General features: G+C 35.3%; 67 protein-coding genes and 5 pseudogenes. 36 read left to right on the top strand and 36 right to left on the bottom strand.

The genetic code is table 11. The features are described 5' to 3' along the window. Positions 1-302 precede the first annotated feature (302 nt). Entirely contained in the window at positions 303-461 is a 159-nt protein-coding gene (locus N0M92_RS21705; protein WP_161802087.1) for a hypothetical protein, read from the bottom strand. A gap of 585 nt (positions 462-1046) precedes the next feature. Between N0M92_RS21705 and N0M92_RS21700 the strand changes: the two genes are divergently transcribed. Next, positions 1047-1376, top strand: a complete 330-nt coding sequence (locus N0M92_RS21700) for a YolD-like family protein (RefSeq protein WP_260287781.1) — start codon at positions 1047-1049, stop codon at positions 1374-1376. 372 nt (positions 1377-1748) lie between these two features. Further along, positions 1749-2201 (top strand): DnaD domain protein, encoded by a 453-nt coding sequence (locus N0M92_RS21695; RefSeq protein ID WP_260287780.1) that lies wholly within the window; start codon positions 1749-1751, stop codon positions 2199-2201. Between the two features lie 273 nt (positions 2202-2474). Here N0M92_RS21695 and N0M92_RS21690 read toward each other — a convergent pair whose 3' ends face one another. The 7 genes from N0M92_RS21690 to N0M92_RS21660 all read right to left on the bottom strand — a co-directional run bounded on the left by N0M92_RS21690 (position 2475) and on the right by N0M92_RS21660 (position 6480). Continuing rightward, positions 2475-2927, bottom strand: a complete 453-nt coding sequence (locus tag N0M92_RS21690; protein WP_260287779.1) for a JAB domain-containing protein — start codon at positions 2925-2927, stop codon at positions 2475-2477. An 89-nt stretch (positions 2928-3016) separates the two neighbouring features. Next, complete coding sequence (locus N0M92_RS21685) at positions 3017-3409, bottom strand: hypothetical protein (protein WP_260287778.1); 393 nt, start codon at positions 3407-3409, stop codon at positions 3017-3019. Positions 3410-3424: 15 nt separating this feature from the next. Then, positions 3425-3586: a hypothetical protein gene (locus N0M92_RS21680; RefSeq protein ID WP_260287777.1), complete on the bottom strand. Its 162-nt coding sequence runs from the start codon at positions 3584-3586 to the stop codon at positions 3425-3427. A gap of 105 nt (positions 3587-3691) precedes the next feature. After that, a complete protein-coding gene (locus tag N0M92_RS21675; protein ID WP_260287776.1) occupies positions 3692-4195 on the bottom strand; it encodes a hypothetical protein in 504 nt (167 codons plus the stop codon). 526 nt (positions 4196-4721) lie between these two features. Beyond that, on the bottom strand, positions 4722-4961 hold the full coding sequence (locus tag N0M92_RS21670) for a hypothetical protein (RefSeq protein ID WP_260287775.1): 240 nt from the start codon (positions 4959-4961) through the stop codon (positions 4722-4724). Between the two features lie 455 nt (positions 4962-5416). Continuing rightward, positions 5417-6259 (bottom strand): ArdC family protein, encoded by an 843-nt coding sequence (locus N0M92_RS21665; protein WP_260287774.1) that lies wholly within the window; start codon positions 6257-6259, stop codon positions 5417-5419. Positions 6260-6279: 20 nt separating this feature from the next. Then, positions 6280-6480, bottom strand: coding sequence for a hypothetical protein (locus N0M92_RS21660; RefSeq protein ID WP_095392366.1), 201 nt, complete (start codon positions 6478-6480; stop codon positions 6280-6282). 807 nt (positions 6481-7287) lie between these two features. Between N0M92_RS21660 and N0M92_RS21655 the strand changes: the two genes are divergently transcribed. After that, positions 7288-7521 carry an XRE family transcriptional regulator gene (locus N0M92_RS21655; RefSeq protein ID WP_260287773.1) on the top strand — a complete coding sequence of 78 codons (234 nt, stop codon included), beginning with the start codon at positions 7288-7290 and terminating at the stop codon, positions 7519-7521. Between the two features lie 224 nt (positions 7522-7745). Here the strand turns inward: N0M92_RS21655 and N0M92_RS21650 are convergent, their stop codons facing one another. After that, positions 7746-7934, bottom strand: a complete 189-nt coding sequence (locus tag N0M92_RS21650; RefSeq protein ID WP_260287772.1) for a hypothetical protein — start codon at positions 7932-7934, stop codon at positions 7746-7748. Between the two features lie 238 nt (positions 7935-8172). On the opposite strand from N0M92_RS21650, the gene N0M92_RS21645 reads away from it, so the two are divergent. The 3 genes from N0M92_RS21645 to N0M92_RS21635 all read left to right on the top strand — a co-directional run bounded on the left by N0M92_RS21645 (position 8173) and on the right by N0M92_RS21635 (position 10502). After that, positions 8173-8343, top strand: coding sequence for a hypothetical protein (locus N0M92_RS21645; protein ID WP_260287771.1), 171 nt, complete (start codon positions 8173-8175; stop codon positions 8341-8343). Between the two features lie 746 nt (positions 8344-9089). Beyond that, positions 9090-10064: a hypothetical protein gene (locus N0M92_RS21640; protein ID WP_260287770.1), complete on the top strand. Its 975-nt coding sequence runs from the start codon at positions 9090-9092 to the stop codon at positions 10062-10064. Between the two features lie 24 nt (positions 10065-10088). Then, on the top strand, positions 10089-10502 hold the full coding sequence (locus tag N0M92_RS21635) for a hypothetical protein (protein ID WP_260287769.1): 414 nt from the start codon (positions 10089-10091) through the stop codon (positions 10500-10502). Positions 10503-10599: 97 nt separating this feature from the next. Here the strand turns inward: N0M92_RS21635 and N0M92_RS21630 are convergent, their stop codons facing one another. Both N0M92_RS21630 and N0M92_RS21625 read right to left on the bottom strand, forming a co-directional pair. Beyond that, the gene (locus N0M92_RS21630) at positions 10600-10785 is read right to left on the bottom strand and encodes a hypothetical protein (RefSeq protein ID WP_048883045.1); all 186 of its coding nucleotides are present in this window, start codon (positions 10783-10785) and stop codon (positions 10600-10602) included. A gap of 29 nt (positions 10786-10814) precedes the next feature. Further along, positions 10815-11387, bottom strand: a complete 573-nt coding sequence (locus N0M92_RS21625) for an ATP-dependent DNA ligase (RefSeq protein ID WP_260287768.1) — start codon at positions 11385-11387, stop codon at positions 10815-10817. Positions 11388-11550: 163 nt separating this feature from the next. On the opposite strand from N0M92_RS21625, the gene N0M92_RS21620 reads away from it, so the two are divergent. The 3 genes from N0M92_RS21620 to N0M92_RS21610 are packed head-to-tail and all read left to right on the top strand — an operon-like array spanning position 11551 to position 15070. After that, positions 11551-12645 carry a tyrosine-type recombinase/integrase gene (locus N0M92_RS21620; protein WP_260287767.1) on the top strand — a complete coding sequence of 365 codons (1095 nt, stop codon included), beginning with the start codon at positions 11551-11553 and terminating at the stop codon, positions 12643-12645. 18 nt (positions 12646-12663) lie between these two features. Next, positions 12664-14682, top strand: coding sequence for a tyrosine-type recombinase/integrase (locus N0M92_RS21615; RefSeq protein ID WP_260287766.1), 2019 nt, complete (start codon positions 12664-12666; stop codon positions 14680-14682). Beyond that, positions 14663-15070, top strand: a complete 408-nt coding sequence (locus N0M92_RS21610) for a DUF6262 family protein (protein WP_260287765.1) — start codon at positions 14663-14665, stop codon at positions 15068-15070. Before N0M92_RS21615 ends, N0M92_RS21610 begins: the two co-directional genes overlap by 20 nt. A gap of 213 nt (positions 15071-15283) precedes the next feature. Here N0M92_RS21610 and N0M92_RS21605 read toward each other — a convergent pair whose 3' ends face one another. The 8 genes and pseudogenes from N0M92_RS21605 to N0M92_RS21575 all read right to left on the bottom strand — a co-directional run bounded on the left by N0M92_RS21605 (position 15284) and on the right by N0M92_RS21575 (position 21295). Beyond that, positions 15284-15901, bottom strand: a complete 618-nt coding sequence (locus tag N0M92_RS21605) for a VOC family protein (RefSeq protein WP_260287764.1) — start codon at positions 15899-15901, stop codon at positions 15284-15286. A 177-nt stretch (positions 15902-16078) separates the two neighbouring features. Continuing rightward, on the bottom strand, positions 16079-16705 hold the full coding sequence (locus tag N0M92_RS21600) for an FMN-dependent NADH-azoreductase (RefSeq protein ID WP_260287763.1): 627 nt from the start codon (positions 16703-16705) through the stop codon (positions 16079-16081). A 106-nt stretch (positions 16706-16811) separates the two neighbouring features. Beyond that, positions 16812-16985, bottom strand: a pseudogene (locus tag N0M92_RS29525) (NAD(P)H-binding protein); the annotation flags it as partial. A 312-nt stretch (positions 16986-17297) separates the two neighbouring features. Then, positions 17298-18221 (bottom strand): NADP-dependent oxidoreductase, encoded by a 924-nt coding sequence (locus N0M92_RS21595; protein ID WP_260287762.1) that lies wholly within the window; start codon positions 18219-18221, stop codon positions 17298-17300. Positions 18222-18317: 96 nt separating this feature from the next. Then, the gene (locus N0M92_RS21590) at positions 18318-19082 is read right to left on the bottom strand and encodes an SDR family NAD(P)-dependent oxidoreductase (protein ID WP_260287761.1); all 765 of its coding nucleotides are present in this window, start codon (positions 19080-19082) and stop codon (positions 18318-18320) included. Between the two features lie 221 nt (positions 19083-19303). After that, positions 19304-19927 (bottom strand): VOC family protein, encoded by a 624-nt coding sequence (locus N0M92_RS21585; RefSeq protein ID WP_260287760.1) that lies wholly within the window; start codon positions 19925-19927, stop codon positions 19304-19306. Between the two features lie 151 nt (positions 19928-20078). Next, on the bottom strand, positions 20079-20645 hold the full coding sequence (locus tag N0M92_RS21580) for a TetR/AcrR family transcriptional regulator (protein WP_260287759.1): 567 nt from the start codon (positions 20643-20645) through the stop codon (positions 20079-20081). A 56-nt stretch (positions 20646-20701) separates the two neighbouring features. Continuing rightward, positions 20702-21295, bottom strand: coding sequence for a TetR/AcrR family transcriptional regulator (locus N0M92_RS21575; protein ID WP_260287758.1), 594 nt, complete (start codon positions 21293-21295; stop codon positions 20702-20704). Positions 21296-21543: 248 nt separating this feature from the next. Here N0M92_RS21575 and N0M92_RS21570 point away from each other — a divergent pair, with 248 nt between their 5' ends. The 6 genes and pseudogenes from N0M92_RS21570 to N0M92_RS21545 all read left to right on the top strand — a co-directional run. Continuing rightward, a complete protein-coding gene (locus N0M92_RS21570) occupies positions 21544-22188 on the top strand; it encodes an NAD(P)H-binding protein (RefSeq protein WP_260287757.1) in 645 nt (214 codons plus the stop codon). Positions 22189-22211: 23 nt separating this feature from the next. Further along, complete coding sequence (locus tag N0M92_RS21565) at positions 22212-22556, top strand: DoxX family protein (RefSeq protein WP_260287756.1); 345 nt, start codon at positions 22212-22214, stop codon at positions 22554-22556. 22 nt (positions 22557-22578) lie between these two features. Further along, the gene (locus tag N0M92_RS21560) at positions 22579-23637 is read left to right on the top strand and encodes an LLM class flavin-dependent oxidoreductase (RefSeq protein ID WP_260287755.1); all 1059 of its coding nucleotides are present in this window, start codon (positions 22579-22581) and stop codon (positions 23635-23637) included. Positions 23638-23665: 28 nt separating this feature from the next. Then, positions 23666-24343, top strand: coding sequence for an SDR family NAD(P)-dependent oxidoreductase (locus tag N0M92_RS21555; protein ID WP_260287754.1), 678 nt, complete (start codon positions 23666-23668; stop codon positions 24341-24343). Positions 24344-24406: 63 nt separating this feature from the next. After that, the gene (locus N0M92_RS21550) at positions 24407-24847 is read left to right on the top strand and encodes a nuclear transport factor 2 family protein (RefSeq protein WP_260287753.1); all 441 of its coding nucleotides are present in this window, start codon (positions 24407-24409) and stop codon (positions 24845-24847) included. Between the two features lie 297 nt (positions 24848-25144). After that, positions 25145-25393: pseudogene (locus tag N0M92_RS21545) on the top strand (Tn3 family transposase); the annotation flags it as partial. A 274-nt stretch (positions 25394-25667) separates the two neighbouring features. On the opposite strand, the pseudogene N0M92_RS21540 reads toward N0M92_RS21545, so the two are convergent. Then, positions 25668-25928, bottom strand: a pseudogene (locus N0M92_RS21540) (ATP-dependent DNA ligase); the annotation flags it as partial. Between the two features lie 356 nt (positions 25929-26284). On the opposite strand from N0M92_RS21540, the gene N0M92_RS21535 reads away from it, so the two are divergent. Together N0M92_RS21535 and N0M92_RS21530 are read left to right on the top strand one after the other, a co-directional pair. Beyond that, a complete protein-coding gene (locus N0M92_RS21535) occupies positions 26285-27766 on the top strand; it encodes a competence protein CoiA (RefSeq protein ID WP_260287752.1) in 1482 nt (493 codons plus the stop codon). A 122-nt stretch (positions 27767-27888) separates the two neighbouring features. Further along, a complete protein-coding gene (locus tag N0M92_RS21530) occupies positions 27889-28290 on the top strand; it encodes a hypothetical protein (protein WP_260287751.1) in 402 nt (133 codons plus the stop codon). A gap of 131 nt (positions 28291-28421) precedes the next feature. Here N0M92_RS21530 and N0M92_RS21525 read toward each other — a convergent pair whose 3' ends face one another. From N0M92_RS21525 to N0M92_RS21510, 4 genes are all read right to left on the bottom strand, one after another. Further along, positions 28422-29009 (bottom strand): hypothetical protein, encoded by a 588-nt coding sequence (locus N0M92_RS21525; protein ID WP_260287750.1) that lies wholly within the window; start codon positions 29007-29009, stop codon positions 28422-28424. Then, a complete protein-coding gene (locus N0M92_RS21520; RefSeq protein ID WP_260287749.1) occupies positions 28996-29406 on the bottom strand; it encodes a hypothetical protein in 411 nt (136 codons plus the stop codon). Before N0M92_RS21520 ends, N0M92_RS21525 begins: the two co-directional genes overlap by 14 nt. 242 nt (positions 29407-29648) lie before the next feature. Beyond that, positions 29649-29948, bottom strand: coding sequence for a hypothetical protein (locus tag N0M92_RS21515; protein ID WP_260287748.1), 300 nt, complete (start codon positions 29946-29948; stop codon positions 29649-29651). A 418-nt stretch (positions 29949-30366) separates the two neighbouring features. Then, positions 30367-30525, bottom strand: a complete 159-nt coding sequence (locus tag N0M92_RS21510) for a hypothetical protein (RefSeq protein ID WP_260287746.1) — start codon at positions 30523-30525, stop codon at positions 30367-30369. A 699-nt stretch (positions 30526-31224) separates the two neighbouring features. Here N0M92_RS21510 and N0M92_RS21505 point away from each other — a divergent pair. From N0M92_RS21505 to N0M92_RS21490, 4 genes are all read left to right on the top strand, one after another. Beyond that, positions 31225-31791 carry a recombinase family protein gene (locus tag N0M92_RS21505; protein WP_397443896.1) on the top strand — a complete coding sequence of 189 codons (567 nt, stop codon included), beginning with the start codon at positions 31225-31227 and terminating at the stop codon, positions 31789-31791. 145 nt (positions 31792-31936) lie between these two features. Then, the gene (locus N0M92_RS21500; RefSeq protein ID WP_260287745.1) at positions 31937-33460 is read left to right on the top strand and encodes a hypothetical protein; all 1524 of its coding nucleotides are present in this window, start codon (positions 31937-31939) and stop codon (positions 33458-33460) included. Between the two features lie 761 nt (positions 33461-34221). Then, positions 34222-34581, top strand: coding sequence for a hypothetical protein (locus tag N0M92_RS21495; RefSeq protein ID WP_260287744.1), 360 nt, complete (start codon positions 34222-34224; stop codon positions 34579-34581). An 88-nt stretch (positions 34582-34669) separates the two neighbouring features. Then, complete coding sequence (locus tag N0M92_RS21490) at positions 34670-34861, top strand: hypothetical protein (RefSeq protein ID WP_260287743.1); 192 nt, start codon at positions 34670-34672, stop codon at positions 34859-34861. A 257-nt stretch (positions 34862-35118) separates the two neighbouring features. Here N0M92_RS21490 and N0M92_RS21485 read toward each other — a convergent pair. Beyond that, positions 35119-35235 (bottom strand): annotated as a pseudogene (locus N0M92_RS21485) (YjcZ family sporulation protein); the annotation flags it as partial. A gap of 319 nt (positions 35236-35554) precedes the next feature. Here N0M92_RS21485 and N0M92_RS21480 point away from each other — a divergent pair. Then, on the top strand, positions 35555-36175 hold the full coding sequence (locus tag N0M92_RS21480; RefSeq protein ID WP_260287742.1) for a recombinase family protein: 621 nt from the start codon (positions 35555-35557) through the stop codon (positions 36173-36175). 233 nt (positions 36176-36408) lie between these two features. On the opposite strand, the gene N0M92_RS21475 is transcribed toward N0M92_RS21480, so the two are convergent. The 5 genes from N0M92_RS21475 to N0M92_RS21460 all read right to left on the bottom strand — a co-directional run bounded on the left by N0M92_RS21475 (position 36409) and on the right by N0M92_RS21460 (position 41310). Next, positions 36409-36699: a hypothetical protein gene (locus N0M92_RS21475; protein WP_260287741.1), complete on the bottom strand. Its 291-nt coding sequence runs from the start codon at positions 36697-36699 to the stop codon at positions 36409-36411. Continuing rightward, a complete protein-coding gene (locus N0M92_RS21470; RefSeq protein ID WP_260287740.1) occupies positions 36671-37102 on the bottom strand; it encodes a hypothetical protein in 432 nt (143 codons plus the stop codon). The genes N0M92_RS21475 and N0M92_RS21470 overlap by 29 nt, the downstream gene beginning before the upstream one ends. A 247-nt stretch (positions 37103-37349) precedes the next feature. Continuing rightward, on the bottom strand, positions 37350-37574 hold the full coding sequence (locus N0M92_RS29520) for an aspartyl-phosphate phosphatase Spo0E family protein (protein WP_397443902.1): 225 nt from the start codon (positions 37572-37574) through the stop codon (positions 37350-37352). Between the two features lie 183 nt (positions 37575-37757). Further along, positions 37758-39227 carry an aldehyde dehydrogenase family protein gene (locus tag N0M92_RS21465; protein ID WP_260287739.1) on the bottom strand — a complete coding sequence of 490 codons (1470 nt, stop codon included), beginning with the start codon at positions 39225-39227 and terminating at the stop codon, positions 37758-37760. A gap of 223 nt (positions 39228-39450) precedes the next feature. Beyond that, positions 39451-41310: an NAD(P)-dependent oxidoreductase gene (locus N0M92_RS21460; RefSeq protein ID WP_260287738.1), complete on the bottom strand. Its 1860-nt coding sequence runs from the start codon at positions 41308-41310 to the stop codon at positions 39451-39453. Positions 41311-42778: 1468 nt separating this feature from the next. Here N0M92_RS21460 and N0M92_RS21455 point away from each other — a divergent pair. Further along, positions 42779-43567, top strand: a complete 789-nt coding sequence (locus N0M92_RS21455) for an enoyl-CoA hydratase-related protein (RefSeq protein ID WP_260287737.1) — start codon at positions 42779-42781, stop codon at positions 43565-43567. Positions 43568-43759: 192 nt separating this feature from the next. After that, entirely contained in the window at positions 43760-44953 is a 1194-nt protein-coding gene (locus N0M92_RS21450; RefSeq protein ID WP_260287736.1) for a CaiB/BaiF CoA transferase family protein, read from the top strand. Between the two features lie 241 nt (positions 44954-45194). Here N0M92_RS21450 and N0M92_RS29515 read toward each other — a convergent pair whose 3' ends face one another. Beyond that, on the bottom strand, positions 45195-45314 hold the full coding sequence (locus N0M92_RS29515) for a hypothetical protein (RefSeq protein ID WP_397443900.1): 120 nt from the start codon (positions 45312-45314) through the stop codon (positions 45195-45197). An 83-nt stretch (positions 45315-45397) separates the two neighbouring features. Continuing rightward, a complete protein-coding gene (locus tag N0M92_RS21445) occupies positions 45398-45568 on the bottom strand; it encodes an IS66 family transposase (protein ID WP_397443899.1) in 171 nt (56 codons plus the stop codon). 306 nt (positions 45569-45874) lie between these two features. Between N0M92_RS21445 and N0M92_RS21440 the strand changes: the two genes are divergently transcribed. The 7 genes and pseudogenes from N0M92_RS21440 to N0M92_RS29355 form a co-directional block, all read left to right on the top strand. Then, on the top strand, positions 45875-46033 hold the full coding sequence (locus N0M92_RS21440) for an FCD domain-containing protein (RefSeq protein ID WP_260287733.1): 159 nt from the start codon (positions 45875-45877) through the stop codon (positions 46031-46033). A 62-nt stretch (positions 46034-46095) separates the two neighbouring features. Beyond that, positions 46096-47274 carry an iron-containing alcohol dehydrogenase gene (locus N0M92_RS21435; protein ID WP_260287731.1) on the top strand — a complete coding sequence of 393 codons (1179 nt, stop codon included), beginning with the start codon at positions 46096-46098 and terminating at the stop codon, positions 47272-47274. Between the two features lie 389 nt (positions 47275-47663). Beyond that, positions 47664-49094: an NAD-dependent succinate-semialdehyde dehydrogenase gene (locus N0M92_RS21430; protein ID WP_260287797.1), complete on the top strand. Its 1431-nt coding sequence runs from the start codon at positions 47664-47666 to the stop codon at positions 49092-49094. A 343-nt stretch (positions 49095-49437) separates the two neighbouring features. After that, a complete protein-coding gene (locus N0M92_RS21425) occupies positions 49438-49770 on the top strand; it encodes a nucleotide-binding domain containing protein (protein WP_260287730.1) in 333 nt (110 codons plus the stop codon). Beyond that, a complete protein-coding gene (locus tag N0M92_RS21420; protein ID WP_260287729.1) occupies positions 49706-50035 on the top strand; it encodes a nucleotide-binding domain containing protein in 330 nt (109 codons plus the stop codon). The genes N0M92_RS21425 and N0M92_RS21420 overlap by 65 nt, the downstream gene beginning before the upstream one ends. Before the next feature lie 108 nt (positions 50036-50143). Further along, positions 50144-51478 (top strand): MFS transporter, encoded by a 1335-nt coding sequence (locus tag N0M92_RS21415; RefSeq protein ID WP_260287728.1) that lies wholly within the window; start codon positions 50144-50146, stop codon positions 51476-51478. A gap of 117 nt (positions 51479-51595) precedes the next feature. Continuing rightward, positions 51596-51824: pseudogene (locus tag N0M92_RS29355) on the top strand (helix-turn-helix domain-containing protein); the annotation flags it as partial. Between the two features lie 29 nt (positions 51825-51853). On the opposite strand, the gene N0M92_RS21405 reads toward N0M92_RS29355, so the two are convergent. The 3 genes from N0M92_RS21405 to N0M92_RS29510 are packed head-to-tail and all read right to left on the bottom strand — an operon-like array spanning position 51854 to position 52965. Next, positions 51854-52153 (bottom strand): hypothetical protein, encoded by a 300-nt coding sequence (locus tag N0M92_RS21405; protein WP_260287726.1) that lies wholly within the window; start codon positions 52151-52153, stop codon positions 51854-51856. 49 nt (positions 52154-52202) lie between these two features. Then, the gene (locus N0M92_RS21400) at positions 52203-52853 is read right to left on the bottom strand and encodes a zincin-like metallopeptidase domain-containing protein (RefSeq protein ID WP_260287796.1); all 651 of its coding nucleotides are present in this window, start codon (positions 52851-52853) and stop codon (positions 52203-52205) included. Continuing rightward, positions 52756-52965, bottom strand: a complete 210-nt coding sequence (locus tag N0M92_RS29510; RefSeq protein WP_397443898.1) for an ArdC-like ssDNA-binding domain-containing protein — start codon at positions 52963-52965, stop codon at positions 52756-52758. Before N0M92_RS29510 ends, N0M92_RS21400 begins: the two co-directional genes overlap by 98 nt. A gap of 91 nt (positions 52966-53056) precedes the next feature. Here N0M92_RS29510 and N0M92_RS21395 point away from each other — a divergent pair, with 91 nt between their 5' ends. Then, positions 53057-53734, top strand: a complete 678-nt coding sequence (locus N0M92_RS21395) for a GntR family transcriptional regulator (protein ID WP_260287724.1) — start codon at positions 53057-53059, stop codon at positions 53732-53734. After that, positions 53673-54299, top strand: a complete 627-nt coding sequence (locus N0M92_RS21390) for a gamma carbonic anhydrase family protein (RefSeq protein ID WP_260287723.1) — start codon at positions 53673-53675, stop codon at positions 54297-54299. Before N0M92_RS21395 ends, N0M92_RS21390 begins: the two co-directional genes overlap by 62 nt. Before the next feature lie 722 nt (positions 54300-55021). Here N0M92_RS21390 and N0M92_RS21385 read toward each other — a convergent pair. After that, positions 55022-55258, bottom strand: a complete 237-nt coding sequence (locus N0M92_RS21385; RefSeq protein WP_260287722.1) for a hypothetical protein — start codon at positions 55256-55258, stop codon at positions 55022-55024. 488 nt (positions 55259-55746) lie between these two features. Between N0M92_RS21385 and N0M92_RS21380 the strand changes: the two genes are divergently transcribed. From N0M92_RS21380 to N0M92_RS21370, 3 genes are all read left to right on the top strand, one after another. Further along, complete coding sequence (locus N0M92_RS21380; protein WP_214796042.1) at positions 55747-56157, top strand: DUF3888 domain-containing protein; 411 nt, start codon at positions 55747-55749, stop codon at positions 56155-56157. A 106-nt stretch (positions 56158-56263) separates the two neighbouring features. Further along, positions 56264-56458, top strand: a complete 195-nt coding sequence (locus N0M92_RS21375) for a hypothetical protein (protein ID WP_260287718.1) — start codon at positions 56264-56266, stop codon at positions 56456-56458. Between the two features lie 88 nt (positions 56459-56546). Further along, the coding region (locus N0M92_RS21370) for a transposase (RefSeq protein ID WP_260287717.1) at positions 56547-56776 on the top strand (230 nt) is incomplete at its 3' end.

Genomic DNA, 56776 nt, shown 5'->3' with positions numbered 1-56776 from the left:
CCAGCTTTTAGACTGGCTGATATGTGTAAATTCTTGTTCTTGCGTATAATCAATCGATTGAACCCTTTCTCCTTTTTATCACTTGCAAAGTAAGCCAAGATAAAAGAGAAATCAAGATCAAAATGTCTAAAACTGTTTGAAGTGCCGAACCATAAGGGTAAACTCTTATGAATAAATAAATTGTAACGAAAATGATGAAATAGAAATTACCTTTTGTTTTCATAATTTGATCCGAAGTGTTATATAATAGGATTTAGGAAGGAAAGACAAACTGTCTTTCCTTCCCGGCTCATTTCGCTTAATTACTTACGCTTTCCAGGGCGGGGTTTTTTGCGAATTTGAGCTTTTTTCTTTTTCGACCGTAAAGTCTTGATGTCAAGCCAAGTCTTGATGATCGAAAGAACCGACGCGACAATTCCTAATGCCGTTAAAACGATTCTTAATTCGGTCTCATTTAACACTTCGTTATCACCTCCTTAATAATATTATACCATTTAGACACTAAAATTACAACGTTTTTGGTATCTTTTTCATATATTTCTACATAAAAATTGGGAATAAATCAGCTATCTACGGTATCTGTCAACGGTACCGGACCGAAGGGAGGATAAGGAGTTGATAGACTCTCTATCCAAGAGCCTATTGTTGTCAACAAACTTCCACGTTTGTTGGCGCCTGCCGAAGGGGCATCCCTTCCAAGAATGGAAGGGTTGGGTAGGTTGATACTTTTATTGCGATCCAACGTGCTAGGTTGGCTGGGTGTGGGCAAGAGCCCACGGTCTTGTGGTTTAAGGTTTTCGGCTCGTTCGGTATGGCGGTGAAACCGTAAAGGGAACAGGAACCTACGAAATGTAGGCGTTAGCCGTACAGATCGTGGTTATCGGGCCATTTAATGCCGAAGCGACACGTACAGAATGACAGAAAGATGCTCTTCCTTTCTGATCAGTCTGTAGTGCTGCCGCCCAAAGGATTTTTAGACTCCATAATCATACAATTGCAAAATGGAACAAATGTTCCTATAATGAGTTTAAAAGGGCGGAAAAATTATGATAAATGACCGAGGCATTATAAAATACCAAGGTTTCTTAATGCCAGAACACATAAAAATGCTAAAAGAGTTAGATACCGATGATCATAAAGTGCCAAAACCACAATTGGATGAACGTCAAATTGAGGACATGGAACAACTTTTTTCAGAAAGTTTAGCTACTCAAACCATTTTAGAAATAATAACTTGGAAAAATGGATTTTTTAGTTCGAAAATAGGTTTTGTAAAAAGGATAGATCCAATAAGTAAAAAAGTCTTTATTAAGGATGAACTTGGAACTCTTATTAGTATTGATTTTATTAACATCACAAACGTTTCTCCTAAATAAAATGTTAGCCTAAAGGCTAGGGCAGGGTTAACCCTGCAACAAGTCTTTAGTACATATAGCTTTAAACATACCTTTTAATGCACTATCAAGATTCATTCTTTCCAGAACTTTATGGCCATTTTATCTGAGGTGTGAACGGTAATAATAAAGTTGGTGGGAGGATTGGAAGTATGACCGAAAGAAAGATGTGTTTGTACTGTGCTCAATGGTACCATTTTTCTGTAATGACTCCATTGTATGAACAAGGTAAGTCCTATATTGCATATTATTGTGAGAGATGTACACCGGCTGTTAAAGATAATCTTATGAAGCTTCCGTACAGGTCACTATTCACATGGGGGAATAAAGGTAGCGATCATAGGGGGGAATTAAATGAGTGACAATGGTGAAAATCAAAAACAGAAACTTATTGAACATCTAAATAAAGTCACGCCAGAAGAACGGATGACCCAGTTAAGGGAAGGAATAAAACCTTCAGAAAGCGAACTAGTGACCATCAAAAAACTAAAAGTTAATAATCGTTTGCCTGACGGTGTAGTAAATGTTTTGATTGAGTATATGCTATTGAAATTTAATTCTAAGTTTCCTGACCATGTGGCAATGAAAATTGGTTCCCATTGGGCTAGATTAAAGGTTTCAACAGTGGAGCAGGCTATAGACTTAGCTAGAAAAGAGCATAGACGATATAAAGATTGGGCTAATTCAGTAAAAAAAGAAAAGAATGAACCCCATAAGATTACTGAATTAGAGTCTATTAAGGGCGCAATTAAAGCTGGTTTAAATGATGAACAGCTAGGAAGGTATGTGAGAGCTTTATTTTCCTAGGGAGCGTGCCTAATGGTGCCAGGACAAAAAAACAAAATAAGCCCCCAAACAGGAGTTAACAATAGGTTTTGATGATACCATTTGCGGAGCAAATGGTATCAAAGGTTTTAGGTTGCTTCAGCAACCGTTGACAGGCTCGATGCCTGCCTTATAATCAAGTAAAAAACGTATGTTTTTTACTTCCATTCGTAGCGATCACCAGCCTTTTCAATAGCTCATGTACATATTTATTTAGAGAAGCAAAGAGGATACTCCTCTTTGCTTTTAATATTTTTATAAGTATCCTTTTTCTTTAAAACTTATGTGTTTTCCTGTGTGTGTGACGATTACATGGTCAAGGAGTTCAATCCCTAATATCCTCCCTGCTTCGGCCAATCTCTTTGTTACTTGGTGGTCTTCCGGGCTTGGATTCGGGTTGCCAGACGGGTGCAGGTGGCTGACAATGATTGAAGCCGCATTATTCAAGATAGCACATTTCATAACCTCTCTAGGATGTACTATAGAAGAGTTTAGACTTCCTACATGCGCCTTATGAAGACCGATAACTTGATTTTTTGTATTAAGCATCATGACAAGAAAAACCTCTCTGTCTTCATCTGCTATGTAAGATGCGGCCAACTCTTGAGCATCATATGGTGACCGAATTACAAAGTTATCATAGGGTCCTGTGTTCTCTCTTATTTCTTGTTTGATTCGTACAACTTCAAATATTGGCGTTAATTCCACTTTAAGCTCCCCTTTGTGCTTGTGATTTTATATATTACTAATGCTAACGTTGTTGCTGATCCTTTTTTATACCATTTAGACACTAAAAATTATGCTTCTATTAATGATTTATCAACCATAAAAACATCTAAAGTCAAATTAATTTTTAATAAGGTATTATAAGCCATTAATAAATCACTAATGAATTTTAAATCAGCTTCTCCATTGATTAAGTGAATTTTATCTCCCTCATAAGATATAGTTTTATACATATTACCTAGTGCTGGCATAATACTATCCCACTTTACTTCTAATGCTTCTGGTATATCATATCCGATAAAAACCCCTGTAATAGCTTTTTGCTCCTGTATGATAAGTTTCTCAAAGTATTTTTCTGCATCACTTAAAAGTAAAAACTTACCAATTCGTGTCCTTTTTCTATATACTCTATAAAAGTTCCCACCCTTCTTAATTGAAAAAATATCTTCTTTTTTCATAATCATTATTTTTTCCCCTTTTCACTTTTTATTTTCTAAAGGACATTCACCGCATTTTTGACTTACACATTGAGCACAAGGCAAGATTTTATTTTTACAAAATGGGCATTGATGCGGTCGAAATAACTCTGGCAGTTCAACTTCATTTTCACAATTTGAACACCATTCTGTTACTGTATTCATAACTTATCACCTCTTTCCCATATTAATATTATACCATTTAGACACTATAAATTCAATAGGGAATGTAGCTATATCAGCGTTTTTATAGTGCCTTAGCAAGAACTATTAACTGTTTTCGTCAAGTTCATCATATGTATAGTCGATGCCTGCCAATCTTTCAAAAAGTTCGTCTTTGTCAGATTCCATGATTTTTTCAATCATTTCTTCATGCTCTTCGTCTGTCATATCATCGTCTGGATTAGTGTTCCAGAAGTCTACAAGCCAGTATTTCATTTGCGCTAATGTCTCAATTTCGAAGTCCCTTTCGTCCTGCATGTCGTAGCGTTTGAATAATTTTTCAGTTGTCATAGGTAAATGGCCATTTGTATCTTCTGTTCTTGTTTCTTCATCCATTCCCATATCGCCTTTGTGTACTTTTTCTATGTCACTATTACCGCATAAATCACATGAACTTGTAAAATCCTCAAAAAGCTCTTGGCAACTTTGACACACATAAACAAAATGATTATCATTATTCATTTTTTTCTTTTCCTCCCTTGATTTTGGGTTTTGTACTTTTGTTTGAGTTTTTGATTTTCTTTTTGCCTGGAGAAGCGATTCATTCCCCAAAGGGGATTATTTTTCCCCTTTTGCAAGTAGAACGAACAATGAGCATCGGCAGACGTTCAAGGGTGATCTTAGCTTAAAAGTTTTTTATGTTGCGCAGCGTTTTTAATGAAAAAGTTTTAGGCCCCTTGATTGGCTGACGCTCTGACTTTGCTTCCTACAGGGGTAGGGCGAAGCCTAGGAATCTGCCCCTGTTGGAAGCTTAGTCAGATTGCGTACATTGTACGATTCGTAAGGCAAAAGGGAAAAATATAAAAAAAACAGCCGTATGGCTGTTCTCCTTTGGCGTTTTATTCTTTTAATCTCTTAATATTTTGAGGTTTTCGGCTCGTTCGGTATGGCGGTGAAACCGTAAAGGGAACAGGAACCTACGAAATGTAGGCGTTTGCCGTACAGATCGTTGTTATCGGGCCTTTTAATGCCGAAGCGACACGTACAGAATGACAGAAAGATGCTTTTCCTTTCTGATCAGTCTGTAGTGCTGCCGCCCAAATAAGGATATTAAAATTCTAATTCAATATTATTGCATTCATTTAAATGTATAAGTTATTTTTTTACCACTCGAGTTTTCAAATTTAACACGGTAGTCAGCTTTTTTATTATCAACCGTCCAATTCATTAATGTAGTGCCATTTTTAGCAGGATATTTTGTTTTGTAATTCTTCCAGACACCATCTGTCTTTTTTTGCAGTCTTGCTGTGAATGTTCCAGATGCAGAGCTACTTGCTTTTACAGTAGTCCAAATTTCGTTGTTGATAGTTATCTTCATAGTACGTTGATCACCATAATTAGTGAATGAACCAGAATGATAATATGTAGTCCAAATATTAGTAATGTTATCACAAAACTTATAGAAAAAAGAACCTATGTGTGTTAAAGAGTACGGTAAACATAGGTAACCACATACCTTTTAAAGCAATGTGAAAACCTCATCGAAAGTCAAAACACAACTTTTACAAACATTTGTTTTGAAATTCATTTCAAATGGGGGACCATTTAACTTTAGTTAAATGGTTTCTTTATTAGGTTTTAAGGTTTTAGGATGCTTCAGCATCCGTCGGCAGGCTCGATGCCTGCCTTATAATCAAGAAAAAACGTATGTTTTTTCCTTCAATTCGTAAAAAATCAATGGATCTGATCCATCCATTGATTTTTTTGTGTTGGTTTGAGTCCATTCTTAAAAAACGGCTTTTGTGCTTGTGATTTTATGTGCTACTGTTTTTATTAATTATTTTCTTTATAGTTAACTCCTAAAATATAATCTACTGCTTTTTGTGCTTGACTGGCTGCTTTAACAATTAATGTTTTATCATCTTTTAATTTTCGTAACCAAGACTGTATATACGAAGCTGAGTTGTCAAAAGTCACATCTATAAAACCTGCTAAACCTGTTAACATGCTTGCCCCAATCTCTGCAACAAGTTCTTCTTGTGAATACTCTTCTGAGCCGAAATGGGCTGTAGCTGAGGTTATTCCAATTCTTGGTAACCTGCTGGGGTGCCCTGTGCTATGGGTAAGCTCGTGGAAGGTCGTGGCGTAATATTCTTCAACTTGTCTAAAATCCTTCATTGGTGGAATGTTTATATGGTCTATACTAGGTTGATAATATGCCCTACCACTGTTATAACTAAAGCTTGGTGAATTTATATACCCTTTTATAATGTTTTCAGCTTCTTCTATTGGGTTATGTTCATACGTTTCTACTTCTTTACGCTTGCTTTCAATACCTTCACATTGATTTATATTAAAAACCTTGTAGTACCTAAGTAATGGAATTTTTTCTTCTTTTCCTGTATCTTTATTTTCTGTTTCAATCCACTTCCAGAAAACCACGATTTCTGATTTTGCGCCTTTTTTAATTTTGGCCCCTTTTATTTCCTGAACTTGTTTAAAAGTAATATACTCACCTGGGTCTAATAACATTGTATTAATTCCTCTATACTGCTTTTGAGTTTTCCAATTTACTGCTGTATTGCAGTTCACCCAAGGTTTTTGCCAAGGAACTGTTCCTTGTTCTAGTTTCTCAACAATTTTGTTTGTAACGATTTCATATACACTAATAGCCATTTTTTATTTCCTCCTTTGATTTAAGCAAATGCCTTTTTCACTTCTTCAGTACTAAAAATGTAGCTGTATTTTATAATCGAACCATCAATTTTAAACGTCCATATATACGATTCTTTAGTTGATATATCAGTAAAGAACTCTGCTTTATTTTGTATATCCTCCTTTAATTTTTTGAACTCTTTTTCTAATCTTTTGATTGCTTTTTTTTCTTCTTTTGTCATTTTCTTTTCCTCCTTTGATTTTGGTTTTTTCTTTTGCCTGGAGAAGCGATTCAGTTCCCCAAAGGGGGATTATTTTTCCCCTTTTGCAAGTAGAACGAACAATGAGCATCGGCAGACGGTCAAGGGTGATCTTAGCTTAAAAGTTTTTTATGTTGCGCAGCGTTTTTAATGAAAAAGTTTTAGGCCCCTTGATTGGCTGACGCTCTGACTTTGCTTCCTACAGGGGTAGGGCGAAGCCTAGGAATCTGCCCCTGTTGGAAGCTTAGTCAGATTGCGTACATTGTACGATTCGTAAGGCAAAAGGGAAAAATATAAAAAAAACAGCCGTATGGCTGTTCTCCTTTGGCGTTTTATTCTTTTAATCTCTTAATATTTTGAGGTTTTCGGCTCGTTCGGTATGGCGGTGAAACCGTAAAGGGAACAGGAACCTACGAAATGTAGGCGTTTGCCGTACAGATCGTGGTTATCGGGCCTTTTAATGCCGAAGCGACACGTACAGAATGACAGAAAGATGCTTTTCCTTTCTGATCAGTCTGTAGTGCTGCCGTCCATGATATTCTTTTGGGGTCTAAATAGGAGCTTACTTTGTCGATATTTTGTGTATTCTTTTTGGTCCACTGCTCTGCTGTTAAGCCGATAGGTATGGCGCTGATGTTTTGGCTTAACAGCAAAAGCATATTCAAAGTATTTGAGATTAGAAGAATGCTATTAACTCTAGCAGGAAACTACTTTATCAAAAACCTTTACAATTCACATGTATAACTCCCTTTTTCGTTGTCAAAAATGGATAGGGAGAGGTGAAACATAATGATTTTTGGTTGGCTAAAAGAAGAAACTAAAGAGAAAACAGAGTTTGGTGATTTTTTAGAGGTTTACGATATTAAGCAGGAATGGTTAGCAAAGAAAAGCAAAATCAGCCAAAGCTTAATAAGTCTTTTAACATCGGACCATTCAAGAACGCCGAAACCAACTACAGCATATAAACTTATTAAAGTATTAAGGGAATTTGAGTCTAATATAAAGAAAGAAGATTTTTGGTGAACTTATGTTTCCTTTATTACTTTTACAAAGATGTTGGACTATTACATAAGTTTTTACTACGATACCATAAAGTTTTTTTTGGTATCAATGCGAAGCAGTGATACCGTTGGTTTGCTTGGGGTTCAATTCTCCAAGCAATGCACATAGGTTTACATGTATGTTTTTTGCTTACGAACCTTTTTAGTTAAACTAAAAAAGGCGAAGGTTCACCCTTCGCTTTGTTCTTAAATACATGCCATGATTGCTACCACTATTAGATGTACTACTGTGATTACGAAGCAGAATCCATAGATGATGATTCCTGCAATTTTGAGCATTTCACTTTGGACATTTTTTAGTGTCCAAAGCATCAAAAATGTTGCTGCTCCCAAGATAAAAATTGTACATATAATTGTTAGTGTTAGTGCTGTCATTTTCGACAACTCCTTTCTTTGATGCCACCTCCGAATCTTTGCGTAAAAGGGCTGTCATGGGCTTGAAGTTTGTGAAGTTTTTAAGTGGGTTTCTTAAAAAGTTCACAAAGTTTACAAGCGAAGCGCAGTGCCCATTGATAGTCCTTATGGAGCAAATGATTATAATTGGGAGAACAAAGAAGGATACACATTTGGTCCGAGCGTTTCTAATCTTTAGGAGCAATGCGAAGCTAGCGACTTGCTACCTGGCTTCAGCCAGGTAGTTACCGATGGTTTTGAATTAGGTTTTCGGCTCGTTCGGTATGGCGGTGAAACCGTAAAAGGAACAGGAACCTACGAAATGCAGGCGGTAGCCGTACAGATCGTGGTTATCGGGCCTTATAATGCCGAAGCGACACGTACAGAATGACAGAAAGGTGTTTTTCCTTTCTGATCAGTCTGTAGTGCTGCCGCCCAAAGTATATTTTTTATACTCTAAAATACTTAAAATCTATTGAACTGAAAAGTTGAGTGAAAACCTAAACGAAAGTTGAAACATATCTTTTATTTTATTCAGATGGTCATTTCAAATAAAAGTTGTATCCTAAAGGAAAAAGCAGGGTTTAAACCCTGCCAATCTGTCTTCAGGATAGGTTCACACAGACCTTGATTCTTATGAAGAAGTATAGGTTTACACTAAATAGTCTTGATAAATCCAATTAAAAAACCAGCGTCTAGAACCGACACTGGTTTCTGTTTTTTCTATTTACCTTGGTAAACTGAACGTAACTGTACTGTTTTTCATCCTTTTTTAAAACTTAGGTGTTTGAGAAACGCTCTACAACGCAATTAACTTCCTTTAGTCTTATAATTACCTGTTCGATTCAAAATAAGGAGGTATTTCGTATTTGAACTAGGGGCTCCACGTTTTAAGTTATATGCTAAAATGAAGAAACATGGAAAAGGATAGAATGGTAGTATATTAATGGAATTGGTTATGCTTTGTAGCTAAGTATGGAACCGTCGTTATAGAGTACTGGGATATTATGCTCTTGTGGGTTCGTTGTCATCATAGCAAATAAAATACCATGGAAAACCGATTTAATTATGTGTGGGGGTGGGGATTCAATCCGCCCTTAGTTTTGTGCATAAAAAATAAGGATCAGAGGTGGACGAATGAAAAAAGTATTAAAGATACAAGTCTTGTTATCAATTGTTATTATCTTATCTTTCTTCAATTTTGATGTAAGTAATACAGAAGCAGCTTACAGCGATAATCCCAACGGAGTGTACCATAAACTATCAGACATAGTTTATCGTGCCCAAGGAACTGCCAGTGATGTAACTAACATGCAAAAAAGATTAGACGATTCAGGCTTCTTAGGGGCGCCAGGTAAATACAAGGTAATTGATGTAATTGATGTAGATAATGAAAGAAATCATCCTATGGCTACTGTTGCTAAAGGAAGTGGTACTCATACACTCGATAAGACAGGGCTAAAAGCCATGGCTGTTGCGATTCCAGGAAGTAAAAAGTTGTTTTTAGTTTTTGCCGGAAGCGAAAACCTTATTGACTTTAAAACTGCTTATGTATCTGTTAGTGAGACGAGCCCTGGTCAGAGTAACCAAGCTCAGCTGTATATGAATTACATTTACAAAAAATTCCCTACATATGCATCATATAATTGGTACTTAACAGGGCACTCATTAGGTGGTTGGGTATCTACTAAACTTTATTTAGATATCCGATCAGCAAGTTGGTTAACATCTGCGACAAAGTTTAAATATGGTGGTGCGATTAATAAATCCATTAGTGGTGTATTCACATTCAATACATTACCAATTTCCAAAAAGAATATATCTTCAGAACAATGGAATGCGAATCTAAATGGTGCATATAGCAATGCTGTCAAAAATCTGTATATTGCAAATGAATGGTTGAATAATACTCAAAAGATTCATCAAAATGATTTAGCATATATCGGAACAAAAGGGTCCATTGATACAGGTGTCCCCTATACAAAATTAATAACCACGGGCATATATGATACTCTAGTAACATTTGCTACATATAAAACCAAGACTAGTGCACATAGCTTATGTTCACTAAAGAATTCGGTAACCCCCATTAACAAAACATGCAATAAATAAAACAATTGAGAAAGAGGTGTAACCATGAGTGAAAAAGTAAAGGTTGATAAAACCTTAATAAAACTAAAGAAAAACAATTATGACCTAAATGAATTAACCTCGGAAGAACTTGAAACTTTACCTCCTGTAATCATAGAAATAATTAACGATATGAGAAAAGCAGGTTCGAAATCTCAAGAAAGAGTATATAGTACAATTGACAGAGCAATAGATATTTATGCTGAACAACTAAAAGACCCAAATTTAAGTAGAGAAGAAAGAGACGATCTCAATGATCGTATTAAGGGTATGGTTGAAATAGGTTGTCAAAAAGATTCTGAATTCAAAAGATGGACGTTTGCGCTAGCAGTAAGTGGAGCAGCTATTCTAAAAAATCCTGAAATGAGAAAGGCGGGAAAGGCGGCATTAAAGTTACTAAACAAAGATAAGCCAATCTAATTTACTCAACTAAAGAAGTAGTACATTAATGTAACAGTCGATTCCTGAAATCGGCTTTTTTTATGGATAAACCAAAAAACCCTATAACTATATAGGGTTAAATCGATTTCTTCATGCCACACTCTCTGCATTTACGAATATATACATAGTTCTTAACCGAACTTTCAAACTGAGCTTTACCGCAATTGTCACAGCGACCACTAACGATGTCAGGATAATCTACGTAGTCATAAATAATTGTGGTGTCATATTCCTTTTTTTCTTCTGGAATCTCTTCAGACAAAGTAAAATCACCTTCACTATTTTATTTGATTATATATATTCTACGAAAGACGGAATGCGGAGCAAGCCTGCCTTTGTATAATTTCTAAACTTTACCTTGCACTTAATCTTCGGATCTAAATAAATGAACTTCTTATTCTCATCAACAATTAAATCCTGATACTGACTATAGAATTTTTTCCTTGCTGCAGGAGTGACAAACTCCATTATGCCAGCTGGCTTTATCCGGTTATTATCTTCAATCCCTAAAAGCAAACCGAATTCATCTTTTCGTAATCCGGTAATCACAACATCGGTATATTGATAGTTGATTACCTTGCGCCATTCCTGCGATCTTTTGCCAATCTGATATTTTGAATTTGCTTTTTTTTGGACAATTCCTTCTAGCCCTTGTTGCTTTACAAGCTCAAAATAAGCCGGGCCATTACCATACATCCATTTAACCTTACAAATCAGATTCGAATCTTCCACTATTTCTTCAAGCAGCTCTTTTCTCTCATTTAGAGGTAAATGAGTTACCTTTTTACCATTATGATAAATTACGTCAAAAACGCAATACTGTATAGCATGTTCTGATTTTTTAGAAGAAAATCTTTGCATCATTGCTTTTATTTATACCACAAAAATACACCGTATTAATAGTAATCATAAATAGGTGTATGAGGGGAATTTCTACGGTGTTTAATCGTTATATATATCTAGTGGATATAGTTACCAAAGTAGACAATGATTATCATAATTGATACTATGTGGATTGGTGATGCATATGAAAGTACATGAAATAACAATTAATAAAATTGAGGGTGAAGGGAACCGTTACATATTAGTTGACGGTGGAGGAGAGCCAGTTATACCAGTAATTAAATACTTAAAGTATATGGATAACATAGGAAGATCAGTTAATACTTTACGATCTTATTGTTATCACTTGAAACTATATTTTGAGTATTTAGTGGAAAAGGAATTATCCTATGAGTCCATTTCCATAGAAGATGTAGCTAAATTCATAGGTTGGCTAAGAACTTCTCATAAGTCAGAAAAAATCACTACGATAAGGCCAATTAACTCGGTTCGTTCTGAGAGAACAATCAACACTATATTAACCTGTGTAATGTCCTTCTATGATTTTTTAGACCGGTTGAACATGCATGAGAATGGATTAAAGGAAGCTAGCACAAAAAAGATTTCCTCACGCAATAGAAACTACAAACCATTTTTGCATCATATATCAAAAAATAGATTAATAGACAAAAATATATTAAAGGTGAAAGAAACAAAAAGGCAGATAAAGACATTAACACAAGGAGAAGTACAAACTATACATGACAATTGTACTAACGTAAGAGATGAATTATTAATGCGAATATTATATGAGGGTGGCTTACGTATAGGGGAAGCGATTGGACTTGAAATCGAAGATTTTAATATTATAAAAAACACTATTAGAGTTAAAAAGTCAAAGACGGCTGCTGGTGAAAATAGAATCGTTTTTGTAAGTGAAGAAACGATGAATCTATTCCAAGACTACCTAATTGATTACCATGCAAATGAAGTCGACTCTAACCATGTATTCATAAAATTACAAGGTCCTAACAAAGGATACCCACTAAGCCGGAACACCGTAGAATCGATGATTAAAAGAATCAGGAAAAAGACGGGAATAGATTTTACCCCTCATATGTTAAGACATACTTTTGCATCGGAACTACATGCGAAAGGTGTAGAAATTTCTGTCATACAAAAGCTATTAGGTCATGCACAGGTCCAGACCACCATAAATACATATGTACATATTAATGAAGATCAACTTCGCGAAAGTTACACTCAAGCAATAAAGAACAGAAACACCAAGAAAGAATAACAGTGAGAGAAGGATTTTATGTATAAAGATACTTTTCGATTAGCTAAACAAGTCAGTTACATGATAGAAAATCTAACTGGTTATTGGGCCGAAGATGTATGGAATATAGAACAATGTCCTATCAAGTATTCAGGCAAGATGAAATTTAAGGCGAGAAATATGAACTTTGCAAAAATCAGCAATCCTAACATTCGGAACGAAGTAAAGTTTTATTTTTCAGTAAGACTACAAAATAAAACCTATCGCCATACATCTCTTTGGGACGGATATTATCCTGCCGTTAAAGCATTAGCTAAGTTTATATCTCTAAAATACCCCAATTCAATTTCGATTATCGATATCAACAAGGATAAATTTCTTTTAGAATACCGCACATTTTTAGCTTCGCGAAATTTGCCCATAGTTACTCACGGAAAAAACGCAATTGGCAATAAAGAATACATAAAAGCTTCAATATATATCAATCTCTATAATCAAATATACGAGTTTTTTTCAGATTATTATGATAATAGAGCTGAAATTGAAAAAGACCGATGGGATGTCCGCAAATTACCCATTGATTTTAACCAGACTAGAGGTGAGTACACTATTTCTTTCGAAACGGTTGTCACACCGTTTCGAAAATGGGTTAAAAAATACCTGGAGCAACGAATGGTCATACAGCAAAACTTAAGTTTCGCTCGGTCAAGAAGTATAATCCCTCCCCTATCAGCGTTTTTTAAATTTATCGCTGTAAGATATCCTGAATGGGATGACTTGAGTTTATTGTCACGTAATGACATTTTGTCTTTTATGGGGCATTTACGGACATTGCCACTCAAAGGAAACAGCAAAAATACCATCGAAGAACAAATGAAGAACAGAATTAGAGTATATTTGTACGAAGTACAAGCCTACATATCTTATATCCAAAGGCTGGAATGGGATTTTGCACCCAAGAAGCCGATAAATCACTTGATTTTCCCGGAAGATTTTCCAAAGAAAGAACGGTTGAAAGCCGAAGATATAAAGTATATACCTGACGATGTCTGGGAACAGATTCTTGAAAACCTTTCTGAATTAAATGCTCATTATGTCCCAATTCTGTTAGTACTTGAAGCATCAGGGTTCCGTATATCCGACACCCTTTTATTGAAGAAAAACTGTCTAGAAAAGAAAAGTGACGGCTGGTGGTTAATCGGAGATCAAAGGAAAGTGAACTATACTAATCATAAAGTCCCCATCACTGATGATATTGCGGCTGTAATACATACGCAGGTCAAATTAATGGATACTGAATCATCAGATTCAAATCAAAGAAGCCTTCTTTTTCCAAATATAGACGGGAGGAGAAAAAGTCTTCCGATTTCGGCAAAAGTTTTTAACGATAACTTGAACAAGCTTACCCATCGTTGTCAGATTAGGGACAGTTCCGGAGAAATCTTTCATATCAAAAATCATGCCTTTAGACATAGATATGGTGTGAACATGATTAATAACGGGATGAACATCCTCCACTTACAAAAGTTGATGGCCCATGCAAGCCCAGAAATGACTTTAATTTACGCACAAATACACGATAATACCTTGAGGGGCGAATGGGAAAAGGCCAGAGCTAAAGGGGCCGTTAGGCTTTCCCCTAATGGCAGTATTATTGAAGCTGACTTAGAAGATCAAGCAAAAGAAAACGGTTTAGAATTAGAATGGATACGACACAATATGGACTCCATTAGGCTGGATCATGGTTTCTGTATTAAGAGTCCTAAACTTTCTTGTGACTTTCTAGAACAAACGTTGGAACCGCCTTGCATCAAAAACAACTGCCGGAGCTTTCATTCGGACCATACTTTCTTGGATTATTACAAGGAGCAAATTATTAAAATCGAATCTGACATCGAGATTTACAAAAAATCGAATAGGCTCAGATCCATTGAATTGATACAGCCGAAGTTAAAACGTTATAAGGATATTGCATCTTCGCTTGAGGCGGGCGATGGTATTTACGGTTTGAGCAAGGAGCGTAGGGAGTATACAAATAATGAAAGAAAAGAGGTCTAAAGCAATGGGGAATCTAAAACCTAATGTATCTGGACTTGTAGAAAAGGCGAAAGAAAAAAGTGAAAAAACTCTTGGAAAAGTCGAACAGTCTATAAAACACATGATCAAAACTCAACAAAAAATAAATTTCAATTCAGTAGCAACACACGCTGGGGTTTCTAAAACATACCTTTATAGAACCCCAAATCTTAGAGAAAGGATTGAATATCTTCGTAGCCAACAAGAAGGTATATTGAGTATAAAACAAGTCAAAAGAAATATATCAGAAGAATCTAAAGACGTAATAATTGCAAGTCTTCGAAAGAGAGTAAAAGAATTAGAAAAAGAATGTCAGGAATTAAAAGTAAAGGTTAAAATCAACTACGGAAAAATTTATAACAATATTTAAATAAAACCTTCGCTACAAGTAATTTTAAAATGATCCTAATGAATACGTTGAGTATTAAAATTCTTTTTATAAAAAATGAGATGTTTCTTCGTAGAAACATCTCATTTCATTAATACCATCTCCAACCATTGCTACCTTATGTCCTTCATTTTGTAATTTATTTATGGCATCTACCTTATTCAAGCGTTCATTTTATAAATCATATTAATAATATTACGTTAGAGCACGTGGATCTGCAGGTGTGGATGGCTCATACTCTCCAGCATAAGCTCGCTTATGGATTTCTGCTGAAGAAATTCCTAGCTCTCGAGCTTCGACCAAAAGTTTAGGGTCAATAGTTGCTCCGTTTGGGTGTGCTGCAAACTGAGGAGACTTTTGCATGAATTCAGTAGACTTTTCCCAGTCCCCAAAAGTATCTGTATTTAATTCCACAATGTTCTGATCTGGATCTCGATAATAGAAGGCAATGCTCGCACCGTGATCATGTGAGATTACAGGTTCTATTCCAATTTCTGATAATCTAACATAAGTATCTAATAAATCATCCAGTGATGAATATTCATATGCGACATGATGAATCTTTGTATGAAGATGTTTTTCAGAATCATCCGTTAAACCCGGAATGGCTATAATACCAATACGATGATTTGCCTTATCATTAGTAACCCAAGTAGCATTCATTCCAGCTCGATTACCTGTAGGGTCTGAAGATTCAAAAGTAGGAACCATACCTATTACCTTAGCATACCAATTCTTCATTTCATCAAAGCGAGTAGTTGTTAGCCCATAATGGTGCAAAACTGGACGAATGATTCTATCCTTATTTGTCATAATTAGTTCGCCTCTTTCAATTTTGAATTTTAATTATTCAACAACACGCCTTTTGGTATAAGCTTGGCAACTTGTCCAAAATACATACATGTTGATGTAAACAATTTAGTTTAAAGAGATTGTTCCAAATGTGTTTATTCAAAATATGAAACTGCCCTTATATATTCACTTTATTAACTAGAATTTTGAAGCTGCCCTTATGACGTTCTCTAACCCAGTAGTAATGATTTCTTTCGAACGTTCAGGATACATGTTATGCCCTTCAATAATTACTTCTTCTGGATTTTTTATTCCCCAGATATTAATAATATTTTTCACTAAATTTACTGCCATTTCTGCAGGAGCCATCGTATCTAATGAATAATCTCCTCCACGAGCATTTAATATCATTACTTTTTTGTCACCAGCATATCCAACAGGACCCTCAGCAGTGTAATTAAACATTCTTCCTGCTTGTGTCAGATATGAAAGATACGTAGTTAGTGGTGCTGGCACTGTTTTATTCCATAAAGGAAATGCAAATACAATTTTGTCCATTGAAAGGAATTGATCTAAATATTTCTCAACTAAATTAGCTGCTTTCTCTTCTTCAGCTGTAAGTTCAAAACCTTGGTTACGTTTATATACACCTGTAATAGCGTCGTTTCCATAGAATGGTAAACCTTCTTTAAATAGATCTAATTCAACAATCTCATCTGATCCATTTGCTACCCTATAGTTCTGTAAAAATACATCATACATTTTTGCACTTACTGATTGGTCCAATGGACGATCGTTTACTTTAACAAATAATACCTTTGACATTTCTGTTTCTCTCCTTTTATTTATTATTGAATTTATAAATATAAATGAAACATACGTTATTTTCCGCGTATTGTTGGTGACCCCCTATAAGAGTCTGTCCAATTCCTTAGTCCACATGTGCTTCACTAATTGCTTCTTCAACTTTCTGTATATTTGATAAATCACCCACAATTATTTTTAAATTTTTATGGTTGATTGAAATCGAATTTTCGCGGCGAACATATGTGGTCACTACATCACCATTCTGAAGAGCTTTATTTAATACAAGTTGCCCAATTGCACCATTTTCACCAAATAAATGTTATATTGACGCTTAATACCTCCTTTAACTACACATTTCGCTTATACAACATATGTTGTATAACTGAATTATAAATCCATGACCACTATCACGCAACCGACATTTTTTTAGTTTTATCGTTTTTACGACACATTTAAGAAACTGTCTAAAAATAGCAGGGGATTAGATGATATATGAATCTTTTTATTTTTATATAAAAAATGAACTTAACCCGTCTAAAAATAATTGAGATGGGTTAAGTTCATCACGTTTATTCACTCTTTGGAAGGTTAGCGACAGAATAGCCTTTGATTAGATAATAACAATTCGCTTTCCGCGAGTATGCCCCTGTGATAATTCTACTTGCGCTTTACGAACTCCATCTAATGAAAATGGATATTCTTTTTCGACATGACATGTTAAACGTCCTGCAACTAAGTCATTTACGAGTTTTATCATTGTCTCCTTCGACACATTTCCACGAATAAAGTCGGAATACACTCCATACTTTTCAGATAGCTCTTCACTTGGTTTTGTCACAACGGAAATAAGACGCCCACCTTGTTTTAGTGATTGGAAACTTTTCTCTTGTACGTCACCACCAATTGTATCAATTACGACGTCCACATCAGTTGCTACTGTTGTAAAGTCAGTTGTTGCGTAGTTAATGACTTCATCTGCACCTAGCTTCTTTAAAAATGCTGTATTACGCTCTGCTCCTGTTGTATATACATAAGCTCCTGCTTGTTTAGCTAATTGAATGGCAATATGTCCAACACCACCAGCACCACCATGAATGAGTACTTTTTGATTTGGTTTTACTAACCCATGATCCATTACTGCTGCCCATGCCGTTACTGCTATTACAGGAAAAGCTGCAGTTTCTTTCACATTGACGTCTTGAATTAGTTTCACGACAGCTTGCTCAGCAATCGTAATATATTCAGCATAGGTACCTCCATAGTTAATACCCGTAACGAGATCCCCTATTTTGATGGACTGACATAATGCTCCTACTTCTTTTACTACCCCGACAAAATCTAAACCTAATAAATGAGGGAAGGTCAAGGGTCCAAAAGCTTTAAAATCACCTTCACGAGTTACGATATCCACGTGATTAATTGAAAATGCTTTGACTTCTACAAGTACTTCTTCTTCACCAACAGCAGGTAGTTCTACTTCCGTTTCTAATAGTACGTCTTCATTTCCATATTCTTTCATTAATATAGCTTTCATTGGAAATCCTCCTATTTATCCTAATAATAACGGTATGATGGGCATGTGGTTGGCCCCCCTATAAGAGTCTGTCCAATACCTTAATCAACCTAGATATTATTTAGCAGTGAATCCGCCATCAACGTTTAAAATCGTTCCTGTGGCAAAAGATGCCTCATCTGAACTTAACCAAACAATAGCATCCGCAATTTCTTGAGGACGGCCCATACGCATCATTGGATGCATTTGAATAATCATATTTTCATCATAGGTACCTTGTTCAATAAATTGCGCAATGCTATCCGTCTTAATGGCTCCTGGAGCTACTGCATTTACACGTATATTTTCTGGTGCATATTCGATTGCAGCTGATTTTGTTAAACCTACGACAGCATGTTTCGTAGCAGCATAAGGTCCTCCGTAAGGGATACCGTTTAAGCCAGCAGTAGATGCTAAGTTAACAATTGCTCCACCATGTCCTTGTTCTTGCATTTGCTGAATTGCATACTTCATTGTATAGAAAACACCCATCACATTTGTTTGTAACATTTTTTCGAAAAGCTCTCCATCTGCTTGAGCTACTGGTACCGTCTCTAAATAGATTCCTGCATTATTAACAAGAATATCTAACTTTCCAAAGTGAGAAACAGTTTTCTTGATAAGTTCTTGTACCTCTTGTTCATTTCCAATGTCAGAAGTCACAAACAACGCCTCTCCGCCTTTCACTATAATTTCGTCAACTACTTGGTTCCCTAATTCTCGACGACGACCGCTAATAACAACCTTTACACCACGTTCTGCGAGTGTTAAAGCTGTCTCTTTTCCAATTCCTCCGGTTGCACCTGTAATTAAAGCTACTTTGTTTTGAAATGTTTTTGTCATTTTGTATACTCTCCTTTAATGATAAATTTTTTGTCACTTGCTTGTTTCAATACTTAGATGTTGATGAAAGACCAACACCTCCGAATAACGTCTGATTCCAGTGGCTTCAGGAATCACAATATCCACTTCAGTTGTTTAATCCTTAATTATACCTACTGTGTATCTACTTCATCTTTATCCAAACTAGATGAATATCATTATTTTTCTAGTTTTTTATTATGTTAAAGCATTTTTGTTGGATCCATGGGAGTATCAGGTTCATATTCACCGGCATATGCACGTTCGTGAATTTCATTAGAGGAAATACCTTGTTCACGTGCTTCCAAAAGCTTTTCAACGTCAACATATTTCCCCATAGGTTTTTTCGCAAAGATTGATGAATTTTTCATATATTCTGTTGATTTATTCCAATCTCCAAAAGTATCCATTGTTAATTCAACGGTGTTACCATCGGGATCATCATAATAAAAAGCAATACTAACACCTTGATCTGCTGTTAAATGAGGTTTAATACCAATTTTCTTTAAACGTACATACGTATCTAATAGATCATCTAGTGTGTCATACTCAAAAGCCATATGTTGAAGTCGAGAATGTTTACTTCTGTTCTCATCATTTACTAATCCTGGAATTCCCATGATGGCTATACGATGGTTAGCTTCATCATTCGTTACCCAAACACCTTTTACTTCCACTCCAATATCCCCAGCTGGATTCTCCGAATAATGAACTGGCTCCATTTCTAATACGTTTTTATACCAATCTACCATTTCTTCGAAACGCCCTGTAGTCAAACCAATATGATGTAGTTTTGGCGTAATTTTTTTGATGCCTTGAGTTTTCATTGAAATCTCTCCTTATCGAATATTTATTCGCCGAATTACCATTCGGTCAAATTCAATGTAACCTATATGATGATTTTTTGTCAAACTTACAGATTATAAAAAATTAAAAAACCCCGTATGTGTCTATACGGGGTTTAAAAAAATGTAAATTTCAATTCAACTTGTCTACTCCACTAATTAACGAAGGCATCATCATATTTATATATTCTTCGGGACTCATACTACTATTATGCTGCCAGTCTATTGATGCTCCATAAATTCCCCAGCTTAACATAACAGATCCTGCCCTTACTACCTCTTCATTTTCAGAAGAGGTTTCTTTCATCAACATTTGATAAAATACTTTTTCCAATTCTTTTTTAATTACATTCTCGATAGTTGTACTAAAGGCTTCAAAACTTTTTTTGCACTGTGAAGATAAAGAACTTTGGAAGGAAATTATAGATAGAAAAATGCTCGTAATTGTTTTATGATTTACCTTTTCATGCTTCTCAATCTCTTTTAATACTTTTGTCATTAAATCTTCTTTTAGCACCTTGTTTAACAGGTCATATTTATCGGTAAAGTGATAATAAAATGTTGCACGGTTAACTGTAGCTTTTGATGTAATATCGCTGATGGTAATATTTTTAAAATCTTTTTTCATGGAAAGTTGAACAAAGGAATCCATAATTAATTTACGGGTACGAATTATTCGAGGATCTGTTTTAATTGTCATAAGTAACCTCTCACTCATTTTTAAATTTATTTAAATAACATAAACAGAAAGCCTTCTCACATTACGTAAGGATGAATCATTTCTTCCATATAAAAATTCATTTTATCCTTTAATGAATAGGTTCCTTCCCAATAACACCACTCTAAAACAATTCCTCTTGCCATGGTCAGTAAATAATCAGTTAGTTCTTCTGAGGGCATTCTTTTTTTTATACACCCATTTGACTGACCGTCAATGATGATTTCAAGCAATACACTTCTCAATTTTTGATTCTTACTATAAAAAATATTGTCATGGAAAAATTTTTCTTTTACAATTGGCCATCCAAATTCAGTAAGAGTAATTGCCAATGTATTAAAATAGTTAATAAGGATATCCTCAGCAGGCATATCATTATTACCTTGATGAAAGTCATCAAACAATTCTTTGTCTATTTTTGAAAATAAGATTGAAAAGATTTCATCTTTTGACTTGAAATGATGATAAAACGTACCAATTGAAACATCAGCTTCTTTCCTAATCTCATCAATGGTAATCTGATCAAACCTTTTTTCTGTCATTAATTTTTTTGCGGCCAGTAAAAGATTATTTTTTGTATTAATTGCTTGATACTTACGTTTTGTTAGTTGTTTATCAATTTCCTTTACCATGTTTTGTTTTACTCCTCTAATTAACAATTTCTTTATTGACATCTTAATAATATCACTGTCTCTAGACTATCCTAAAAAAGCAAATAAAATAGAAAAACTAAAAACTTTTCCGTCATTTTTAGCATTTTGTTGTATATACGAAAAAAGCCCAAAAGTGACGGTTGAGGATTAGATATAATGAGTTTACAATTCAATTATACAACAATTGTTGTATAAACAAAAATAGTTTAAAAGAGGTGGAATTCACAATGAAAATAACTATTTTCGGAGCAAACGGAGCAATCGGGAAAATGGTCGTTCAAGAGGCATTAACTAATGGAGACCACGTCGTTGCATATGTTAGAAGAAATAATGCATTAACAATAACCCACGAAAATTTAGAAATAATTGTAGGGAATTTGGATAATGAAACAAAAATTGAAGAAGCAATTGTTAATTCAGATACAGTTATCAGTACGCTGGGACCTTCATTAGATAAATCCAGAAAGGTAAAAGAGTTACCGATTACTTCAGCACATAAATCAATAATAACAGTAATGAAAAGACTAAATAAGAAACGTTTCATTACATTAGCTACACCTACTTTAAAAGCCAAAGAAGATACATCACAATTAATAACAATCTTACCTAGTATAATGGCGAAAGTCCTATTTCCAACTGGTTATCAGGAAATGAAGCAAATAGAACCAATCATAAAAACATCAAATTTAGATTGGACAGTTGTTCGTATCATCAACCCTAATGTCAAATACACAGGTCAGACTTATGATATATCTTTTGGAAATACAAAAGGAAAGATGAATGTATCACGAGAAAATGTTGCCAAATGTTTATATGATGCAGTTCGTAATAATGCATATATTCATAAAATGCCAATCGTATTTAATAAATAAAAGAAGAAAAAGGAGTGAAAGAAATGACAATTTTAACTTGGATTTTACAAGGTTTATTAGCATTAATGTTTATCATGGCCGGAATGGGAAAAACTTTTGGTTCAAATATGCATAAAGAGGCATTTGAACAATGGAGATTGCCACAATGGTTTAGAGTTGTCACGGGTATTGTAGAATTGACAGCAGCTATCTTTTTAATCATTGGTTTTTGGTCAACAAACTTTGCAATTATTGGAGCCTTAATCATTGTATTTACCTCTATTGGTGGAGTTATAACACATTTACGAGTAAAAGATGGATTTAAAGAAACTTCAACTATTCTATTTCTTGGAATTATAGCTATTGCATTGTTATTCATTTTAATCTAAAAAAAGGAGAGATCGATAGATAATGGAACAACAAAGATCATCTCCATTTGAATTCGGGATTTATTCATTAGGAGAAAGAATACCAAACCAAGATAAAGAGACTAAGTCTGCAGAAGAACGTATATCTGAAATAATAACAATGGCGAAGTTAGCTGATGAAGCAGGATTAGATGTGTTTGGCATCGGTGAACATCATCGTTCAGATTTTGTAACCTCTTCTTATGCAATGATATTAGCAGCCATTGCACGAGAAACGAAGCAGATTAAATTGACAAGTACATTATCTGTGATTAGCACTGCTGATCCAGTCCGTGTATATGAGGATTTTGCAACATTGGATTTATTGTCTAAAGGGCGAACAGAAATCATTGTAGGTCGTGGAGCCTTTTTAGAATCCTTTTCATTATTCGGTGCTGATTTAAATAACTATAATGAGTTATTTGAAGAAAAGCTGAAGCTCTTTCTGGCATTGCAAGAAGAAGAAAATATTAGCTGGTCCGGTAGATTCCGTTCATCACTGGAAAATGCAAGTATTTCACCCCGCCCATATCAACAAAAACTGCCATTATGGATAGGTGTGGGCGGCACTCCAGAAAGTGCAGTACGTGCAGGAAAATTAGGGGTGAATATGGCTCTTGGTTTACTAGGCGGTCACCCTGAAAGTGTCAAATATTTATCTGATTTATATTGGAAAGCTGCTCGTGAAGCTGGGCATGACCTTGATAAACTGCGTATATCTGTAACAGGTCATGCATATATCGCAGATACTGGTGAGAAAGCAATTGATGAGTTTTATCCTCATTATATGAATTATTTTGGACATTTTATGAAAGAGAGAGGGCAGAGATTTTTTGTTACAAAGGAATCTCTATACTCGCAACGGGCAGCTAATCAAATTTTAGCAGTTGGCAGTGCAGAAGAATTAACTGAAAAGATATTATATCAGCATGAAGTATTTGGTCACAGCCGTTTCATGGGTCAATTCGATATGGGAGGTCAATCACTTTCTAGAGTAGAAAAAGCAATTGATCTACTGGCCAATAAAGTAGCACCAATTGTTCGCCAAGCTCTAGCAAAGTAAGTAAATAAATAATTTGGAGGTAATACAAATGAAAAATATCGTGATCGTCGGTGCAGGTTCAGGACTTGGATTAGCACTTGCAAAGAAATTTGGAGAAAATGGCTATCGTGCACTATTAGTATCACGTACGCAAGAAAAACTAGATGCATTAGCTAATGAATTACAAGCAATCGGCATCGAAAGTAAAGGCTATGCAGCTAACCTTTACAACGCAGAAGAAGTCAAATCTGCTTTTGATGCAATCAAAGCAGATTACGGATTTATTGATATCGTTGAATTCAGTCCTACAATTGGCGGTGTACCAACACCTGCTACGCAAACAACGTATGAAAATGCACTACAACAATTTGATGGATACGTTGGCAGTGCGATTCGTGTAGTTGAACAAGTATTACCTGATATGGTGGAAAAAGGAGAAGGAGCGATTCTTTTCACAACAGGTTTATCTGCACTATATCCGATTCCAATGATGGGTAATATCGGTATTGCACTAGCAGGCTTACGCAATTATGTAATGAACCTGCATACTGATGTTACAGATAAAGGCGTGTATGTTGCACATCTTTCATTAGGTATGTTTATGAAGGCTGGTACAGAAACAGATCCAAGTGTAGCAGCAAATGCATGGTATGAGATGGTAGAAGCAAGAGAAGTGGCAGAAGCTAAATATCCTGCAGATGTAACACCTGCAACTATTATTTTTTAAATACGTGGAGGAATAAAACATGTTCATACAGTTCGGTTCAGAAATTAAAGGAGGAAAAAATTTATGACGTTAGAAATTTTACAAGCAAAATTTGAATTAAGAGAATTGGTTGATGCTTATCTCAATTTGGGAGATGAAAAAAAGACTTCAGAACAAATGCTTTTACTTACGCCTGATCATCGGTATATGGTTTATTTTGGCGACCAATTGGTATCTGATGTTTCAGGAAGAGATGAATTGGAAGAGCAGTTCAAAGGTCACGCTTCTCTTGTCAAACGTTACTTCTCCACTAATGCACAACATAATGTACAAGTGGACGGCGATACTGCAACAGGTGTTTCGTACTCACAGCAAAAAATGGTGAGAGATGAAGATGGCAAAGAAGTTCTCAGTGATTATAGTATCAAATACGAAGACACATATGTACGTCAAAACGGAACTTGGTTAATAAAGACACGTATTGCTCATTTCATAATTATAGAAACAAGAGTATTACAAGGCTAATTTGATTAATACTTGGAATCGAATCATAGCTTAAAGATGGAACGTTAGTATGTTGTAGAATAATGCAAACACACAGAGATCGAACTGCTTGATTTCACGCCACCTCTCCAAACATCCGAATCATCATCACTTGTCGGCGAATTGTGATTTTGCTAAGCCACAGTTCGCCGTCCTAAACATTTCAGGGCCCTCTTGTTTGGGGTGCCCTAAAAATTTCACCTCAGAGATGATATGGTGAACCGTATCGTAAATAGTGGTAAATCGGAGAATTGAGCTGATTATATGCTCAAAGGATGCAAACATGTCGAGCTGCGAGAACGTGCGTTACAAGATCAACTCCAACGGGCAAATGCATTAAACATTACCATCAATGCGATTAGTGTTTGGAACACGGTGTAACTGCAGCAAGCAACAAAACACCGCAAATAGCAAGGTAAACTTCAGGAAGAACTACTTAACCTTATTGGATGGGGACATATCAATTTCTTAGGCGAATACAATTTTGATAGTGAACAAGTGACTAATTTAAGTTCATTAAGGCCTTAAACCTTTAAACAATGAAGCCGGAACCTCTTAGCATACAGGAATCCGGCTTTTTATTGTAAAAAAACGGAATAGCGTGCGAAATCCGCATTTTGTTGGCGGTAACCCAGTATAAGGAAATATTTAACACCGTTCGAAATTACTTGAACGGTGTCATTTGTGTTTAAGATCAAATTAAACAACTTTTATTGTCACTTAACAGGTGCGTTTTCCTTTGTTTATATGTAAATAAAGAATAGACAGTTATCCTATCACCCTTTTAGTTGTTTACGATAAAGATAACCTGTTCAAAATCAGGCTTACCTTGTTGATCAGTCACAATTATTTCACCATCAAGAATAATTCCATTCGGAATATCCAACTGGAGCAGTTCGGAAAATTTCGTTGTGACTTCATTATTGTGACGAGTATACAATTTAATCTGATTATCAAACTTAGAAAGAATCAAACGAATTCCATCAAGCTTGAGCTCAGTTATGAAATCATCGTCCTCGAAGGGTTGCTCTGTTTTGTGCAATAGCATTGGAGAAATAAACAAAGTTACCACCTCATAATAATTGTAGCATTGATTGTTGAGTTATCTATAAGGTAGATTATGTTAATAAAAATAAGTATATAAAATAGTTTATTCATTAAAAAAACTAAACGCAAACCTATCTGAAAGTGAAAATATACCTTTTACCAGATAAAAAACTAAACACAACTTTTTATAATCAATGCTGAGAAACGCTCTGCAACGAAATTAACTCTCATTAAGACTTGCAATTACCTATTCGATTCAAAATAAAGGACATTTAATCATGCAGTGGATTTTGTGTTTATAATAAAGAGGAATCAAAAATCTTGTTGGTATTCATAATGTCCATACGCATGCTAAAAGGGAAGGTGATCAAATTGTTAAGATGTGTAACATCGGAAAAAGAAACTTTATATGCTTCAAGTTGTGAAGAAAGCGCAATTAGGCAACTAGCTAAAGATAAGAAAATATACTGCCCAAACTGTCAAACTAATGTAATTTTTAAAAAAGGAAAGATAATGAGTGCACATTTTGCACATTATAATTCAGAGTGTGTAGTAACAAATTCAGAACCAGAAACTAATTCTCATATAAATGGAAAGGAAATTCTATTCAGTTGGCTTAAACAAAATTTCCCAACAGCCGATGTTGATTCTGAAGTTCATATTCCCGAAACAGGGCAAATAGCAGATGTTTTTATACAACACAGAGAAAAAGGAATGGAAGGTTTACGATGGGCATTTGAGTTCCAACACAGTCCACTTTCATCTACGGATTGGGAAAAGAGACATAACCTTTATCAATCTGAAGGGATTCAAGATTTTTGGATTTTAGATAAAGCTACATACATGAAATTTTCAATAGCAAAAGGTATTACAGATGCTCGTAGAAGAAATGAATTAGAAAAGGCAATATATAATATAACAGGCCTTTGTTATTTTTTAGATTTGGAAACGTCAGAGTTGACCATTGATTTTGATTTCATTACGCGTACCGAGAAAAAAATGATAAAAGGATATGAAAGAAAAACTGACTATACTTATCACAGCCCAATACTTCATTCCAGCCATATGAATCAAATTAAAATAAGAATGAATGAAGAATTTAGGCATGGTGTATTAATATATAAAGATATAGAAAGTCGAATGGAAAGAAGATTATCATGGATTATACAAAAGTTTAAAAGAAAACAGAAGTTGCAATTAGAACAAGAATTCCAGGAACAAGCTATAAAAAAGAAGACATTTGCAAAAGACAAATATGGACAAGAAACAGCAGATATATTTGCTAAATTTATAGATGATAATAAAGAAGAACTAGATATAAAAAGTATTCAAGGAATTGATATCCCTCTTGGATATTATGAACTAGTTGAAGATATACGAAATATGCAAGATCATGATTTTTTCGATAAATATAATGATTTAATCGAAAAGCTTTCGCTTAATTTACAGTTATTCGAAAAAATAAAAGATGGTGATGATTTAATAAATAAAATAATTGGGAAAATAAATTATTCATTTCAATTTTATAAATTATCTTTCTTAATTGATCAAGACTCTAAGACTCTACAAGATTATTTAATTAGTAAAGACCAAGAAAAGATTAATTTGGTGGGATATGTATATAAAGAATATAAAGAAGTATTAGAAAAACTAGCTTCTATGAATCCTAAATATATAAAAAATGAACTGGGAAAAATAAAATCTTCCTTATCTGTATGGGAGGATAACCCAACTGCTTTAGATTATGCTATAGAATATCATCGACTTAAATCTAAAGATGAAATAGACGAATGCATTGAGCAAATTAAAGAGAAGATTATAAACTATAATCCTTTTGCGGGTGAGGATTGGTAAAATCCGAACCTACAAATTGCTTTTTAATGAACTAACATACGCTTTCGATCAACCGGGATTCCAAAAAGAATCGATCTTGATTTTAAGATACACGTTCACCACATAGTAAAAGAGGCGATAACATGCAATTAGAAAACGGTTTTGTAATTGAAAGTAATCCAGTGTTTGGAAAGTGTGTGTACAACATTTACACCGACTATGTGAAACCAGATATTAAGTTCACAAATGATAGTGTTATGCTCTGGTGTGATGGCTGGCAAGGTATCAAGTTTGGTAACTCAAAAGAGATTATGAAACAGGGCGTTCCAAGTTCTACTTTCTATAAGGAAAGAAGAGAACGAATAAAAGAGGTTACAATAAAAGATTTAGAAACATTCAAAGACGGTTATGTTAATGCTCTGTATTACTTTGGAGAAGGTGAGCATGTTCGAAAGAAAGTTATTGAAACGATTATGTCATTTGATGATGATGAAAGGATTAAACCTTACATAATCAAACTACTACCAAGTGGTATCCAATGCTGAGAAACGCCCTACAGCAAAATTAAATTCATTTTGGCTTACAATTACCTATTTGATTTAAAATACAGAAGATCATAAATTCTTGCCTAAAGACAAAAGCAGGGTTAACCCTGCAAAAGCCTTTAGGCTATATATTATTCATCATTATCTAGGATACGAAGAATGGTGCTCATAGCTTCAGTATTATCTCCTTTACGTAGTTTATCAATAAAATCCATGTAGAGAAGTTCAATGACTCGTTCAATGGTAAAGCCATGGTTTGGGTGGTCTTCCTCCAAATCAGCAAGCAAGACTTCTCCACGAAGGGCATATTTTCGCCTCATTCTTAAATGTAAAGGTTGCAGTTCTTCATGTTGTTCCTTATGAATGAGTTTAAAAATGGAGTCCGTTTTCTTCTCCAAAACAGCAGTCTTTCCAGATTCATGTTCCAATGTATTGAGGACCTTAAAAATCTTCTTTAAATCTGGGTTTCTCTTTCCCTCATAAAGAAAATCTTCGTATAGCAGCGTCAATAAATCCTTTTGGTCAAACGACATTTCTGATAAATCTTGAATATCCTCACAAAACACTTCGGCTCTTAAATAACTATTTAGGGGAACCTTTATGGATAATAAAATCATGGATGTTTTATTCATTTTATGAAGCATTTTTCCGATAAAGTTAGTGGACCCTATAAGTGATAGTTCTTCATTGATGAGATTCGCTTTGCTATATTTCCCCATCTGTTATGCCCCCTAGTTGTTTCTTCTTTAAAGCCTCCATAAAAATTCTATGAGCTGCCTGTCTGGTACTACAATTCCATTCGATACCATATTCCCCTATTTTCCGAAATGTCTCATGATCAACCTTACAATGGACGGTGGAGGGATGGTCTATATAGGTGACGTCAGGAAATACAAAAAGGTTCTCAAGGCCATATAAAAGCAGTTCTGTGGAAGTTTTGGTTTTAGATCCATACCAATGTTTCCTTGATTCACGCAATACAATCGTATTCGTTATTTCGGAAACAGGGATTTTTATATCATGCAGCTTATCAGTCCGGACCTTTCTTTTTTGAGGTTCCGGGTTTCTTTTTTTGTTAGGGGAAAGGCTAGGATTCAATGGCTTATCTCTTCTCATTGGCTTTCTCCTTCCTAAAAAGGGTTTTATGTTTGGGTAGGTTGGTAAGTAGGTATCTCGGTCCTCCTTTAAAGAGTGGAGGGAGGTATATTTTAAAGGCTTAACGGCAAGGCTCTTGATATGTGAGGTGATATAGATGAGTAATAAAGATGGAATATCAAAAGAATTGGCTAAGGCCTTGGCAAATAAGGCATCAGCTTCCCACGCTATTAAGAGTGTCGATAAGCCAAAAAGATAAATGATCATCCGATAATGAGTTTAATGCCACCTTGTTCAATGATTTTGACCTGGGGCGTATCTTCTTTTTTAATATAGCTTTGTTCTTGCCAACATTTCTCTTCCTCTATCCTCCATGCTGGGCAGGGGAGAGGGACGTCACCCTTCTTATATTTTTTAAGGATATCGTTATATTCTTTTGAATGAGCTGCTATAAATAAGGCCAGACGGAAAATTTGGTTGCGATCTAATGAAGTCGCATTATTAACTTCATTTACATAGTCCTGATAAATGGATGGATATCTAACAGTAGGTCGGTATGTCATTTTGAATTTCCCCCTTTATAAAAGGTATGACGTCAGTTAGTTAAAATGCTTTTAGATTATCTATATAGAAGTTTTTTTAAAACAAAAAACCAGTATCATTATCCACACTGGTTTCTATTTCCTAGTAAATGATTGGTAACGATAAAGAGAAGGTCCCCCAAGGAGTGACTTCACTTTATTTCAATACATTGCTTTGCTTTGCATTGCATTGTATTTACAAAATGATTCATTTATAATTAACTTAAAGTATGTATATACACAGTACATACAGGCGGTACTCCATTTTGGAAAATCCGCAAAAAAAAAGAATCAGGTGGTTGCACACCCGATTCTCATGATGTCTGTTTTTGATGTCTGTTTGCCTTGATTAAAATGTTCTAGCTAGAACAAAAGTATTGACAGCTAATCTAACGCCACATTAGATTGCTGTTTTTTTTTGGCTTTTCGAAGGATCTGAATATCCGAAAATGATAAACAATGGTGGCTTAAAATCCGAATCTAATGGTATGAAGCTTGATAATTCATTAAAAGCACTTATTAAATCGGAAGCCAGTATCAACATTTCCAATATTTGCATTCGATTAGTCCCTCCTTTCCAGCAAGGGACATCACACCAAAAACATATTCTGGATGTTATAACTAATTATAACTTTAAATAGATTTTTAGAAAGAGCTAAAATTAGTTAATTTCTTTCACATGTACAGTGTTACCTCTGCGTAGAAAAATATAACCAAAAATCTCTGTTACTTAATTAGGTGAAAATAAATTGCCATAACTAAAATGAAATTCAGTTTTTTAAAAATTTATTTTCATTGGTCTTTTTTCTATATTCTAATTTTATCAAATTTTTCTAAATATACTTCTATCATTGTTGACAAATCATCGGGTACATTAATTATAATTGTTAAAAAAATATGCATCTTCTCTACCTGTGTCCATTTTATAGTTTAGCTATCATCTGGGGTTCCATTGGTTCATTCCTCGTTCTAAGCCTGAAATACCGATTCCATCAACGGTGGTATCGTCCCAAATGTTTGCACTTTCCCTTGTATCGTATTCAGTAAATGTGATTGACGGATATCATCAAGTTCCGATAACACATCATTAAAGAAGGCTACGGGAGACCCACCATTTCCTCTGTCTAAAAGTTAAAACTTTAAGACACTCTTAAAAATAGAATTTTTTTTGTTTATTAATTCTTGTTTTACGTCTAAAAGTTAGTCTATAATTATACATACAAAACATTTAAGACTTTTAGACAAAGGGTGATACATTTTGTTAATTGGTTATGCAAGAGTTTCAACTACTGGCCAGGATTTAGAAACGCAAAAGGAAATCTTGGCAAATGAAGGGTGCGAAAAGCTTTTTGTTGAGAAAGTAACTGGAACAAGTACCAAACAAAGAACTCAACTTTATGAAGCTATGGAATTTGTGCGAGAAGGAGATACATTAGTGGTAACTAAAATAGATCGTTTAGCTCGTTCTATTATGGACTTAAATAAAATAGTTCAAGGATTGGCTGAAAAAGGGGTTAAAGTTAGATTTGTGAAAGAGGATATGAAGTTTGATGGTTCAAACGAAGGAAATAGCTTACAAACACTCCTTTTTAATATTTTAGGTTCTTTCGCACAATTTGAACGTGATCTTATTGTAGAAAGAACTACAGAAGGTCGGGAGAGAGCAAAAAAGCAAGGGAAACATATGGGAAGACCAGGACGAGATGAAAAGACTTTAAAACGAGCTATTAAGCTTTATAATGAACGTGAAACTAACGGAATGAGTGTAAATGACATAGTAAAATCTACAGGAGTTCCACGTTCCACCTTATATGCTAAAAGGTAATGGGGTTGCTGTGGCAGCTCTTTTCTTATGGAAAAAAGGGGCAGGATAGTTGCACAACATAAAAGGAAATAAGTTGCTATAATAAATGGAATATTTAAATTCTTGTACATTTAAATTCATGTCTTTTGATTAAGGAGAGTATTTTATGGCATTAGGTGAGCAATTGAACGAAATGGTAAAGCAATTTCCTAATATTGAAGTCTCTTTAGAGAAAAATAATTTATTGATATGTTATAAAGGAGAACGTTATGAACATGAATATCATGATACACAGGAAATTGAAAAGATAGAAAAATTATTAAATGTATTAAATAATCTTGCTATTAGCTACCCTGAAATAGATGTAATCATTCATGATGAAGAATATCTAGTATTGCATTCAGTTATGTGGAATGGAGATTTTGAAATAGACTTGGATATTAATAATTTTGATCAGATAGATAAAATTATTAAACTCACTCAGTATATTAAAACCAGGGATAGTAATATTGTTATATCATTAAATATCGATTTTAATGGGAGCTTTCACTTGGATAATGGTGAGTGGAGACGGCCGTTAGTATTCGGTGAGAGTATATATAGTGATAGTGAAATAGACAATGGTAGTGATATTCTAAATAATACTATAGATAATATAAGAAAATATTTTGAATTTAATTACATAGAAAGAGAATGTTGTTATGATGAGAATTATATTGAATTTCCCATTGTGATTAGTAATACATACAAAGGCTATTCTGGTATGTTTGAAGGTCTTCACTCGGTACCAGACAAATTAAATGACAAAGGGATAACTTTTGAAATTTCTAAAATCAGTGAATATTTCTGGAATCATAGCTTAAAGGAACAGCGTGCTGAAGGCGAAGAAATCTATGAGGAAACTGATATTTCTTCATTGAAAATTTATAATATGAATAATTTTTTGAATGTAAAGTCGGATGATCCTTCTTTTCTTACAAAAGGTTATGAGGCTGCTAAAAATATATTATTCAAATTGGCCCATCAATATACTGTACATTTAGATATCGCTAAAATTCCTGATTTTGATGATGACAGCTTTCTTGATCATCATTATGAAGAGATGGAAAGCTTTGATAGCATTAATGAACATGAATTATTCAAATTATATGATAAAGATTTAATAAATTATTATTATCAGGCAATGAAAATGGAAGAAAGTGAGTTCAAATATCTTGCTTATTATCAAATTTTAGAGTGCATTTTTGATGAGGTTCATTTGTACGCTACTGTTCAAGATGTAAAACATATCATAAATTCTGATTGGTTTTCAAAACATAGTGATGAGGATATAAAAATTGTTATAGAAATGGTAGATACATATAACAAAAAACGTAATGACCGTGAGAAATTAACACTTGTTTTAGAGAATTATTTTAGAGGAAGTTTGCATGATAAGGCATTTTTAACTGCTAATAGGTCAATTATTTATATATTAAAAGAAATGAAATTAATTAAAGAAGACAAAGACCTTAAGGATTTAAAAAAAGTAGTTGATATCATCTATGACTTCAGATGTAAGTGTACCCATTCAAACAGAACATTCACAGCAAGAAGGAATTTTGAAGATTCAAATCATGAATTAAAGAATTACATTAATCTAATAAAGAAGTTAACTGAAAAAATTATTATTAATTATGAAAAAAAATAAGGATTCATTATTATTCAGCAATTGAGCGCGATTCATTAATAAGAATCACAAAAATAATCAATCTTTTTATAAAGTAATCAAGAAGATTAAAAACATATGTTGTTCGAAAAAGGGGAGGGTATAGATATTGCCTTCCCCTTTGTGTTTACAGATAAATTTATATGACTGTTATAATGTACTCGATTTTGTATGAGATTGAATTGGTGCGGTTTTGAGTGGATTAATAACTCTATGTACTCAAATTCATGTCCCCAATGTACTTATCTTTGTGTCTTCGTACATTTCTGTAGAAGGTCATAAAAGTAAGAACATTTCAGGTATCTATAATTGCCTATTAATCAACCATTTCACAAATTCTTAGTTACAAAGTTATTAATTTTTTTAATTTTTGTCTCTTTTAATACATATATTTGTTTTTATGCAAAAGACAAAATAGAAGGCATAGTTACTGCGTGTATAGGTATCTTTCTAGTGATTTTAGCTGCAACTATTGGATTTCTTCTAAGTAAGAAGCAAAGGTAATCGAACTTTCCAATCCAATATACCTTTTAATTATCAGGTGATACTTCCAAAAATAAAAAGTGAGGAAAGAGATGGAGTTAAATTCTATTGCAAGGGGATGTTGGTGTTAGTAATAATTCTTACATACTAGACGGTAAATCCCTTTTTTTTATGTCATAGTTTGTGTCAACTCTGCAAGAAGTCTAAATGAACTAACGGGGCAGTTTAGTTCATTAAGTAATGTTAAATAGAGGTGAAAAATGAGAAAGCGATTAAAGAAAAAATTAGAAAATAGATATAATGCTTTAAATAAAGCCAAACGTCAAAGATTTAAACGAAAAGGCAATCGGTGTATAAGATATGAGTTTTTACCAATTGGAGAAAGGGATAAGTATAATGATGAAATAACACCTGAATACCCTTATGCTACACACTGGCTGATTGAGGCATTTGATTCTCAAATAAGGATTTTTCCTTGTTCAAAAAATGGAGGTACTACAAGTAGCTCCCCAGTTCAAATGATTATATTTAGTTATGAGAATGTTAAACAGATTTTAAATACATTAAAAAAAGTAGTTGAAGATATGAAAAGTGATAGGTTTTGGCAAACCATTTATTAAACATACTTCAACGCTTAATTTGTTAATGAACTAACAGGTGCTATACTTCAAGAGTAATATTGCTATCTTAGCTGTTGGGAGAGGATTTATGAATACAAGAAACAAAAGTGCTGCTAAACTATTCTTTGCATTATCAATATTTCTTTTTCTTTTCGCTTGCTATGATTACCTAACTGGATGTATTGGTTGTGTAAAAATTGATTTACGCTATTTCTTTATCTCATTATTTGTAGCATTAGTTTTACATATGACAAAAGAAAGAAAAGGTAATAAAGATTGAGTTAATGAACTAACGGGTGCGTTAGTTGATTAAGATATGAGACCCTTGAAGATTCTAAGCGTAGGAAATTCGGGGCTTTATTTATTATCATAGTTTTTCGCGCTTTGTCGTCTGGACCATAATTAGAGTCCTCAAAATAGCTATCATTCCCAGAAATAGGAATCAAATTTGAAGAAGCCGACCAATAAAGGTCGGCTTTTTTCATACTATTTTTAACAACAGGCGCCATATCCGTAACCGCCGCCGTAACCACCGCCGTAGCCACCAACAAAGCTAGCTCCAACAATGATTAAGAGTATAAACAAGACGACTATAAAGGCGAAACCTCCACCAAATCCAAAACCGTCGTCACACCTTGATTCACAACCTGACATAAGACATCTCCTTAATTGTTTTTAAGGAGGAAATTAATTAAATGGGTTATATACCTTATGCTCTAATTAGGAAAATGACACAATAGTCTCCATCTCTGTTCATAGGATAAAAAAAAATTTCCGAAATGGGTGGTATAGCATTGTTGCTATCGTTCGTAAAAGTAGACTTTTACGAACGGTTCATTTTTATGCAAAATCATCTTGTTTTAACGTTCGTTAAAGCTAAAAAATACTTTATGAACGTTCTCTATTTTGCATATACTTTTACGAACGCTATTGATAGAATAAGAGAGAGAAAAGTAGAAGAAGGAGTAAAAAAATGGATGTCCGCAAATTTGGATACATAAGAGTGAGTAGCAAAGATCAAAATGAAGGACGACAACTTCAAGCCATGTTGGAAAAAGGTCTAAATGAACGTGATATCTTTTTAGATAAACAAAGTGGAAAAAATTTCAATCGGGTTCAATATCAATTATTAAAACGTATGATTCGAAAAGGAGATGTTCTTTACATTCATTCTCTGGATCGCTTTGGTCGGAACAAAGAAGAGATTCTACAGGAATGGAATGACATTACCAAAAATATTCAAGCAGATATCGTCGTGATGGATATGCCACTGTTGGATACTACTCAATTTAAAGATAGCCTCGGTACATTCATTGCGGATTTAGTTTTGCAGATTCTTTCTTGGATGGCAGAAGAGGAACGGGATCGCATTCGGAAACGGCAGCGTGAAGGGATAGATGTTGCTTTGCAAAACGGTATAGCTTTTGGTCGACCAAAAGTTCAGGCTGCAGAGGAGTTCAAAGAAGTTTATGATCGTTGGAAAGGAGGAGAGATGACAGCTGTTAAAGCCATGGCGGAGTTAGGCGTTAAAAAGACGTCATTTTATAAGTTGGTTAAAGAATATGAAAGAGACTATCAAAATAGTTCTATATAATAGAAGAAACTCGTCAAAAATGAGCCTTTGCTTAAGGTAATGATTTCTTGAGGGATATTTTGCACCTCAACATTTTAAAAATCAGAAAAAAGGAATCAACTTTCTAAGAAAATGACTCCTTTTTTCTATTTGTTGATGTATTCTAGCTGAATGTACGCCATCAAAGAGTCACACAAAGGTGGTAACCCGTTAAATCTGGGAAGAAAATAAATAGAAAGTGAGGATTCCAACTATTAAAATACTAAAGTATCTGCAGCCTTTATTTTATCATATCTATTAAGAACCTCTAATGTAGTTATTTGCACTAAATTCAAACGGAAATTAGCATCATCTTCATTAGACAATCCAGGATGCGAACCTTCTGCGTGTAATCTTTCCCAAAAACCTTGGAAAAAGCCTTTCCCCCCATCTTTCCACTCATTAAACTCTGGATAAAATAACTTATTAGGTTCTTGAGTTAATGCTTGCTTTGCGTTATTACTGCTATCAAATACTTTACCGTTCAAATCCGTAGAATGATTCAACGTAACTTCTTATTTGTGCATTGCAAGAAGCCCATTCACCTCTTGTAAATGCACTAATAGCCAAATCATAATGTCCTTTTGCCGTTTTTAAATTATATTTATTTAGTAATTGAACGAGTAAACTTTCCTTCTCAATGTAACTATTTATAGAATCAATCCTACGAACTAGCTTTTTATCCCTAATCTCAAATCCGTCTAACAAAAGTAATCTTCTTAAATGAGGTTTTTCAATAAATGCTCCACTTTCATCATCATAATAATATTCATTTGTCATCATATTATCTAATACTTCTTCAATAACCTCAAAAGATAGACTACCACCTAATATTCCCTTTTGTTCTTGATTCTCGTATATATATTTTGCCGCGGATAAAATTATTCTATCCTTACTAGACTTATCCAATACATCTTCAAGTCCATATCCACCATTAATTAATTTAGCAGGAACTGCTCCCTTGTCATCAATTTCGCCATCTTTATTTTTGATATTGTGTATATGTATGCCTAGTATACCGTTGCCTCTCTTGATACTTTGTTCAATTTCATAATTAATAAATTAAGTTTTAAAAAAGACAAGAGCATATATTCAGTAAAACTAAAGGTTAAATAAAAAAAGAGAGAGCTTTGCTCAAGGACTTTTCTGGCGACTTTCAGCTTGGCAATTTTTTGCTTTTGACAAAGGTTGAGTCTACGTGATTTTTTTGAAACATATTGATTTTTTTATCTAATTGTTGACTGATTTTTATTACATGTGAATCAGAAAGTCCATTCTTCTTTGCTAATTTGTACATAATCAAACGATATGCTTCTATACTTTCCTTTAAATTTAGCTCATTCCTCAAATTCAATGATCTTATTTCCTTCCTATTATTCACCAAATTTTGTTGATCTTCTAAAACTAACTATGCATTAAAGCTACACCTATTCCTAAATTAGTCACCTGATGAAAACAGGCGTTACATCTTTGTGAAAAAGAAAACGAGATATCCTGACAGTCTAGCTTTTCAGGATACCCTCTCTAATGTTGAATTCTACCTTTATTTTACTAATTTAACGTTTTACTCATCGAAATCTACCATAATGCTTTTCGTTTGAGTAAAACTGTCTATCATACCCTCTAATGAATATTCTCTTCCTATACCACTCTGTTTGAAACCCCCATAAGAGTGACCTGTCAACATGCCAGCTCCTCGATTTATCTGTACCCATCCAGATTCTAATTGATTAGCAGTTCTCATTGCTCTTGTAGTATCATTAGTCCAAATATAAGCAGCTAATCCGTAATCGCTCCTATTTGCCATTTCAATGACTTCTTTTTCATCTTCCCATGGAATAACAATTAAAACTGGTCCAAAAATCTCTTCTTTAGCTATTCTCAAATCATCGTGAGGAGATGCAAAAACAGTAGGTTCTAAATAATAACCCTCGGAAAAGGGGCCATCTTTTGGTGGTAATCCTCCTAAAAGAAGCTCAGTATCTTTATGATTAATTCCTTCTTCTATATAATTACAAACCTTATTAAATTGTTTTTCATTAATAATACAACCTATATCATTATTTTCATCAAGTGGATCCCCCACTTTTAGAAGCTTCAAATTCCCGATTAATTTCTCTAAAAATGAATCATAAATTGATTTATGAAGATAAAGTCGTGATCCGGCGGAGCAAGACTGCCCTTGACGTGCAAAACGCATTGCTGAGATTACATTTTTTATTACTTTATCGCTGTCTGCATCAGGATATACGATTTGTGGGCTCTTACCACCTAATTCTAGAGAAATTGGAATGATTCGATCCGCGGCTTCGTGCATAATAATTCTTCCAGTTTGAGTAGAACCTGTAAATGTTAGTTTTTTTACAAGCGGATGCTTTGCAAGAGGTAATCCACATTCTTCACCAAAACCTGTAAGAATGTTTACTACCCCTGCGGGTAGATACTCTGAACAAATTTTTGCTAATTTAAGTACAGCTAGAGGTGCATCTTCAGCAGCTTTTAAAACAATCGTATTGCCTGCAGCTATCGCTGGAGCTATTTTTAATGCAGCGAGTTGGAAAGGGGAGTTCCAAGGAATTATCCCTCCAACTACTCCATATGGTTCTCGTTGTGTGTAGGCAAATAAATTATTATCTACGGGCATTGTTTCCCCCTTTAACTCTCCTGCTACTCCACCGAAATAACGAATAACATCAGCAGCTCCTTTTACTTCTCCTTTAGCCTGTGTATATAGAGCATTACCGGTTTCTGTAGCAATTGTTCGAGCTAGATCTTCAAATTGCTCTTCAATAGCATCCGAAATTTTCCAAAGTAGTATTCCTCGTTCTCTAGCCGGTATCTTTTTCCAACTTTTGAAAGCCTTATTAGCTACATTTACTGCAATATCTACATCCGCTGCATTTGCCTTTGGTACTTCTGCGATAACAGAGCCTCTTTTTGCAGGACTCTCTATTTGGAAGAATTCTTTACTTACAGCTTCAGTCCATTCTCCATCAATTAGCATTAGTTCTCTTGAAATAGTTCCTGTTTTCATTTCAAACACCTTCCTTTTGATTTTTTTAATAAAGAGCATATTTTTTCTTAGTATCAAATCTAGTCAAATAATATTTGATACTTAAAAACTTCTTTATTAATTATAAAATAGAGATGGTAGGTAGCTAAATAAATCTGGAAAAATAATCATTAGCATAAGCACTATGAATATACATCCAATAAATGGTATACTTGCCCTAGCCCTCAAAAGGTTTTTTGATACTTCATTTGTTTGGAATCGAATTTTCAACCAATTTTACTGATGAAAAATCTTCAATTACTTGACAAACAGCTGTTTGGTCTAATGAACCTTTGTTATGAATTTTCGCTATATGGAACAAGTTATATGTACTTGCACCAATAAAGGATGGTACTCCTACATCCTGAGTCATGTTTACATAGAGGCCAAGATCCTTATGCGCGTGATTTAACATAAACTTAACGTTATCATAGGTGTTATTTATAATGTTTGGTCCAAAGTATTGTAATACTTTACTATTACTCACACTTTTCCCAATTACATCTGCCATGACTTTAACATCCAATCCATGTTTGACTCCTGTCGCAAATGCCTCTCCAAGAGCAACTATGCTTGCTGCACCAACCATGTTATGACATAGCTTTAGTGCTTGGGCTATCCCTGACTCTCCGATGTATTCAATGTTAGTACCTATATAACCTAAATCTTCAATAATATTTACAAACTGCTCACTGTCACCACCTACCATTATTGTAAGAGTTCCCTCATCTGCACCAGCGGGTCCTCCACTAACTGGACAATCAAAGTAATGTGAATTATATTGTTTACACAAATCGTTCATTTCCCTTGCCGTTGCAGGGTCAATGGTACTTAGATCTAAAATTGTTGTGTGGCTCTTCATTTCTTTAGCTATTCCTTCCGTCCCCAGAAACAAATCTTTAATAATTTGTGGACTAGGCAAGCTTAAGAAAACTATCTCTGAAAATTGAACGACTTCCTTTGGATGATTTGCAACGAGGCCACCTAAATTCCTTATTTTTGCTTTTCCTTTTTCAGATATATCGTAAGCAAGTACTTCACAGTTATTTTTTATTAAGTTTTTCAATACGCCTTCCCCAATAGCACCTACACCAATTAATCCTATCTTTTTTACTTCATTTGTCCTTTTTTTTGATCCAACCATAACTCCTTCGACTTCATTTTTCAAGTGATTATTTTCTACCAATTTCACTGATGCTAAATCCTCTATAATTTGACACACCGCTGTATGATCTAATGATCCTTTATTGTGAGTTTTAGCAGCATTGTACAGGTTATATGTGTTTGTACCAATAAATGATGGTATGCCTACTTGTCGGGTCATATTTACATAAAGTCCAAGATCTTTATGCATGTGATTTAACATGAATTTAACATTATCGTAAGTATTGTTTACAATGTTTGGTCCAAAATATTCTAATGGCCTGCTACCCGCCAAACTTTTTCCAATTACATTTGCCATGACTTTTACACTCAAACCATGTTTGACTCCTGTCGCAAATGCCTCTCCAAGAGCAACTATGTTTGCTGCACCGATCATGTTATGACATAGTTTCAATACTTGTGCTAATCCTGACTCCCCAATATATTCAATATTAGAACCTATGTAACCTAAATATTCGACAATGTTATCAAATTGATCTTTGTCACCACCTACCATTATTGTAAGAGTTCCCTCATCTGCACCAGCGGGTCCACCACTAACTGGGCAATCAAAGTAATGTGAATTATATTGATGACACAAATCGTTCATTTCCCTTGCCGTTGCAGGGTCAATGGTACTTAGATCTAAAATTGTTGTGTGGCTTTTCATTTCTTTAGCTATTCCTTCCGTCCCCAGAAACAAATCTTTAATAATTTGTGGACTAGGCAAGCTTAAGAAAACTATCTCTGAAAATTGAATGACTTCCTTGGGGTGATTAGCAACGAAGCCACCCAGATTTCTTATATTTTCCTTTGCTTTTTCAGATATGTCGTAAGCAAGTACGTCACAGTTATTTTTAATTAAGTTTTTCAATACACCTTTCCCAATCGCACCTGTACCAATTAATCCTACTTTTTTCACTTTAACCAACTCCCTCTATTAATAAATGATTTTGTTCCAAATGCTCGTCCTAGAGTTTCATAGGGATCCAATTAAAACATATTCATGGAATTTTTGATGATGTTGACTTGGATACCATCAACAGTCGGATGGAATTTTCGACAATCACGTCTACTTTCTTCGCTAACTTTAAATGGGGCGCTTCTATAATTTGTAAACGGACCCTTTCAAATCCTCTAACGAAAAATGTTCTTCCACCATCTTCATGTTGAGTCTCTCTATTTCACAGCATCTAAAATGCTTTGGTGCTCTTGTATGATTTTTTGTTCCAAAATGATTCTGCAACTGAGCAAATCCTCGAAATCTTTGTGATCTATGGAGACGACGGTTGATCCGCGGCTGTCTTGAACAAGGAGTACCTCTTTGGAGCTGTTTTAAGGACTCACTTAACGGCGTTCTGCTGATTTAAAAATTTTCGGCGAGTTTGGCCACGGAAATTTTTGAAGCGGGTTTCATCTCTCCTTTTAAAATCGAATCTTTGATGATTGCATACACTTATTGATAAATCGGCTTGGAGTGAGTAATACCCTTCATACCCTTCTCCTTTCTATTATGTTTTTTTGATAGCGAAAGATCTATTGAGACTGGAGTGTTTGGTTTCGGGTGTTGAACCCCGGATCCGGGATTCTCTAGTTGTATTTTTGATATTATATAAAGATTCTGAAATTGTCAATACACTGTTTTTGGTATTTTCTAAAAATTCACAAACTTATAGTAGCCCACTTTTTGATTACCATATATATTAGGACAACCGGTTGAATCAGTTCTTTATATATATTATTATTTTGGCATTCCATTTAGAGATTAGAAAGCCATCCCAAGCAGGTGAGGTTACTCATATTTTTTGGGGAGATATTCACCCTATCACCTTTTTATTTTAAATGAATCTATATTTTCGCTTCAATTGGACCTCTTGGACGAATTCGTCCCTTTTTTAGATTTTTATCCTGGATATTCTTTTGAAAATCACACACTATACCAAAGAACGAGGTGTTTTTCATTTATTATCAAGTTTGTCAAGGAACATATTTGAAAGGCCATCGGCCTTCTACAACAAACAAATTACATTTAATTTTTTGTGCAAAAGTTGAGTTAAGTTATTAAAGTCCTCGTAAATTAAGAGTAGCAAAAAAGTTAAGAAAATTTCAAAGATAGCATTGACTACTTTCCGGATTTTATTGTAATATTGGAATATATTTTACCGCATCCCGGATCCGGGATGCGTATTCTAAGTGTAATATCAGAGGATCACGGCTTATTAAGCTAATAAATAATAGAAACAGGTTATGGCTATTTTCCTCGTAAATTTTAATGGCATTTCAAGTTTTGGTGAAAAAGTGGTTAGTAAACCGGATGAGCTTAAATTATCCAAAGAGGAAATTCAACAATTAATAGATGATCAGGTGATATCTGGGGAGGAGCTAGTTTAATGGTAAAAAAATATGACCTTTATTTAGCAAAAGATGGTGCTATTGCAACACTGTTCTTTAATCGGCCGGAAAAACGAAACGCGTTAACATTTGATATGTGGAAAAAAATGGATGAATTGTTGGGTGAGGTGGAACAAGACCGAAACATCAAGGTGCTTATTCTTCGGGGCATAGATGAAACTTCCTTTGCAGCAGGGGCGGATATAAGTGAGTTTAAAACCTTAAGGTATAGCGCAGAAGGAGCAAATACTTATAATCAAGCAACTTTAAAAGCAGAAGAAAAATTGGCAAGGTTATCAAAACCAACAATCGCAATGATTCAAAGTTATTGCGTGGGCGGAGGATGCGAATTAGCGTTAGCTTGCGATTTTCGCTTTGCTGATACTACAGGGATGTTTGGAATTACTCCTGCAAAATTAGGTCTGATCTATAATTTGCCTGGAACAAAAAATCTAGTGGATCTTGTTGGACCGTCCAACGCCAAGGATATCTTGTTCTCAGGGAGGATCATCAAAGCGGATGAAGCGTACCATATGAGATTAATAGACCGCCTTTATGAGCCGGAGAAAATTATAGAAAGGACTTACGAATATGCAGAATTGATAGCAAAGAATGCACAAATGTCAGTTCGAGGGTCGAAAACAATTATCCAAGAGGTTTTAAATGGTGAAATAAAAGAACAAGATGAAGTCGCACGGTTAGTGCTTTCATCTTTTGAGAGCGAGGATTACAAAGAAGGTGTCAGCGCATTTCTTGAAAAAAGGAAGCCGAAATTCACATATTCATAATTTTTTGTAGGGAAATGATGAAAGCCCTTACGTCACTTTCGTAGAAATACAAACTTTAAAAATAATAAGAAAAAAGGAAGGGAAATTATTAAGGAAAAATATAAAAGGAAATAATGAAAAGATTATACTGTAATCACTAGCTTATATGAATGCGGTTACATTAGGCTTTTTAACAAAACATATGAGGTGATAATGTTGGGACCATTAAAAGGTATAAAAGTTTTGGATGTATCACAGATTATGGCAGGCCCATATTGTACCATGGTCTTAGCTGATCTTGGGGCTGATGTTACTAAGATAGAAAAAATAAATGGTGGAGATGATTCCCGACAAATGGGACCATATGTGAACGGGGAATCAACGTGTTTTTTTCAAATTAATAGAAATAAAAAAAGCGTAGCTTTGAATTTGAAAAGTCAGGAAGGTAGGAACGTTTTTTATAAACTGGCTAAAGAAGCGGATGTTGTCGTTGAAAACTTTCGTCCAGGTGTTACCAAATCTTTAAAGATTGATTATGAAACTTTAAAAGAAATAAATTCTGGAATTATTTATTGTTCCATCTCCGGATATGGACAAACTGGACCTTATTCCCAAAGAGGCGGTTTCGATTTAGTTGCGCAGGGTATGACTGGACTCATGAGTATGACTGGGGAAAAAGGAGAGCGTCCCATGAAATCAGGAATTGCTGTTTATGATATAGGGGCTGGAATAACAGCTGCGTATTCTATCCTAGCAGCTGTTATTCATAAAATGAAAACAAGCAAAGGACAGCACGTGGACATTGCTTTAGCTGAAATAGGACTTCCATGGTTTACCTGGGAGGCAGGGGCCTATTTTGCAAACGGAACATTGCCAGAACCTACTGGTTGGCGCCATCGTGTTTCAGCCCCGTATCAGGCGGTTCAAACCAAAGACGGATATATGATGTTGGGTTGCGCAAATCAAAGAACATGGGAGAAATTCGCTGAAGAAGTCATCGGTAAAAAAGAATGGATAGATGACCCACGCTATAAAACAAATCTTTTACGAAATCAACATGTAGATGAACTTGAGAAAGATATAGAGAACGTACTTATGACTAAGGATAAATATTTTTGGATAAATGCTTGTGAAAAAGCTGGCGTTCCGGCGGGTCCTATTAATAATTTTGCTGAAGCTGTTAAAGATCCACACTATCAAGCTCGTGATATGATTCAAGAAGTTGAACATCCGGTTATCGGGAAAATGGAGATGATTGGTATTCCAACTAAGTTTTCTGAAACACCCGGAACTATTAAAACTTCAGCCCCCCTACTTGGTCAGAATACTGATGAAGTTTTGAAAGAATTAGGATATGACGAAAAATCAATTATTGCCATGAATGATTTAGGGGAAATAAAATCTTAAAAAAAGGGCGTTCCAACATCTTGACAATAAAGGAAGGGCAAGTTTTATAAAGTAAAAAGTAAATATGGTAGATACTTCGAAGAATAGTAAGAGTGATATTTCTCTTCAATCAGAGGATGAAATAGCGACTATTTATATTAATAAACCCGATAAACGAAATACTTTAACTTTTGAAATTGAATTAATCAATGAATGCGAGCAACACCCTAATGTAAAGGTTATCACTTTTTAACATTGCAATTTACGATCGTATTATTGTGGTTGGATTTATTAACGTTTTGTACACTGGGAGTTCATATCGGTAACGAATTAGTTCTTCTATCGATGCACGAACATGCGCCCAACAATTCGCGAAGGTAATGCCGCCAATTTTATCATAGGCAGAGTAGCCATCAAATAATCGTACCAGAATAACCTTCCGTGAAATTCAAGGACAGACCGAGCTCATGATAAGGAGCTTTGAAACAGGATCATCGTGGGTCCTTGGCTTGGCAAACTTCGATATACCCAGTTATAGGCGTTGGATTGACCAGATTTACCATCAGAACGATGGATAATTTGTGAATACGTTTCATCGACATGTAAAACAGATTTAGACATCATCAAATCTTTCATTCGTTCGTAAATAGGCAACAGCCAATCATATGCTGCATGGTGGCAGGTATTGTGCAAATTTGGTCATAGCTGATTTTGGCAAGTACGCTAGGAATTGCTCTACTACGTTGAATGGCTGGTTGTGGCACTTTTCCACGCTTAATTTGCGCTGGCCGATCTGCATCACCTTTACATTTTTTACATTCATACGCATGTTCAATATTGCAGGAATAAATTTGGCTTCTTCACGGACAAGCTTACCACCGATTTCAACCGCTGGTTCTTTCAATCGTTACGGAAAAGAAGCAAACGCTGCAATTACTGGAAATGCGGCAAATTGTAGAGTCAGGAACTGTTGAGTTAGCATGGGAGGTTCTGCAAGAACATAAAGATATCCTTGATTGTATCGAAAACAGAGATCCAGAGGGATCCGTCTTGGCTATGAAGCGACATTTGCAGGGCGTCTTAACCTCTTTAGAAGATTAAAAGTTTCTGAGTTTTGGTTTTAATTTTTGGAAATACACTTTGCAGAAAGGGAGTTATTAACCATGTCTTCAATACCATATAAGTATTTTATGCCGACACAGGTAGAATGCGGCAATGGAATCTCTAAAAAAACAGGAGAATTCGTAAAGAAATTAGGTGTAGAAAGGGTACTCATCGTAACAGATAAAGGTGTACGGGCAGCCAACCTTTTAGAGGGAATTGAAAAATCACTCGAGGTGGCAAGTCTGGACTACGATATTTACGATGAGGTAGAGCAAAACCCTTCTGCTGAAACGTTTCATAGAGGTACACAACTTCTGAAATATGTTAAAAGTGACGCAGTGTTGGCTATAGGAGGCGGCAGCAGTATTGACACGGGTAAGGGCATCGCAGTGATGGCCACCAATGCCGGCAGTATATTGGATTATGAAGGCGTAGGGAAGATCCAATATCGCCCACTTCCAATCATCGCCGTTCCGACTACGGCAGGAACAGGCAGTGAAGTCACAAATTCAACAGTTGTCACGAATAAAGAAACCTCTTTTAAATTAGGTGTGCTTAGTTCTTATGTATTCCCGACTATGGCAATACTTGATCCCGTTCTTACTCTGGGACTGCCTCAGGGTATTACTGCAGCGACTGGCATGGATGCACTGACCCATGCAATTGAGTCTTATACCTCAAAGGCTGCTAACCCTGTCAGTCAGGCATTCGCTACTCAGGCGATGAAAATGATTGGTGAAAATTTAACGAAAGCCTATTTCATTGGAACAAATATAGAAAGCAGGGAGAAAATGCTTGTAGCCTCTATGTTGGCCGGAGCCGCTTTTGCACAGTCACGTTTGGGGAATGTACATGCCATTTCTCATGCGCTTGGGGGGGGCTTTGATATTGCGCATGGCATAGCCAATGCGACACTCTTACCTTTTGTTATGAAATTCAACCTGCATGCATGTCCTGAACGATACAGAGATATAGCTGTTGCCTTAGGAAATGATGTAACCGGTTTATCCGTTATACAAGCAGCTGAAAAAGCCATAGACTCTGTTGTTGAAATGAATCAAACCATGAACATCCCTCTTAATATAAAGGACCTTGGGGTAGATCTAGAGCTTGTACCAAAACTAGTGGAGGATGCAATGAGGAGCGGAAACGTACTCGTAAACCCCAGACTGACAAATCCTGCCGACATTCAATTAATTATTGAGAAAGCTTACCATGGTAATTTAGAAGGATTTTAATTTTAAAGATAATCAATAGAATCACTAATTACTTGGCGGCTTTTTGTCGATATCTCTTGCTATCGGCGGTGAAGGCTTAGCGACAAGAAAGCTGGCTGGGCTGTAGACTTTTGTAGGTAACATAGCTTGATGGTTAGCGCCTGTAGCAACAGGGTTTTTGATTGTTTATTTTAACAATTTTACGATTGCTTATCATTCCGGTCGTTATTTGTTTAAAAGCTTCTCTGGGATATACATTCCTTATGGAAAACGAGGGATTATCGTTAAAAACAGATATTGATAATGGCGACAGAATGTCGGTTTAAGGAAAATATAAGTAAGCAGTGTAAAGGAGAATCATAATGATAAATACTGAAACACATAAGCTGGTTGATTTTACCGAACTGAAAATGTATGTGAATGGTGAATGGATGGCTGCAACCGACGGAAAAACTTTTTCGATTACCAATCCGTCAACTGGGAAAGTTGTAGCTGATGTTCCAAAAGGCGGGCACGACGAAACACAGCAGGCGATTGCAGCGGCTGAACAAGCCTTTAAGTCGTGGTCAAAATTAACGGCTATTGAACGTGCTAAATATCTCCTAAAGATACGGGACCTTATGCATAAATACAAAGATCAATTGGCTGAAATCATGAGTTTGGAAATGGGAAAACCTTTTACAGAATCGCAAGGAGAAGTGGATTTTGCCGCAAGTTACCTGGAGTGGTTTGCTGAAGAGGGACGCCGGATTTACGGTGAAGTCATCCCAGCTTCTGCCCCTGACAAAAGGTTGACAGTGATTCGGCAGCCTATCGGGGTGGTTGCTGCGATTACTCCCTGGAATTTCCCATTGGCCATGATAACGCGGAAAGTAGGTCCTGCGATGGCAGCTGGATGTACATCAATTGTGAAGCCTGCTGCTCAATCTTCAATCAGTGCGATCGCGTTTGCTAAATTGGTGAATATGGCGGGTGTTCCCCACGGGGTAATTAATATAGTCACGGGGAGTCCGGGGCCTATATCGGATGCCATTTTCGAAAACCCGATTGTAAGAAAAGTATCTTTCACCGGATCTACAGAGGTAGGAAAATTGTTGGTTACAAAGTCAGCGAATCAATTGAAGCGGTTATCTCTGGAGCTTGGCGGACATGCACCGTTTATAGTCTTTGAAGATGCTGATTTAGAATTAGCCTCGGCTGGTGCCGTTTTTAGTAAATTTAAAAATACGGGGCAGACGTGCGTTTGTTCAAATCGGATCTACGTGCAACGGTCAGTGATTGAGAAGTTCTCAGATATTTTCGTGAAAAAGGTGCAGGAACTGAAAGTTGGAAACAGTATAGATCCAAGTGTCCAGATGGGCCCTCTTGTAAGTCAAAACGGTATAGAAAAGGTAGAAAAACATGTAAAGGATGCATTGAACAAAGGAGCTAAACTTCTGAATGGCGGGAAAAGACTTGAAGGTGAATTGTCTGATGGATTGTTCTATGAGCCCACCGTGTTAGGGGAAGTCAACACGGACATGTTGATTACAAACGAGGAAACTTTTGGACCGGTTGCTCCAATCATTCCATTTGATACCGAAGAGGAAGTCCTCCAACATGCGAATAGCACAGAATATGGTTTAGCTGCTTATTTTTATACTCAGGATATTAGCCGGGCAGTTAGAGTTTCAGAAGCATTAGAATTTGGGATTATCGGTATGAACGATGCGAATCCTACTGTTGCCCAGGCTCCGTTTGGCGGCATGAAAGAGAGTGGAATGGGCCGGGAAGGCGGTCATCAAGGATTGGATGAATATCTGGAAGATAAGTATATATCAATGAGGATTCAAACTAAATAAACAGGGGGAGGAGCGAGGTTCCCAGAGTTCCTTCTATGAAATACAAACGATTCCGGCTGATGCTAAAAGAGAGGGCAGGAATAATCCGATCTTGAGGCTCAGCCTAATGTTTTGGATCTTTAATATTAAGATAAAAGAGGGGGATATCAATGTTGTCATTGTAGGCGCAATCACAATCGAATTCGTAGAGGTAATTGTGAAAGCGTTTTCATAATTAAATTGGAATGTATTAGCAATTGAACCAGGGCCATTCTCAGAAAAGTTAGCAATAGTAAGGGGGTATGCAGCTGAAAACCATGAATTATGTAGTGCAGAAATTTCTGAACAAGAAATTAGCGGAACGGTGCTTGCTGTCGCTGGCAGTGCAACTCCTATCACAAAAACCCAATTGAAAGCGTTATTAGATAAAGAGTGTGCTTGCCAAATTCCAATTTCTGTAGAGGCTTTAATTGATAAAAAGGAAACTGCTCCTCTTGAAATACAACGAGTAGTAGCAAAAACGATTAAAACTGTAGAAAGTCAGAAACCTAACATAGTTGTCCTAGAAACGGCTTTATCTGCAAATGTTCTTACTTTATCAGCAAAAGAGGGAGAATTTGGACTGAATTCGGGTGAAGCTGCGAATAACATCAACGCAGGTTTTTGGGGGAATTGTTACCCATGTCTTAAACGATGAACGAGTTGACATTAGAGGTATCTATATAACTGGTTGCGATACAATGGTCAACGTCCTTCGTGTCTTAGAAGCAAAAGGAATTGAATTAATTGATTATGTAATTCCTCAAGAAGATCTTGGCAGGATTATAGGTGGAAAATATGATGGGCTTGTTGTTGTTGGCAAGGGCGGATTAACGGGTGCAGATGATACAGCAATCTCTATTGTAAAAAGAATTTTTAAAGAATCATCGACATCAAACCATCAAGAAGTCATACAAGCGTAAAATCATTTAATCATTATATCACCAAATGTAAACGAATACGAAATGAATTTAATGCCGGTCAATAAAGTTGAACAATATTTTGGGATTGTTAATAGGGGGGAATTGAAAATGAGTTTGCCAATATCTAAAGCCAATATTAGTCCTGTCTTAAAGAAAAAAACACGTTACCGCTGGGTAGTACTCACCATTATTTTTTGTCTTTATGTAGTTTGTATGGCTGACCGAATGAATATTGGGGTATTATTACCATTCTTAAAAAAGGATTTAGCTTTAACTAATTTTCAGTCCGGTGCTATCGCGAGTTTCTTCTTTTTAGGTTATGCCGTCTCCCAAATTCCCGCAGGCTTCTGGCTAAGCAAAAAAGGATCCCGTGGTATCGTTACTATAGCCGTAATTGCTTTCTCAGTGATTACCTTCTTACTTGGAACAGTCTCAAGCGCTACTATTTTTATTTTGCTCCGCTTAGTATTAGGTTTGGCAGAAGGACCAGTTCCTGTAAGTATGACGTCTACTATTAATCAATGGTTCCCAGCTAAAGAAAAAGGAACTGCTACCGGCGTTTACTTTGCATCAACACAGTTTGCTCCAATTATTGTACCGATTGTCGCTACTTCTATTGCATTAGCTTTTGGCTGGCGTCAAGTGTTTTTCTGGTTTGCCGTTCCAGGAATTGTTTTAGCGATAGTATGGTATTTATTTGTAAGAACGAAACCAGAAGATAGTCCAAATGTTTCTAAAGATGAATTAGAATATATTCGTCAAAGTGAAGTAATTACGGAAGTCATATCGGATGAACAGAAATCACTTGGCTGGATTGATAAGGTGATTCGTTATAAAAAAGTGAAACCATTAACCACTAATAAAGGCATTTTCACTACGTGGAATATTTGGGGGAATACACTATCTTATTTTCTAATGAATAGCGTGGTATACGGTATGTTAACTTGGGTCCCTATGTATCTAGTCAACGCTAAAGGCTACTCGCTTTTGAAGATGGGTTTTGTAGCTTCGACTCCTGCAATTGGTGGATTGATTGGGGCCATTTTGGGTGGCTGGTTATCTGACAAAGTCTTTTTAAAAAGACGTAAACCAACAATGTTAATAACAGCTATTACTACATCGATTATGATGCTTGTCATTATCAACATACCAAACAACGGTATGCTTGTAGCTCTTAGTTTAGGTCTGGCGGGTTTCTTCCTTAATATCGGCTTGCCGGCATTTACTGCCTATCCGATGGGACTAACCAATAGAGATACGTACCCTGTTGCAATAGCTACAGTTAATAGCGGGGGGAATCTAGGCGGTTTCTTTTCTCCATTGATTGTTGGTGCTATTCTTGATGCGACAGGCAATTATAATCTTGCCTTTGGATTCTTTGGTGTATTGTTAGTACTTGGTTTCTGTGTAATTTTAACTATAAAAGAACCAGTTCAAAATTAACAAAATGGTGGCTTCCCCTCGAAGCCACCATGCTTTTTAGCTAACTATTTTGCTGAAGAAACCTCTCGATGTTATCCAAGATTGGTTCGAATGTTTGCAAATCCCATGCGGAGCGGCCGAGAAATGATTAAAGAGAAGCAACGTTCAGAGATTAAATTGGCTAAGCAAAAAAGGTAAATATCGAGGAAGAGTAAAAAAATATACAGATAAGCATCCGGGAATGAATCATGCGATTGAATTACGTAAAACTACCGATAAAACCGTAAAAGATATATGCACGATTACAGGAGTCAGTCAGGCTTCGTTTTATCGCAAGCTAAAGGAAATGGAAAAAGATAATTCGTAACAATTGGAAGTTTTTACACATGTGGCCCCTCATTCCTTGAATCGTTTCCGTACCCCTTTTAAGCATGGTGTAAATCCATATTCATAAATGCTTTTTGCCATTTCTTCTAATGTATTTTTTTGTATATCACCAATCGAGCCTAATTGATCGAAATAAATAAATTGGTATTTATATTTTTTATTGGTGCTGGCATGTAAAATTCCTTCTTGATCTCCCTTTTTAAATAATGATAATCCTCGTTTTAATCTAATCATTAACTGTTTTATTAGAATATACAGCCATTCAGATTCATCCCAAGTATAGCTGTCTAAAAAGACATCTAAACTCAAGCCATCAATGTTTCCCTATAACCATTTTATGAGAGTTTTAAGACTTCCATTATAAGTATATAGTGTTACGGTTTCCATCCCTATCAATCTCCTTTATTTCCCCTGCATGGTTTTCATGCAGGGGGTATTTATAATTTTCAAATGCACTCCCTTGTATGTGGTCACTTGCTTTTTGCGCCTGTTGTGAAGCCTTAATAATAAGCGTTTTATCATTTTTCAAAGCCTGTAACCATGAATCTATATAACTAGCTGAATTATCTATGGTCTCGTTATCTATTCCGGTAACACCACACAACATAGAAGCTCCAAGCTCTGCCACTAATTCCTCTTTACTGTATAATTTACTACCGAATCTATTATGCTTTGTAATTCCTTCCCTATTTAATCGGTCTTGGTGACCCGTGCTATGTATCATTTCATGGAAAAGTGTGCTGTAGTATTCGTTTATATCCTCAAAATCTTCTTTTGGCGGTACATTAATGTGATCTTCAAACGGTCTGTACCATGCGCCACCCGAATTAAAATTAAATGATGGGACATTAAAATAATTTCCCTTTACCTTTTCCGCTTCCTTGATTGGGTCATGAACAAATTTTTCTAGTTCATGCTTTGGCTCGATCGGTTTGTTCTCCGATTTTAAATACTCGATAATAGCGCAGCATGGGAATGTTTTTCTTCCCTTCTTCTGTTTCTCCGTCATCAACTCGCAATATTTTCCGGAATACAACGATATGACTTTTAGAATCTTTTTTAACTGTGGCACCAGCTTCTTTTATTTGATTGAAAGTCGCATACTCACCGCCATCTAAAATGGCATTGACTTACTAAAAAAACTTCTGTATTATAATCTTAATAGATGCGGATCCCGGATCTATAAACCATCAAAGAAAAGGGGCAATTTTATTGAAGGTTATACAACAATCTCAACCCATATATCAACAAATTTATGAGCTAATTAAGCATTTAATAATATCGGGACAAATTAAACCCGGATCTCGAATAAATGCATCCAAACTGGCAGAAGAATACGGAATTAGTAGAACCCCTTTAAGGGAGGCCTTACGTCAATTGCAAAAGGAACAATTGTTGATCCAAAATAATCAAGGAGCAACCGTGATTGAACTTGACCAAAAGGATTTTGAAGAACTGTGTTCGAGTAGACTGTTACTTGAAAGAGAAATAATTAGATTAGCAGTAAAGGAAATTTCAGATATAGAATTAAAAAAAATAGACAATATCGTAACGAAGGCAGAGTCATTATTAGAACCCGGCGAGGACGGTCACTCCTTTTTAGAGCTCAATACAAAATTCCATGAAATCATTATTCATTCAATAAGCAATAAACGGTTGATTCAATTGTTGGATCAGGTTCGTTCTTTATTACTGTTATATCGAGCAACAATCGTTAATTATTCTGACCATTACGCTGAAATAATAAAGGAACACAGGATGATACTAGAGGCTCTTAACGATAGGGATGAAGAAAAGGCCGTTCGTTTGGTTGAAGAACATTTAAAAAATGACCAAATTCGTGGTCAAAAATATTTCGAGACTGAAAACATTAGTAAAAAAGGAGACTAATTGTTTTGTAAGAATGGCTCTTAAAAAGCTAAGAAGTGAAAGGCAGTTGTTTATGAATTACAAATTAAAAGGGAAAGATCCACAGGTTGATAAGAGCACCTACATTGCCCCGGGAGTCCAATTAATAGGGAATATTGTACTGAAAAAGGATACTTCTGTATGGTTCAATGCAATATTGCGAGGGGATAATGAAAAAATTATAGTTGATGAAGGTTCAAATATTCAAGATGGGGCAGTTGTGCATGTTGACCCGGGGTTTCCAGTTAATATTGGTAAAAATGTTACTATAGGGCATAATGCAATCATACATGGTTGCACAATAGAAGACGATGCTCTTATTGGAATGGGAGCGACTGTTTTAAATGGAGCGTTTATTGGCAAAGGAGCGTTGGTTGCTGCCGGAGCATTAGTATCGGAAGGTAAAATAGTGGAACCAGGGTCTCTCGTAGCAGGAGTTCCAGCTAAAGAAATTCGAAAACTGTCAAAAAAAAATATTGAGAGCGCTAAACACGTTGCAAATCACTATGTAGAAAACGGCCGCCTTTATAAAAACGAAAATATTTAAGTTACTCAACTTTCGCAGAGGATATGGAGCAGGTTACCTCAGCTCCAACACCCATCAAGGTTACACGACCCTTTTTCAAAGTAAAGGGGACCGCTAACGCTCATATATTATACATAGTGGACATATTTGATATGTTCAGATTAATGTGTAAAAGATGTTAAATTTTCACCAAAAAGGCGTACAAATTGAACATAATATACGCCAATTTTTATGATCTAGTTAATGAAAAAGGGTAGTGCTCTTTTACGTATAAGGGCCATTGCTGCTTCTGGTACTCTCCAACTCCTCGTACTTTTTTAGCACTTCAATCTGTTGTTTAAGATAACCGTTTTCGGCTTATAATTTGGCCATTCCTCTCAAATTGGGGACCTTTCCCATAAGCATATTGTTTCCAGACAGGTTTCTCCGTTCCGGTACCACTTTATCCAGGTTTGATCTGTCTCCTATTTTTAATATTCAACTAATCCATCACTTTCTAAACAGGAACACCGTCCATTCGCATTTCTACTGCCTTTAATTTGACTTCCGCCGGATAACTCACTCTTGTGCCCAAAGAAAAACACCTCTAAGTTATATTTAGGTATCCAATATCCTAATTTCAACTTAAAGGTGTTTTTATGTGTCCCATTTTAAGTGGTCAGTCCGCTTTTCGGCGGGATTTTGAGCAGTATGTTGAATAATCTAGGATTATATAACTTTATTCTTCTAGATGACTTGCTTCATTAAGAGTTAAACTCTTTGTTTCTGGCGCCAAAGCAATTGAAACTATAGTTCCGATAACTAAAATACCAGTCAGCCATAGTAATGTGTATTGTAGACCTAACTGAAACAATAAGAGGGAGTAAGAATGTTCCGATTGCAGACCCTAGTCGACTTGCTGCAGTTGCTAATCCAACGCCCGATGAACGTATTTCTGCTGGGAAAATACCTACTAGAGCCAAATAACCTTCAATACCCATAAATAAACTTCCTCGACAACAACTGACCAGCTGCAAACTTCAACTCTGAACAAGAAGGGAAAGTAGTTTATCAAATCCACTATGATTATGAACCAATCTATAATTTGCTAAAAGTTAGTCAAAAGGAATATGAGCAATACTGGGAAGAGGGTCTTTCTATTGCTGAAATGGCGAAAAAACAGGGTATTTCAAGAAGGGATTTGGAAGGCTATTTTATAAGTTTACACTATAAAGAACTGCAAAAGTGGAGAAAAAAAGGGGCCCTTTCAGAAGAAAATTATTTCGAACTTGTCTATAGGTTAAAAGAACATGATATCGAGTGGTTTATTAATAACAGGAAACCAAATAATTAATTCAACTGTGTGCGATTCTTAATTAAGAAGGAATGCTTTTTCTTATGGAACTAAGGAGCAGGTTAGTTTACTAAGGCATAACTATTGAGTTTAGCTAAAGAATAAGGAGTAAACAGAAATATGAGGTGAATCTTGATGGCTAAGCGATATTTAATCTTATTAGGATTTTTTTTATTTGCCTTTACTCCGATGCAAGCAGTTAAAGCAGAATCGGTTTCAAAAGTGGAAGGATGGTATGGAACAACAGAGGATATTTTTGGAGATATTGTGTTTCCAACTCTAGATAAGAAAATTGAAAAAGAGTATGGACGTAATTTGAGTTGGCAATGGCAAAGAATTGTTGGCATAAGTTACAATGAAAATCATTCTTACGATGTCGATATACACATTCAAGTTTCTTCCGAACGTAATGAACCATTGGATTATGTAGACGACCAAGTTAAATTAAGAATATCTCCATCCTGTGACAGTGAAAAGCTTAATCAACTGAAATGTAATCATGGTTTTAAGATAGAAATATTAGATTACAAACATTTGTCTCAATAAGTAAGAAGGCCGCCAATTGGCGGCCTTCTTACTTATTGAGACAAGTGGTATATACTTCGAAGTTAATAATATAAATATTTTAAAACTAACAAAAAAGAGGAGTTAAATGAGTGAGTATATATTGATTATATTAGCTTTTATTTTATCCATTGCTTTATTAAGTTTAATTGATGCAGTATTAAGAGTTTTGAAAACTAAAAGTTTTATTAAAGCTAGCCTAAACTTATTATTTTCTTTTGGCTTAATATTAACATCATTAATTATTATAAATTGGCAAACGGGAATAAAAATATTACTTTAAGAGGAAAACACATTTGTGGAGTTAGTATAGTTTCATGGACACATTTTAGTTAAGTCCTTACAATGATTTTTGAGAGGATGTGTCCGTCTTGGAACGTAAGAATACAGGTAAAAAATATAATAATGAATTCAAGAAGACTATTGTAGATCTTTATCACTCGGGTAATTCGGTCAAAGAATTAAGCGGCGAATATGGCGTATCAGAAGTTACTATTTATAAATGGGTTAAAGAATTTACTCCTATCGGTTTAGGAGAAGAGTCCATGACCCCAAAGGAATTAGCCGCCATACAGAAGGAAAACCTTCGGTTAAAGCAGGA

It is taken from the genome of Peribacillus aracenensis (assembly GCF_025175645.1).
Lineage (GTDB): Bacteria > Bacillota > Bacilli > Bacillales > DSM-1321 > Peribacillus > Peribacillus aracenensis.
Note: the sequence above shows the minus strand (reverse complement) of the source record. Positions and strands in the feature narration are given on the sequence as shown.

What these genes read in the sequence shown, in the direction of transcription:
- N0M92_RS21700 (WP_260287781.1), top strand. Translation starts at nt 1,047, where the DNA reads ATGATAAATGACCGAGGCATTATAAAATACCAAGGTTTCTTAATGCCA.
- N0M92_RS21695 (WP_260287780.1), top strand. Translation starts at nt 1,749, where the DNA reads ATGAGTGACAATGGTGAAAATCAAAAACAGAAACTTATTGAACATCTA.
- N0M92_RS21685 (WP_260287778.1), bottom strand. Translation starts at nt 3,409, where the DNA reads ATGATTATGAAAAAAGAAGATATTTTTTCAATTAAGAAGGGTGGGAAC.
- N0M92_RS21680 (WP_260287777.1), bottom strand. Translation starts at nt 3,586, where the DNA reads ATGAATACAGTAACAGAATGGTGTTCAAATTGTGAAAATGAAGTTGAA.
- N0M92_RS21670 (WP_260287775.1), bottom strand. Translation starts at nt 4,961, where the DNA reads ATGAAGATAACTATCAACAACGAAATTTGGACTACTGTAAAAGCAAGT.
- N0M92_RS21665 (WP_260287774.1), bottom strand. Translation starts at nt 6,259, where the DNA reads ATGGCTATTAGTGTATATGAAATCGTTACAAACAAAATTGTTGAGAAA.
- N0M92_RS21660 (WP_095392366.1), bottom strand. Translation starts at nt 6,480, where the DNA reads ATGACAAAAGAAGAAAAAAAAGCAATCAAAAGATTAGAAAAAGAGTTC.
- N0M92_RS21655 (WP_260287773.1), top strand. Translation starts at nt 7,288, where the DNA reads ATGATTTTTGGTTGGCTAAAAGAAGAAACTAAAGAGAAAACAGAGTTT.
- N0M92_RS21650 (WP_260287772.1), bottom strand. Translation starts at nt 7,934, where the DNA reads ATGACAGCACTAACACTAACAATTATATGTACAATTTTTATCTTGGGA.
- N0M92_RS21640 (WP_260287770.1), top strand. Translation starts at nt 9,090, where the DNA reads ATGAAAAAAGTATTAAAGATACAAGTCTTGTTATCAATTGTTATTATC.
- N0M92_RS21635 (WP_260287769.1), top strand. Translation starts at nt 10,089, where the DNA reads ATGAGTGAAAAAGTAAAGGTTGATAAAACCTTAATAAAACTAAAGAAA.
- N0M92_RS21625 (WP_260287768.1), bottom strand. Translation starts at nt 11,387, where the DNA reads ATGATGCAAAGATTTTCTTCTAAAAAATCAGAACATGCTATACAGTAT.
- N0M92_RS21620 (WP_260287767.1), top strand. Translation starts at nt 11,551, where the DNA reads ATGAAAGTACATGAAATAACAATTAATAAAATTGAGGGTGAAGGGAAC.
- N0M92_RS21615 (WP_260287766.1), top strand. Translation starts at nt 12,664, where the DNA reads ATGTATAAAGATACTTTTCGATTAGCTAAACAAGTCAGTTACATGATA.
- N0M92_RS21610 (WP_260287765.1), top strand. Translation starts at nt 14,663, where the DNA reads ATGAAAGAAAAGAGGTCTAAAGCAATGGGGAATCTAAAACCTAATGTA.
- N0M92_RS21605 (WP_260287764.1), bottom strand. Translation starts at nt 15,901, where the DNA reads ATGACAAATAAGGATAGAATCATTCGTCCAGTTTTGCACCATTATGGG.
- N0M92_RS21600 (WP_260287763.1), bottom strand. Translation starts at nt 16,705, where the DNA reads ATGTCAAAGGTATTATTTGTTAAAGTAAACGATCGTCCATTGGACCAA.
- N0M92_RS21595 (WP_260287762.1), bottom strand. Translation starts at nt 18,221, where the DNA reads ATGAAAGCTATATTAATGAAAGAATATGGAAATGAAGACGTACTATTA.
- N0M92_RS21590 (WP_260287761.1), bottom strand. Translation starts at nt 19,082, where the DNA reads ATGACAAAAACATTTCAAAACAAAGTAGCTTTAATTACAGGTGCAACC.
- N0M92_RS21585 (WP_260287760.1), bottom strand. Translation starts at nt 19,927, where the DNA reads ATGAAAACTCAAGGCATCAAAAAAATTACGCCAAAACTACATCATATT.
- N0M92_RS21580 (WP_260287759.1), bottom strand. Translation starts at nt 20,645, where the DNA reads ATGACAATTAAAACAGATCCTCGAATAATTCGTACCCGTAAATTAATT.
- N0M92_RS21575 (WP_260287758.1), bottom strand. Translation starts at nt 21,295, where the DNA reads ATGGTAAAGGAAATTGATAAACAACTAACAAAACGTAAGTATCAAGCA.
- N0M92_RS21570 (WP_260287757.1), top strand. Translation starts at nt 21,544, where the DNA reads ATGAAAATAACTATTTTCGGAGCAAACGGAGCAATCGGGAAAATGGTC.
- N0M92_RS21565 (WP_260287756.1), top strand. Translation starts at nt 22,212, where the DNA reads ATGACAATTTTAACTTGGATTTTACAAGGTTTATTAGCATTAATGTTT.
- N0M92_RS21560 (WP_260287755.1), top strand. Translation starts at nt 22,579, where the DNA reads ATGGAACAACAAAGATCATCTCCATTTGAATTCGGGATTTATTCATTA.
- N0M92_RS21555 (WP_260287754.1), top strand. Translation starts at nt 23,666, where the DNA reads ATGAAAAATATCGTGATCGTCGGTGCAGGTTCAGGACTTGGATTAGCA.
- N0M92_RS21550 (WP_260287753.1), top strand. Translation starts at nt 24,407, where the DNA reads ATGACGTTAGAAATTTTACAAGCAAAATTTGAATTAAGAGAATTGGTT.
- N0M92_RS21530 (WP_260287751.1), top strand. Translation starts at nt 27,889, where the DNA reads ATGCAATTAGAAAACGGTTTTGTAATTGAAAGTAATCCAGTGTTTGGA.
- N0M92_RS21525 (WP_260287750.1), bottom strand. Translation starts at nt 29,009, where the DNA reads ATGGGGAAATATAGCAAAGCGAATCTCATCAATGAAGAACTATCACTT.
- N0M92_RS21520 (WP_260287749.1), bottom strand. Translation starts at nt 29,406, where the DNA reads ATGAGAAGAGATAAGCCATTGAATCCTAGCCTTTCCCCTAACAAAAAA.
- N0M92_RS21515 (WP_260287748.1), bottom strand. Translation starts at nt 29,948, where the DNA reads ATGACATACCGACCTACTGTTAGATATCCATCCATTTATCAGGACTAT.
- N0M92_RS21510 (WP_260287746.1), bottom strand. Translation starts at nt 30,525, where the DNA reads ATGCAAATATTGGAAATGTTGATACTGGCTTCCGATTTAATAAGTGCT.
- N0M92_RS21500 (WP_260287745.1), top strand. Translation starts at nt 31,937, where the DNA reads ATGGCATTAGGTGAGCAATTGAACGAAATGGTAAAGCAATTTCCTAAT.
- N0M92_RS21495 (WP_260287744.1), top strand. Translation starts at nt 34,222, where the DNA reads ATGAGAAAGCGATTAAAGAAAAAATTAGAAAATAGATATAATGCTTTA.
- N0M92_RS21490 (WP_260287743.1), top strand. Translation starts at nt 34,670, where the DNA reads ATGAATACAAGAAACAAAAGTGCTGCTAAACTATTCTTTGCATTATCA.
- N0M92_RS21480 (WP_260287742.1), top strand. Translation starts at nt 35,555, where the DNA reads ATGGATGTCCGCAAATTTGGATACATAAGAGTGAGTAGCAAAGATCAA.
- N0M92_RS21465 (WP_260287739.1), bottom strand. Translation starts at nt 39,227, where the DNA reads ATGAAAACAGGAACTATTTCAAGAGAACTAATGCTAATTGATGGAGAA.
- N0M92_RS21455 (WP_260287737.1), top strand. Translation starts at nt 42,779, where the DNA reads ATGGTAAAAAAATATGACCTTTATTTAGCAAAAGATGGTGCTATTGCA.
- N0M92_RS21450 (WP_260287736.1), top strand. Translation starts at nt 43,760, where the DNA reads ATGTTGGGACCATTAAAAGGTATAAAAGTTTTGGATGTATCACAGATT.
- N0M92_RS21445 (WP_397443899.1), bottom strand. Translation starts at nt 45,568, where the DNA reads ATGAAAGATTTGATGATGTCTAAATCTGTTTTACATGTCGATGAAACG.
- N0M92_RS21440 (WP_260287733.1), top strand. Translation starts at nt 45,875, where the DNA reads ATGCGGCAAATTGTAGAGTCAGGAACTGTTGAGTTAGCATGGGAGGTT.
- N0M92_RS21435 (WP_260287731.1), top strand. Translation starts at nt 46,096, where the DNA reads ATGTCTTCAATACCATATAAGTATTTTATGCCGACACAGGTAGAATGC.
- N0M92_RS21430 (WP_260287797.1), top strand. Translation starts at nt 47,664, where the DNA reads ATGTATGTGAATGGTGAATGGATGGCTGCAACCGACGGAAAAACTTTT.
- N0M92_RS21415 (WP_260287728.1), top strand. Translation starts at nt 50,144, where the DNA reads ATGAGTTTGCCAATATCTAAAGCCAATATTAGTCCTGTCTTAAAGAAA.
- N0M92_RS21400 (WP_260287796.1), bottom strand. Translation starts at nt 52,853, where the DNA reads ATGACGGAGAAACAGAAGAAGGGAAGAAAAACATTCCCATGCTGCGCT.
- N0M92_RS21390 (WP_260287723.1), top strand. Translation starts at nt 53,673, where the DNA reads ATGACCAAATTCGTGGTCAAAAATATTTCGAGACTGAAAACATTAGTA.
- N0M92_RS21385 (WP_260287722.1), bottom strand. Translation starts at nt 55,258, where the DNA reads ATGGGTATTGAAGGTTATTTGGCTCTAGTAGGTATTTTCCCAGCAGAA.
- N0M92_RS21380 (WP_214796042.1), top strand. Translation starts at nt 55,747, where the DNA reads ATGGCTAAGCGATATTTAATCTTATTAGGATTTTTTTTATTTGCCTTT.
- N0M92_RS21375 (WP_260287718.1), top strand. Translation starts at nt 56,264, where the DNA reads ATGAGTGAGTATATATTGATTATATTAGCTTTTATTTTATCCATTGCT.